53 protein-coding genes (1 of these 53 cut by a window edge) are annotated in these 57,043 nt (G+C 65.2%); 29 read left to right on the forward strand and 24 right to left on the reverse strand.

The genetic code is table 11. The features are described 5' to 3' along the window. The first annotated feature begins 246 nt into the window (after positions 1 to 246). Positions 247 to 975: a c-type cytochrome gene (locus tag ABWP89_RS05465; protein WP_353227788.1), complete on the forward strand. Its 729-nt coding sequence runs from the start codon at positions 247 to 249 to the stop codon at positions 973 to 975. A gap of 146 nt (positions 976 to 1,121) precedes the next feature. Then, positions 1,122 to 4,445, forward strand: coding sequence for a glycosyl hydrolase (locus tag ABWP89_RS05470; protein ID WP_353227789.1), 3,324 nt, complete (start codon positions 1,122 to 1,124; stop codon positions 4,443 to 4,445). A gap of 162 nt (positions 4,446 to 4,607) precedes the next feature. Here ABWP89_RS05470 and ABWP89_RS05475 read toward each other — a convergent pair whose 3' ends face one another. The 5 genes from ABWP89_RS05475 to ABWP89_RS05495 all read right to left on the reverse strand — a co-directional run bounded on the left by ABWP89_RS05475 (position 4,608) and on the right by ABWP89_RS05495 (position 9,356). After that, complete coding sequence (locus ABWP89_RS05475) at positions 4,608 to 5,768, reverse strand: alpha/beta hydrolase family protein (RefSeq protein ID WP_353227791.1); 1,161 nt, start codon at positions 5,766 to 5,768, stop codon at positions 4,608 to 4,610. A 4-nt stretch (positions 5,769 to 5,772) separates the two neighbouring features. Further along, a complete protein-coding gene (locus ABWP89_RS05480; RefSeq protein ID WP_353227792.1) occupies positions 5,773 to 6,675 on the reverse strand; it encodes a VOC family protein in 903 nt (300 codons plus the stop codon). A gap of 13 nt (positions 6,676 to 6,688) precedes the next feature. Then, positions 6,689 to 7,936 carry an amidohydrolase family protein gene (locus ABWP89_RS05485; RefSeq protein WP_353227794.1) on the reverse strand — a complete coding sequence of 416 codons (1,248 nt, stop codon included), beginning with the start codon at positions 7,934 to 7,936 and terminating at the stop codon, positions 6,689 to 6,691. Beyond that, positions 7,933 to 8,361: a GlcG/HbpS family heme-binding protein gene (locus ABWP89_RS05490; RefSeq protein WP_353227795.1), complete on the reverse strand. Its 429-nt coding sequence runs from the start codon at positions 8,359 to 8,361 to the stop codon at positions 7,933 to 7,935. The genes ABWP89_RS05485 and ABWP89_RS05490 overlap by 4 nt, the downstream gene beginning before the upstream one ends. An 83-nt stretch (positions 8,362 to 8,444) precedes the next feature. Continuing rightward, positions 8,445 to 9,356 (reverse strand): LysR family transcriptional regulator, encoded by a 912-nt coding sequence (locus tag ABWP89_RS05495; protein ID WP_353227796.1) that lies wholly within the window; start codon positions 9,354 to 9,356, stop codon positions 8,445 to 8,447. Between the two features lie 138 nt (positions 9,357 to 9,494). Between ABWP89_RS05495 and ABWP89_RS05500 the strand changes: the two genes are divergently transcribed. From ABWP89_RS05500 to ABWP89_RS05515, 4 genes are read left to right on the forward strand one after another with little or no spacing between them, the layout of a single operon-like run. Beyond that, a complete protein-coding gene (locus ABWP89_RS05500) occupies positions 9,495 to 10,808 on the forward strand; it encodes a family 1 glycosylhydrolase (protein WP_353227912.1) in 1,314 nt (437 codons plus the stop codon). Between the two features lie 3 nt (positions 10,809 to 10,811). Then, positions 10,812 to 11,687: an alpha/beta hydrolase gene (locus tag ABWP89_RS05505; RefSeq protein ID WP_353227797.1), complete on the forward strand. Its 876-nt coding sequence runs from the start codon at positions 10,812 to 10,814 to the stop codon at positions 11,685 to 11,687. Beyond that, positions 11,687 to 12,814, forward strand: coding sequence for a ThuA domain-containing protein (locus ABWP89_RS05510; protein ID WP_353227798.1), 1,128 nt, complete (start codon positions 11,687 to 11,689; stop codon positions 12,812 to 12,814). The genes ABWP89_RS05505 and ABWP89_RS05510 overlap by 1 nt, the downstream gene beginning before the upstream one ends. Beyond that, positions 12,807 to 13,949, forward strand: coding sequence for an FAD-dependent monooxygenase (locus tag ABWP89_RS05515; RefSeq protein ID WP_353227799.1), 1,143 nt, complete (start codon positions 12,807 to 12,809; stop codon positions 13,947 to 13,949). The genes ABWP89_RS05510 and ABWP89_RS05515 overlap by 8 nt, the downstream gene beginning before the upstream one ends. Positions 13,950 to 14,112: 163 nt before the next feature. Here the strand turns inward: ABWP89_RS05515 and ABWP89_RS05520 are convergent, their stop codons facing one another. Further along, complete coding sequence (locus ABWP89_RS05520; protein ID WP_353227800.1) at positions 14,113 to 14,781, reverse strand: TetR/AcrR family transcriptional regulator; 669 nt, start codon at positions 14,779 to 14,781, stop codon at positions 14,113 to 14,115. Positions 14,782 to 14,860: 79 nt separating this feature from the next. Between ABWP89_RS05520 and ABWP89_RS05525 the strand changes: the two genes are divergently transcribed. The 3 genes from ABWP89_RS05525 to ABWP89_RS05535 all read left to right on the forward strand — a co-directional run bounded on the left by ABWP89_RS05525 (position 14,861) and on the right by ABWP89_RS05535 (position 20,119). Next, a complete protein-coding gene (locus tag ABWP89_RS05525; protein ID WP_353227801.1) occupies positions 14,861 to 15,985 on the forward strand; it encodes an LLM class flavin-dependent oxidoreductase in 1,125 nt (374 codons plus the stop codon). Positions 15,986 to 16,237: 252 nt separating this feature from the next. Continuing rightward, a complete protein-coding gene (locus ABWP89_RS05530) occupies positions 16,238 to 18,643 on the forward strand; it encodes a TonB-dependent receptor (RefSeq protein ID WP_353227802.1) in 2,406 nt (801 codons plus the stop codon). A 126-nt stretch (positions 18,644 to 18,769) separates the two neighbouring features. Then, positions 18,770 to 20,119 (forward strand): MFS transporter, encoded by a 1,350-nt coding sequence (locus tag ABWP89_RS05535; protein ID WP_353227803.1) that lies wholly within the window; start codon positions 18,770 to 18,772, stop codon positions 20,117 to 20,119. Here the strand turns inward: ABWP89_RS05535 and ABWP89_RS05540 are convergent. Next, entirely contained in the window at positions 20,104 to 20,535 is a 432-nt protein-coding gene (locus ABWP89_RS05540; RefSeq protein ID WP_353227805.1) for a DoxX family protein, read from the reverse strand. The two genes, ABWP89_RS05535 and ABWP89_RS05540, sit on opposite strands and share 16 nt — an antisense overlap. A 146-nt stretch (positions 20,536 to 20,681) precedes the next feature. On the opposite strand from ABWP89_RS05540, the gene ABWP89_RS05545 reads away from it, so the two are divergent. From ABWP89_RS05545 to ABWP89_RS05555, 3 genes are read left to right on the forward strand one after another with little or no spacing between them, the layout of a single operon-like run. Further along, positions 20,682 to 21,689 (forward strand): sugar phosphate isomerase/epimerase family protein, encoded by a 1,008-nt coding sequence (locus tag ABWP89_RS05545; RefSeq protein ID WP_353227807.1) that lies wholly within the window; start codon positions 20,682 to 20,684, stop codon positions 21,687 to 21,689. Between the two features lie 14 nt (positions 21,690 to 21,703). Further along, positions 21,704 to 22,081 carry a C-glycoside deglycosidase beta subunit domain-containing protein gene (locus ABWP89_RS05550; protein ID WP_353227808.1) on the forward strand — a complete coding sequence of 126 codons (378 nt, stop codon included), beginning with the start codon at positions 21,704 to 21,706 and terminating at the stop codon, positions 22,079 to 22,081. Between the two features lies 1 nt (position 22,082). Then, positions 22,083 to 24,473 carry a beta-glucosidase gene (locus ABWP89_RS05555; RefSeq protein ID WP_353227809.1) on the forward strand — a complete coding sequence of 797 codons (2,391 nt, stop codon included), beginning with the start codon at positions 22,083 to 22,085 and terminating at the stop codon, positions 24,471 to 24,473. 40 nt (positions 24,474 to 24,513) lie between these two features. On the opposite strand, the gene ABWP89_RS05560 is transcribed toward ABWP89_RS05555, so the two are convergent. Then, a complete protein-coding gene (locus ABWP89_RS05560; protein ID WP_353227810.1) occupies positions 24,514 to 26,163 on the reverse strand; it encodes a family 43 glycosylhydrolase in 1,650 nt (549 codons plus the stop codon). A gap of 90 nt (positions 26,164 to 26,253) precedes the next feature. Here ABWP89_RS05560 and ABWP89_RS05565 point away from each other — a divergent pair, with 90 nt between their 5' ends. From ABWP89_RS05565 to ABWP89_RS05585, 5 genes are read left to right on the forward strand one after another with little or no spacing between them, the layout of a single operon-like run. Next, positions 26,254 to 27,354 carry a Gfo/Idh/MocA family protein gene (locus ABWP89_RS05565; protein WP_353227812.1) on the forward strand — a complete coding sequence of 367 codons (1,101 nt, stop codon included), beginning with the start codon at positions 26,254 to 26,256 and terminating at the stop codon, positions 27,352 to 27,354. Positions 27,355 to 27,372: 18 nt separating this feature from the next. Further along, positions 27,373 to 28,440, forward strand: a complete 1,068-nt coding sequence (locus tag ABWP89_RS05570) for a sugar phosphate isomerase/epimerase family protein (RefSeq protein WP_353227813.1) — start codon at positions 27,373 to 27,375, stop codon at positions 28,438 to 28,440. Next, a complete protein-coding gene (locus ABWP89_RS05575; protein ID WP_353227814.1) occupies positions 28,437 to 29,051 on the forward strand; it encodes a gluconate 2-dehydrogenase subunit 3 family protein in 615 nt (204 codons plus the stop codon). The genes ABWP89_RS05570 and ABWP89_RS05575 overlap by 4 nt, the downstream gene beginning before the upstream one ends. After that, entirely contained in the window at positions 29,051 to 30,742 is a 1,692-nt protein-coding gene (locus tag ABWP89_RS05580; protein WP_353227815.1) for a GMC oxidoreductase, read from the forward strand. Before ABWP89_RS05575 ends, ABWP89_RS05580 begins: the two co-directional genes overlap by 1 nt. Beyond that, positions 30,739 to 31,749, forward strand: coding sequence for a Rieske 2Fe-2S domain-containing protein (locus ABWP89_RS05585; protein WP_353227816.1), 1,011 nt, complete (start codon positions 30,739 to 30,741; stop codon positions 31,747 to 31,749). Before ABWP89_RS05580 ends, ABWP89_RS05585 begins: the two co-directional genes overlap by 4 nt. Here the strand turns inward: ABWP89_RS05585 and ABWP89_RS05590 are convergent. After that, entirely contained in the window at positions 31,746 to 32,987 is a 1,242-nt protein-coding gene (locus tag ABWP89_RS05590; RefSeq protein ID WP_353227817.1) for an MFS transporter, read from the reverse strand. The genes ABWP89_RS05585 and ABWP89_RS05590 overlap by 4 nt on opposite strands. Before the next feature lie 167 nt (positions 32,988 to 33,154). On the opposite strand from ABWP89_RS05590, the gene ABWP89_RS05595 reads away from it, so the two are divergent. From ABWP89_RS05595 to ABWP89_RS05605, 3 genes are all read left to right on the forward strand, one after another. Beyond that, complete coding sequence (locus tag ABWP89_RS05595) at positions 33,155 to 34,624, forward strand: MFS transporter (protein ID WP_353227818.1); 1,470 nt, start codon at positions 33,155 to 33,157, stop codon at positions 34,622 to 34,624. Between the two features lie 85 nt (positions 34,625 to 34,709). Further along, complete coding sequence (locus ABWP89_RS05600) at positions 34,710 to 35,279, forward strand: cupin domain-containing protein (RefSeq protein WP_353227819.1); 570 nt, start codon at positions 34,710 to 34,712, stop codon at positions 35,277 to 35,279. Then, positions 35,276 to 36,241, forward strand: coding sequence for a fumarylacetoacetate hydrolase family protein (locus tag ABWP89_RS05605; protein WP_353227820.1), 966 nt, complete (start codon positions 35,276 to 35,278; stop codon positions 36,239 to 36,241). The genes ABWP89_RS05600 and ABWP89_RS05605 overlap by 4 nt, the downstream gene beginning before the upstream one ends. Here ABWP89_RS05605 and ABWP89_RS05610 read toward each other — a convergent pair whose 3' ends face one another. Both ABWP89_RS05610 and ABWP89_RS05615 read right to left on the reverse strand, forming a co-directional pair. Then, positions 36,242 to 37,546 carry a sugar isomerase gene (locus ABWP89_RS05610; RefSeq protein WP_353227821.1) on the reverse strand — a complete coding sequence of 435 codons (1,305 nt, stop codon included), beginning with the start codon at positions 37,544 to 37,546 and terminating at the stop codon, positions 36,242 to 36,244. Positions 37,547 to 37,568: 22 nt separating this feature from the next. Beyond that, positions 37,569 to 39,677, reverse strand: coding sequence for a bifunctional rhamnulose-1-phosphate aldolase/short-chain dehydrogenase (locus ABWP89_RS05615; protein WP_353227823.1), 2,109 nt, complete (start codon positions 39,675 to 39,677; stop codon positions 37,569 to 37,571). Between the two features lie 153 nt (positions 39,678 to 39,830). Between ABWP89_RS05615 and ABWP89_RS05620 the strand changes: the two genes are divergently transcribed. From ABWP89_RS05620 to ABWP89_RS05630, 3 genes are all read left to right on the forward strand, one after another. Continuing rightward, positions 39,831 to 41,213, forward strand: a complete 1,383-nt coding sequence (locus ABWP89_RS05620) for an FGGY-family carbohydrate kinase (protein ID WP_353227825.1) — start codon at positions 39,831 to 39,833, stop codon at positions 41,211 to 41,213. A 55-nt stretch (positions 41,214 to 41,268) separates the two neighbouring features. Further along, entirely contained in the window at positions 41,269 to 42,519 is a 1,251-nt protein-coding gene (locus tag ABWP89_RS05625; protein WP_353227827.1) for an MFS transporter, read from the forward strand. Between the two features lie 61 nt (positions 42,520 to 42,580). Then, positions 42,581 to 43,369 carry a DeoR/GlpR family DNA-binding transcription regulator gene (locus ABWP89_RS05630; protein WP_353227828.1) on the forward strand — a complete coding sequence of 263 codons (789 nt, stop codon included), beginning with the start codon at positions 42,581 to 42,583 and terminating at the stop codon, positions 43,367 to 43,369. Positions 43,370 to 43,872: 503 nt separating this feature from the next. Here the strand turns inward: ABWP89_RS05630 and ABWP89_RS05635 are convergent. Both ABWP89_RS05635 and ABWP89_RS05640 read right to left on the reverse strand, forming a co-directional pair. Continuing rightward, positions 43,873 to 44,274, reverse strand: coding sequence for a cupin domain-containing protein (locus ABWP89_RS05635; RefSeq protein ID WP_353227830.1), 402 nt, complete (start codon positions 44,272 to 44,274; stop codon positions 43,873 to 43,875). After that, positions 44,271 to 45,149, reverse strand: coding sequence for a sulfotransferase family protein (locus ABWP89_RS05640; RefSeq protein ID WP_353227832.1), 879 nt, complete (start codon positions 45,147 to 45,149; stop codon positions 44,271 to 44,273). The genes ABWP89_RS05635 and ABWP89_RS05640 overlap by 4 nt, the downstream gene beginning before the upstream one ends. A 232-nt stretch (positions 45,150 to 45,381) precedes the next feature. On the opposite strand from ABWP89_RS05640, the gene ABWP89_RS05645 reads away from it, so the two are divergent. The 4 genes from ABWP89_RS05645 (at position 45,382) to ABWP89_RS05660 (ending at position 48,488) form a co-directional block, all read left to right on the forward strand. After that, positions 45,382 to 46,083, forward strand: a complete 702-nt coding sequence (locus tag ABWP89_RS05645) for a VIT1/CCC1 transporter family protein (protein WP_353227833.1) — start codon at positions 45,382 to 45,384, stop codon at positions 46,081 to 46,083. A gap of 193 nt (positions 46,084 to 46,276) precedes the next feature. Beyond that, positions 46,277 to 46,549, forward strand: a complete 273-nt coding sequence (locus tag ABWP89_RS05650; protein WP_353227835.1) for a glycine zipper 2TM domain-containing protein — start codon at positions 46,277 to 46,279, stop codon at positions 46,547 to 46,549. A 133-nt stretch (positions 46,550 to 46,682) separates the two neighbouring features. After that, positions 46,683 to 47,435, forward strand: coding sequence for a hypothetical protein (locus ABWP89_RS05655; RefSeq protein WP_353227836.1), 753 nt, complete (start codon positions 46,683 to 46,685; stop codon positions 47,433 to 47,435). A gap of 96 nt (positions 47,436 to 47,531) precedes the next feature. Beyond that, positions 47,532 to 48,488 carry an alpha/beta fold hydrolase gene (locus tag ABWP89_RS05660; RefSeq protein WP_353227838.1) on the forward strand — a complete coding sequence of 319 codons (957 nt, stop codon included), beginning with the start codon at positions 47,532 to 47,534 and terminating at the stop codon, positions 48,486 to 48,488. Positions 48,489 to 48,498: 10 nt separating this feature from the next. Here ABWP89_RS05660 and ABWP89_RS05665 read toward each other — a convergent pair whose 3' ends face one another. From ABWP89_RS05665 to ABWP89_RS05710, 10 genes are all read right to left on the reverse strand, one after another. After that, positions 48,499 to 49,044 (reverse strand): DUF1003 domain-containing protein, encoded by a 546-nt coding sequence (locus tag ABWP89_RS05665; protein ID WP_353227840.1) that lies wholly within the window; start codon positions 49,042 to 49,044, stop codon positions 48,499 to 48,501. A gap of 19 nt (positions 49,045 to 49,063) precedes the next feature. Continuing rightward, positions 49,064 to 49,210, reverse strand: coding sequence for a lmo0937 family membrane protein (locus ABWP89_RS05670; protein ID WP_353227841.1), 147 nt, complete (start codon positions 49,208 to 49,210; stop codon positions 49,064 to 49,066). A 123-nt stretch (positions 49,211 to 49,333) separates the two neighbouring features. Continuing rightward, positions 49,334 to 49,510, reverse strand: coding sequence for a CsbD family protein (locus ABWP89_RS05675; protein WP_353227842.1), 177 nt, complete (start codon positions 49,508 to 49,510; stop codon positions 49,334 to 49,336). Positions 49,511 to 49,549: 39 nt separating this feature from the next. Further along, a complete protein-coding gene (locus ABWP89_RS05680) occupies positions 49,550 to 49,918 on the reverse strand; it encodes a hypothetical protein (RefSeq protein ID WP_353227843.1) in 369 nt (122 codons plus the stop codon). Positions 49,919 to 50,001: 83 nt separating this feature from the next. Then, positions 50,002 to 50,724, reverse strand: a complete 723-nt coding sequence (locus ABWP89_RS05685; protein WP_353227844.1) for a hypothetical protein — start codon at positions 50,722 to 50,724, stop codon at positions 50,002 to 50,004. Positions 50,725 to 50,967: 243 nt separating this feature from the next. Next, a complete protein-coding gene (locus ABWP89_RS05690) occupies positions 50,968 to 51,393 on the reverse strand; it encodes a DUF3775 domain-containing protein (RefSeq protein WP_353227845.1) in 426 nt (141 codons plus the stop codon). After that, positions 51,393 to 51,851 carry a universal stress protein gene (locus ABWP89_RS05695; RefSeq protein WP_353227846.1) on the reverse strand — a complete coding sequence of 153 codons (459 nt, stop codon included), beginning with the start codon at positions 51,849 to 51,851 and terminating at the stop codon, positions 51,393 to 51,395. The genes ABWP89_RS05690 and ABWP89_RS05695 overlap by 1 nt, the downstream gene beginning before the upstream one ends. Before the next feature lie 114 nt (positions 51,852 to 51,965). After that, positions 51,966 to 52,400 (reverse strand): OsmC family protein, encoded by a 435-nt coding sequence (locus ABWP89_RS05700; protein ID WP_353227848.1) that lies wholly within the window; start codon positions 52,398 to 52,400, stop codon positions 51,966 to 51,968. 12 nt (positions 52,401 to 52,412) lie between these two features. After that, a complete protein-coding gene (locus ABWP89_RS05705; RefSeq protein WP_353227849.1) occupies positions 52,413 to 53,321 on the reverse strand; it encodes a pirin family protein in 909 nt (302 codons plus the stop codon). A gap of 54 nt (positions 53,322 to 53,375) precedes the next feature. Beyond that, a complete protein-coding gene (locus ABWP89_RS05710) occupies positions 53,376 to 54,089 on the reverse strand; it encodes a pirin family protein (RefSeq protein WP_353227850.1) in 714 nt (237 codons plus the stop codon). Between the two features lie 115 nt (positions 54,090 to 54,204). On the opposite strand from ABWP89_RS05710, the gene ABWP89_RS05715 reads away from it, so the two are divergent. Together ABWP89_RS05715 and ABWP89_RS05720 are read left to right on the forward strand one after the other, a co-directional pair. Further along, positions 54,205 to 55,119 carry a LysR family transcriptional regulator gene (locus tag ABWP89_RS05715; RefSeq protein ID WP_353227851.1) on the forward strand — a complete coding sequence of 305 codons (915 nt, stop codon included), beginning with the start codon at positions 54,205 to 54,207 and terminating at the stop codon, positions 55,117 to 55,119. Positions 55,120 to 55,137: 18 nt separating this feature from the next. Then, entirely contained in the window at positions 55,138 to 56,190 is a 1,053-nt protein-coding gene (locus ABWP89_RS05720) for an NAD(P)H-dependent flavin oxidoreductase (protein ID WP_353227852.1), read from the forward strand. A 9-nt stretch (positions 56,191 to 56,199) separates the two neighbouring features. On the opposite strand, the gene ABWP89_RS05725 is transcribed toward ABWP89_RS05720, so the two are convergent. After that, on the reverse strand, positions 56,200 to 57,043 hold the 3' portion of the coding sequence (locus ABWP89_RS05725) for a hypothetical protein (protein WP_353227853.1). Its footprint extends 836 nt past the window's final position; 844 of the gene's 1,680 nt are visible here — the last part of the coding sequence; its start codon lies off the right edge, out of view; it ends in the stop codon at positions 56,200 to 56,202.

Consider the following 57,043-nt stretch of genomic DNA (forward strand, 5'->3'; position numbering starts at 1 on the left):
AACCGTCGTACTGGTAAATCCGGTACCGAGGGTTCGAATCCCTCCGTCTCCGCCATTCTGATCCCGCTGCCTTAGCCCGCCCGGCGCTCCTACGCTGGATTTGCGCTGATGATCGGGTGTGGCCGGGCTGGCGCCGGCAAAATGCGACGATTTTCCGCAAAGTGGTTGAGGAAGACAGGCTGAACCTGCACGATGAACCGGCCCACCGCGCCCAGGCGCAATCGCTGCGCATGGAAAGGCTTGGTCATGTCGTGGTCCCGTTTGACGCTGATGCTTGGCTGTACCGGGCTGATTGCGGTACTGCTGACCGGCCCGGTTGCGGGCCGGCGCACCGCGCCCGGAATTGATGCCGTGTGGGCCAATCCGGTGGCGCGGGCGCGGGCAGAACAGGCCGGCGCACCGCTGTTTCAACGCCATTGTGCAGGCTGCCATGGTGCCGATGCGCGCGGCATTGCCGCCGCGCATACCCCTGATCTGACCGATGACCGCTGGCTGTTCGGCGGAGAGGATATCGACACCTTTGTGATCCGCCCGTCGGACATCGCGGTCACCATCCGCCACGGCATCCGCAGCGGCGATCCGCGCGCGCACAACCTGGCGCTGATGCCGGCGCTGGGCGTCGGCCACAGCCTTGATCCCGACGAAGTCGCCGCGGTGACCGAATATGTGCTCAAACTGTCAGGCCAGCCGTTTGACGACAGCAAGATCGCCACTGGCAAGGAAACCTTCGAAGGCGAAGGCGGCTGTTATGATTGCCACACCATGCAGGGGTGGGGTGACCCGGCGATCGGTTCGACCGATCTGACCCGGCCCGGCACCTATTTGTATGGCCATGACCGCGCCGCGATCACCGCGAGCGTGACCCAGGGCCGGGTCGGCGTGTCACCCGCGTTTGCCCGCAAACTGAGCCCCGGCGAAGTGCGTGACCTGTCGATCTATGTCCTGTCGCGCGCGAAATCGCGCAAATATATCTGATACCGCGCAGCCGACATGCCAGGCCGCCGCGCCAGCTGGCGCGGGATTTGTGAATCCGTCACAAACGTGATCATATTCTTCCAAAATCAGTCAAAACCAATTACAGCACGACCTTCAACGGCGATCAGACCCTGCGGAGACGAGCAATGACAACCGGTACACTGCGTCTGGCGGTTGCGCTTTTGCTGGCTGGTTGTGCGTTTTCGCCGCTGTACGCCGATCCGCTGGAGGACGGTTTTCGCGATCCGCCGGCATCCGCGCGCCCGCGCGTGTGGTGGCACTGGATGAACGGCAATGTCACCGAAGAGGGCATCCGGCTCGATCTTGAATGGATGAAGCGCATCGGCATCGGCGGTGTGCAGAATTTCGATGCACAGCTGCAGACCCCGCAAGTCGTTGCCAGGCGGCTGGTTTACATGACCCCCGAATGGAAACACGCGTTCCGCTTTGCGGCGCAAACTGCCGACCGGCTGGGGCTGGAAATGGCGATCGCGGCATCACCGGGCTGGAGCGAGAGCGGCGGCCCGTGGGTGCCGCCGGCAGACGGCATGAAAAAGCTGGTGTGGTCGGAAACCGCGCTGCCCGGCGGCAAACGTTTCACTGGCAAGCTGGTCACACCGCCCACCACCACCGGCCCGTTTCAGGACCTGGGCATGCAGCCGGAGATCGGCGTTTCCGAACCCAAGACCGGCCTGCCGCAGCTGTACCGCGATACCTATGTGCTGGCCTATCGCGAGCCTGATGCGCCGCTGCGGCCGCAGGCATTCACGGCGTGGTCCGGTCCGGTCGATGGCGCGCTGCTGGCCGATGGCAAACAGGCCACGGTGGTGACGTTCCCGGCTGGCACCGCTGCCGGTCCCGCCTGGCTGCGCGCCGATTTCGCCGCGCCGCAAGTGATCCGCTCGGCCACATTGGGTGCACCGCCTGCCTCCTTGTTTGGCGCGGCCGGTTTCCAGCCGGTGCTCGAAGCCAGCAGTGACGGCGTGACCTTTCGCGAAATCGGCCGCTTTCCCAATGGCACCAGCGCGCAATATACCATTACCTTTCCCGCGGTGACGGCCAAAGCCATGCGCGTGCGCTTTGTGGCGGCGGCGCAGGGCTTTGGCCTGCCCACCCCACCCGCACCCGGCGCGGAATTCCCGGTGTTCCCCGGCTTCATGAGCGGTGCCGCGCCGCAAATTACCGTCGGCGAGCTGACATTTTCCGCAACCGCGCGCACGCACCGGTTTGAAGAAAAGGCCGGGTTTGCCACCAATCTGGATTATTACGGCATCGCCTCGCCCGCCGGCGCGGGCATCGCGGCGGACGACGTGATCGATCTGACCACCCAGATGAAGCCCGACGGCAGCCTGAACTGGACCCCGCCCCCGGGCCGCTGGCGCGTGCTGCGGCTGGGCTATTCGCTCACCGGCACCGAAAACCATCCCGCCACGCCAGAGGCGACCGGGCTGGAAGTGGACAAGTTCGATGCCAACGCGGTGCGGCGCTATATCAACACCTATCTCGATACCTATGTCGCTGCGGCGGGCAGCGACCTGATCGGCGCGCATGGCGTGCGCGCGGTGCTTAACGACAGTATCGAGGTCGGCGCCTCCAACTGGACACCGCGGCTGGTGCCCGAATTCGCCGCGCGACGCGGCTACGACCCGGTGCCCTGGCTGCCCGCGCTGACTGGCGTGGTGATCGGGAGCGCGGCAAAGACCGACGCATTCCTGTATGATTTCCGCAAGACGCTGGGCGAACTGATGGCCCAGGCGCATTACCGCACGCTGACCACGGAAATTCACAAGCGCGGGCTGATCCACTATTCCGAAGCGCTGGAAGACAAGCGGCCGTCGCTGGGCGACGATATGGACATGCGGCGCGATGCCGACATTCCGATGGCGGCGATGTGGTCCTATGGCGCGGGTGGCGCGCCGCAGCCGACCTATCAGGGCGATATCCGCGGGGCGGCCTCGGTCGCGCATATCTATGGGCAAAACCTGGTCGCGGCGGAATCGCTGACCGCGGCGTTGCAACCCTGGGCGTTTGCCCCGCGCGATCTGCAGCCGATGATCGACATGGAATTTGCGCTGGGGGTCAACCGGCCGGTCATCCACACGTCGGTGCACCAGCCGCTGACCGACAAAGCCCCCGGATTTTCGCTGTTCATTTTTGGCCAGTATTTCAACCGGCTGGAAACCTGGGGCGAACAGGCCAAACCCTGGGTTGACTATATCGCGCGCAACAGTTTCCTGTTGCAGCAGGGGCGCAATGTTGCCGACGTCGCGTATTTTTACGGCGAGGAAGCCCCGCTGACCGCGCTGTTTGCAAAGTCCGTGCCCACCGACCTGCCCGGCGCCAATGCGTTCGATTTCGTCAATGCCGATGTGCTGCTGAACCGGTTGCGCAATGACGGCGCTGACCTGGTGGCCAGCAGCGGCGCACGGTACAAAGTGCTTTACCTTGGCGGCAGCAGCCAGCGGATGAGCCTGGGCGTACTGCGGCGGATCGACGCGCTGGTGCGTGCCGGGGCCACGCTGATCGGTGAACGGCCACTGGGTTCGCCCGCGCTGATGGACGATCCAGCGGAATTTGCGCGGATTGCCGACCGGCTGTGGGGTGGCGATACCGGGCGCGGGCGGGTGTTGCCCGGGCACGATCCCGACGCGGCGCTGGCCGTATTGCAGATCCCGGCCGACATGACCTTTACCAAGTCTGCGCCCGATACCACGCTGATGTTCGTGCACCGCACCACGCCCGATGCCGACATCTATTACGTGACCAACCGCAAGGACCGCATCGAGGCTACCACGCTGTCGTTCCCGGTGACCGGCAAGGCGCCCGAATGGTGGGACGCAGGCACTGGCACCGTGGTTCCGGTCAGCTACAGCGTGAAGGCGGGCCGGACCGGCATTCCGGTTACGCTGCGCCCATACCAGTCGGGCTACATCGTGTTCCGCAAGCCCGGAGTGGCCAGCCTGGCCGTGCCCGCGGCGGCGCAGACGCCAATCGCCACGCTGTCCGGGCCCTGGGCGCTGACCTTCCAGCCGGGGCGCGGCGCTCCTGCCGCGGTGACCCTGCCGGCATTGACCGACTGGACCAAAAGCGCTGACGCCGGCGTGCGCTATTTTTCCGGAACCGCGACCTATCGCCAGACTTTGCAACTGCCCGCCAAGGCCGCCAAACCCGGCCAACAGCTGTTCCTGGAACTGGGCGAGGTGCATGATGTGGCCGAAGTCGTGGTGAACGGCACAGCGGCGGGCGTGGCTTGGAAGCAGCCCTATCGCGTGGCGGTGACCGGTCTGGTCAAACCCGGCGCCAATACGATCGAGGTGCGCGTGACCAACCTGTGGGTCAACCGGCTGATCGGCGACGCCCAGCCGGGCGCCACGCCGATCACCTTTACCACGCTCAAAACCTATCGCGCCGATGCCCCGCTGCGGCCATCAGGCCTGCTTGGCCCGGTGGTGCTGGAGGGGGAGCAATAAGGGCCAGCATAACGCTGAGCTGAATTCGCTTGAGCCCCTCCCCTCAGGGGAGGGGTTGGGGAGGGGTGTCCTGCGCCGGAAATGTCGCGCGTCACATCGGCGCAGGACACCCCCACCCAACCCTCCCCCTGAGGGGGAGGGCTTTTATATCAGGGGGTTGCATCACGCCTTGGCGTGGCCGCCCAGCGTATCGGCGAACCAGTCGGCGATGTAATCGTTGCCAAAGCTCATGTTGTCGGCGCCGACATGTTCGACCCCGCCTTCGCGCGCGGTGAATATCTTCAGTTCACGGCGCGGCGAATTGACCAGCTGGGCATAGCTCTGGTGCGCATAGTCAACGCTGATCTGCCGGTCGGTTGCGCCGTGGGTGACCAGGAACGGCACCGTGATGCGGTCGAGATGACCGTTGAGGTTCATGTCGTCGCTTTTGGCCAGGAAATCGGCGTGATCATGCGCGCCGAACACCCAATAGACGTGGCCCCAGTAGTGCGGAACGGGGTTTTCGCCTTCGCGCGCCATGCGTTTGTCCTGCACTTCGCGCCAATTGTGGTTGGCGCCCCAGGCCGCGCCGCTGGCAAAGCGCGGCTCATAGGCGACCGCGCGCGGGGCAAAATGGCCGCCCAGAGAAATGCCGGTCATGCCAATCCGCGTCTTGTCCACTTGCGGCTGGGTTTCCAGCCAATCGACCCATTTGGCTGCCCAGCGTTCGGAATAGGGCGTGGCGGGCAGGCCCTGCAGCCGCAGCGCCTCACCCGTGCCCGGCTGATCGACGCACAGCGTGTGGATGCCGCGCTTGGCCAGCGCCTCTGGAAATCCGCCCAGCCACAGCATTTCCTTCATGCTGTCCAGCCCGTTGCAATAGACCACACAGGGCGCCGGCCCATCGACCGGCGCGCGGTGGAACAGCCCGACGATCGTCTTGCCTTCATAGGGGATTTCTACGCGGGTCAGCGGATCGGCGGCAAACTGCGTGCCACGCTGGAAACTGTCCAGCGCCTTGGCATAGGTCGCCTCACGCCCTGGCGAGCCATGCGCCTGCATGCGCTCACCCGTCAGGTAATAGATCGTCGCGCGCTTCAACTTGTCGCCGGCGGAAAATTCGCGGCCCAGTGCCAGGTCTTCGTCGGCCAGGCCGACCAGCTTGTCGGCCATCTTTACCCATTCGGCCATGAAATCGGCGGTGCCGGCGTCCGCCCCGCTTTGCGCCTTGGCCCGCAGGGGCGCGATCATGTCGACGATTTCACCGATCCGCCCGCCGTTTTCCATCGCGATCGCGACCGACAGGTTCCAGATATAGTTGGGAAAGGGTTCAAACAATGCCATCGGATCAGACCCCGGCCGGCTGGAACAGCGCCGCATCGGGCGCGGGTTTTGGCATGGTCTGCGGGCCGCCGACACCGACGCCCCATTTGTCCATAATTTCGGGCGCGGGCGCGATCACTTGCGCCTGGTGCGCTTCGAAATCGACCATTTCCAGCTCTGACGTATATTCGACTGCAAAGCCGGCCGGCGTGGTGAAATAGCTGAAGATATTGTTGCCGGCGGTATGCCGGCCCGGGCCCCAGCGGATATCAACATTCTGCCGCTTCAGCCGCGCGATGCCGCGCATCATTTCATCGATATCGGGCATGTCATAGGCGACATGGTTGAGGCAGGGCGGCCCCGGCAGAAACGCGATGCGGTGATGCGCGGCGTTGCAGCGCAGAAAGCCCATGAAATCGCCCAGCCAGTCGCTCAACCGAAAGCCGAGCACATCCTGGAAGAACCGCATTTCTTCCTGATGGCGGGGCGAATGCATGACGATGTGGCTGATCCGTTCGGGCACTGCCTCACCCGGGGTCAGCACGCGCGCGGTACCGCGCGCAACCCCGGCCGAGATTTCATAGGGCAGCCCGTCTTTGGAAAAGAAGCGAAAGCCATAGCCGCCGCCGAACTGGTTGAGCGCCCGCGGCTCCCAGATGATCCGGCAGCCAAAATCGCGCACTTTTGCGTACAGCGCATCGACATCCGCGGCGTTTTCGGTGGCCAGCGCGATGACATCGATGCGCTGCACCGCGTCCTGACGCAGCCGCACGACATACAGCTCATCATGCCCTTTAGCGGCGAAATAGACCAGGCCGTCGGCTGCGTGGACCTGCTGCAGCTTCCACGTGTCGGCATAGAACGCGGCCTCTGCCGCAAGGTCGGTGACGGCATAGCCGACATAGCGAATTTCGGTAACGCGGCTCATGTCCGTGGTCTTTCTAGTGGCGCGTGGGCAAATGGAGCGGGGGTGATTTGTGGAACCGGCCGCCCTTCATGATGGCGGCAAGATTGTCGGCGTGCTGCAGCACCCGCACGTCGGCGGTGGGATCGCCGTCCACCAGCAGCACATCGGCCAGATAGCCGGCGCGTACCTGACCGACATCCCAGCCGACCAGTTCGCCGCCCTGGCTGGTTGCGGCGACCAGCGCCTGTGTCGGCGAAAAGCCGAACAGATTGACGAAATGTTCCAGATCGCGCGCGTTGCGGCCGTGCGGGTTATAGGGAAAGCCATAGTCGCCGCCGGGCAACACGCGAATGCCGCGCCGCCGCATGTCGGGAATGATCTGCTGCGCCAGTTCGATGCCGCGCACCGCGCCCAGCGCCGCAGCCTCGGCCGGGCCGATGCCGAATTCCCGCGCTTCGTGCACGCGCGCCCACAGCAGCCCGACGGCGGGGGCGGTAAAGGTTTCAGCCTTGCGCGCCTCAAACATATCAAGCGCTTCTTCATCGGCATATGTGCAGTGATAGATCGCGCGGAAACCGGCGCGCAGCGCGCGTTTGACCGCCTCGGCGCCCTGGGCATGGCAGGCCAGCCAGATGCCCGCGTCACGCGCGGCTGCGCCGATTGCCTGCGCTTCCTGTTCGGAATACATCAGCGTCTGCGATCCGCCCGGCTGAAACGCCTCGTCGCTGGACATCAGGAACTTTATGGTGTCGCAGCCTTCCGCCGCCTTTTGCGCGATATAGGCCTGCAAATGCGGGATATCGCGCTGATGCGTGGGATCGTGGCCGGCGGGCACACCCAGCACGCCTTCGGCGCCCTTTTCCAGCGCAGAGGCGCGCAGGCGTGGCCCGGGCATGAACCCGGCGTCGATCATGTCGCGCAACGCGGGTTCGATCCGTTCGCCCAGCGATCCGGCCGAATAGACGCTGGTAAACCCGTGATCGAGCGTGATCCGCGCATTCTGCGCGGTCACCAGCACGTGTTGTTCGATCGGCAGCGGCTTCATCGTGTTGATCATGCGTTCGGTCGAGGTCGGCCAGGTCAGATGGCCGTGCGATTCAACCATGCCGGGCATCAGCGTGCGGCCCTGGCCATCGACCACCGTCACGCCGTCGCGCGGCAAGTGTTCATCGCCGCGCGCCACCGCCTCGATCCGTTCGCCGCGCACCAGCACTTCGCCGGGAAACAGCGCCGTGCCGCTACCGTCGAAGATTCGCACAGCGGTGAACAGCGTGCCGGTCATGCGCCGGTGTCCGCCGTCAGCCCGGCGGCGGCGATGCCGGCCAGCGCACAGACCTCATCATTGTCGGATGTGTCACCCGACACGCCGACCGCGCCCAGCAGCACGCCCTGGTCAGACCGGATCAGCACCCCGCCCGGCACCGGCAGCATGCCCTTGGGAAAGGCGGACTGCAGGCCGGTGAAAAATGTGGGCATGGTGGCGGCGCGCCGCGCCAGTTCACGCCCACCAAAGCCCATGCCGAGGCAGCCCGCAGCCTTGCCAGTGGCGATTTCGGGCCGGTAGATTGAGGCAGTTTCATCGCGCAGCAGCGCCAGCGCATGGCCACCGGCATCGAGCACGACGCAGCACAGCGGCGCATATCCGCGCCGCTTGCCCTCGGCCAGAGTCTCCACAGCAATGGTATGGGCCTGTTCAAGCGTCAGCATGGTTTTCCTTTTCGCCGGCCCTTTTTACGGCGCGCGATCAATCTGTAAAAATGCTTGTTTGGATGATTATGCATCAGCAAGCTTTATGCCTCAGCATTGGCGATCGCTTCGATTTTAGCGCGCAGCCAGGTCAGCCCGGCATCATCCTTGCGGCCGGGATGAAAGCTCAACATCTGCTTCATCGCCGGGATTTCAAACGGCATTGGCGCGGTGGTGATGGCAAACCGGCCGGTCAGCTGACGCGCCAGCCGCGAATGCATCACCGCCAGCCGCGTGGTTCCCTCCAGCAGCCAGGGCACCGCGGTGAAAAAGGCGGCAGTGGCCATGATCCGGCGCTTGTGCCCCATCAGCTCCAGCTGGCGGTCGGCATAGGACAGCGTGGTGCCCCCGCCCAGCACCACTGCCACGTGCCCGGCATCGAAAAACGCCTGCGCGCTGATCTGTCCGCCCGCAATCGCCGGATTGCCGCTCCACCCCGCCACCACCTGCGGTTCGGTATAGAGCACATAGGACAAGTGGTTGCCGCCGATCACATATTCGGGGGTGATCGTCAGGTCGATCTTGCCTTCTTCCAGTTCCTGCACCGTGCCCGGCTGTGGCATCCCGCAATCGATGCGGATGCCCGGCGCCTCTTCAGCCAGCTTGCTGATCAGCGGCACGATCAGCGATGCCAGCACATAATCCGACGTCACGATGCGGAAATTGCGCTGGGTGGTGCCCGGATCAAAGTGTGGCGAACGCGACAGCATGGTTTCCAGCGCAAGCAGGCTTTCACGCACTTGCAGCGTCAGCTCGTCCGCGAACACCGTGGGGTGCATGCGTTTGCCCTGCAACACCAGCAGCTCATCGCCGAAATAGTCGCGCAGCCGGGCCAGCGCCGCGCTCATCGCCGGCTGGCTGAGGTTGAGCCGTTCGGCCGAGCGGCTGACGCTGCGCGTGGTCATCAGCGCGTCAAACGCGACCAGCAAGTTGAGGTCCAGCCCTTTGAACCGCATCGCCCACATAACCCTTTGCCGCGCGGCACAGGCGCCGCATCCATCCATACAAGTTATATGGTTTTATGCGTTATGACAATTTTACTTGATCGATGATTTCGACCAGATCACCATCAAACACGGATGGGAGATGGTGTGATGCAGATCGACCGGCGCACGTTTGTGGCCGCCACGGCGGCCAGCCTGGGCATGGCAGCCAGCCCCGCGCTGGCAGGCCTTTCCAAACCGTTTCCCAAGGACTTCATCTGGGGCGCGGCCACCGCCGGGCACCAGGTTGAGGGCAACAATATCAATGCCGATTGCTGGCTGCTGGAAAATCTGAAACCCACGGCCTATGCCGAACCATCGGGCGATGCGGCCAACAGTTTCGAATTGTGGCGGCGCGATCTTGATCTGGTGACCAATCTGGGCCTCAACAGTTACCGGTTCAGCCTGGAATGGGCGCGGATCGAACCCGAACCTGGCATGTTCTCGTTCGCGATGCTTGATCACTACAAGGCGATGATCGACGGCTGCCGTGCGATCGGCCTGCGCCCCATTGTGACCTTCAACCACTTTACCACGCCGATCTGGTTTGCCGCGCGCGGCGGGTGGATGAACCCCGATGCGCCACAACTGTTCGCGCGGTTTTGCGACAAGGCGGCGCGGCATCTCGCCGCCGGGATCGACCACGCCACCACGCTGAACGAGCCGAACCTGGCCGGTTTGCTGCAATCCCTGCTGCCCGGCGGCCTGCTCGATGCGGACAAAGCCATGGCCGCCGCCGCTGCGGCCAAACTGGGGGTGCCGTTGTTCCTGGCCGGCAATGCAATCTATCAGCCCGATCCGGCCAAAGTGCAGGCCAATCTGCAGGCGGGCCACACCGCCGGAAAGGCGGCGATCAAGGCCGTGCGTGGCGACCTGCCGGTCGGCGTGAGCCTGGCCATGCTCGATGACCAGGAGGCAGAGCCCGGATCGTTGCGCGATGCGACCCGCGAAAAGTTGTACAACAGCTGGCTGCGGCTGGCGCGCGCCGACGATTTTGTCGGGGTGCAAAACTATGAACGCGCGCTGTGGGGCCGCCACGGTAAGCTTGATCCGCCTGCCAATGCCCGCCGCAACATCATGGGATCAGAGGTCTATGCGCCCTCGCTCGCAGGTGCGGTGCGCTATGCCTATGAGGTCGCAAAGGTCCCGGTGATCGTCACCGAACACGGCGTTGGCAGCGATGACGACACGATCCGCGCATGGCTGATCCCCGAGGCGCTGAACCATCTCAAGGCCGCGATGGACGATGGCGTGCCGGTCAAGGGCTATTGCCACTGGTCGCTGATCGACAATTTCGAATGGGGCTTTGGTTACAAGTTCCACTACGGTCTGCACACGCTGGATCGCCAGACGTTTGAGCGCCGCGCCAAGCCAAGCGCGCTGGTCTACCGCGATTTCGTGCGCGCCAACACGGCAAGGGGTTAGGCAATGCGTATCGCATGGACATCGATTCTGGCAGCAGCACTGATGCTGCTGGGTGCAGTTCCCGCAATCGCTGCGGCACCCGCCTTCGCGGTCGATCCGGTGCCGCCTGTGCGCGGCGAAGAGATCCCGCTGAGCGATGCCTCGCGCGGCAGCGAAGTGTGGAACCGGGTGTTCGGCCAGGTGTGGGTGCGCAATGTGGCCGCGCCGTCGCTCTATGTCGTGCGGCCGATGAACGGGCGCGGCAATGGCAAGGCGGTGATCGTGGTGCCGGGCGGCGGTTATGCGTTTGTGTCGATCGACAGCGAAGGGTTTCGCGTGGCGGACCGGCTGGCCGCGCAGGGCTATACCGCGTTCGTGCTGAAATACCGGGTCAATCCCACGCCGCAGACGCCCGAAGGCTTCATGGCATCGATGGCGTCGCAGTTCGGATCGCTGGGCAAGGGCGAATTGCCCGATTGCCAGCCGGCGATCGATGACCTGGCGCATGCCGTGGCGCTGGTGTCGCAGCGCGCGGCGGAATGGAAGATCGATGCCCATGCCATCGGCGCAATCGGCTTTTCCGCCGGATCGCGATCGCTGATCCGCTTGCTGGAACACAAGCCAGAGGCGGCGCTGCTGCACCATGTCGCGCTGATCTATCCGCCGATGACCCAGACCGTGACCGGCGGCCCGCGCCCGCCGCTGTTCCTGGCCATCGCCGCGCACGATCCGTTGTTCAAACAGGGCGGGCTGCATCTGGTCGACAGCTGGCTGCACGAAAGCGATGCGGTGGAATTCCACCTTTATTACGGCGGCGACCATGGCTTTGGCATGATGCCAAAGGGCACCACCAGCGACCGCTGGATCGATCAGTACCTCGACTGGCTGGCTGTACAGTGATGCTGCGCCGGATTGTCGCCGCCTCGCTGCTGCTGGGCGCGAGCACAGCGGCGCTGGCCGCCGAACCGGTGCGCGATTGCCCGCTGGCGGCCACGCCGCTGGGGATCGAGTCGCCGCTGTCAGACGTGCTGATGCATCCCGGCGGGCGGCCTGCGCTGGAATCAGTAGCGCCCGATCTGGTCAGCGGGTTTACCAGGGCGTTTGGCGGGGGCGGCCTGCCGCCTGGCTTTGCCAATATCCTGACCCCGGGGGTGCTGCTGGACTCCAGACCTGACGGGGCCATGCTCCGGCCCGTGCTCAGCGCAAAGCTGGCGGCGCTGCCGATCACCGACGCGTTCACGCTGGCACGCTGCGCCCGCTATGACCACGAACGGCCGGTGCTGCCCGCGCGCGACGGGCGTCGCCAGATGCTGGTGTTCGAAAAGATCAACGGTTTCCGCGACAATCCTTCGGTCGATGGTGCCCGCGCCCGGCTGACCGCAATCGCCAAAAAGCGCGGCTGGCAGATCGTGTTCACCGATCGTGGCGGGGTAATGAACGCGGCCGACCTGGCGCGGTTTGATGTCGTGGTGTGGAACAATGTCAGCGGTGATGCGCTGACCACGCCGCAACGCGCCGCCTTTCGCGCCTATGTCGAACAGGGTGGCGGTTTTGCCGGCATCCACGGTTCGGGCGGCGATCCACGCTGGTTCTGGGACTGGTACGTCGATACGCTGATCGGCGCGCGGTTCATCGGCCATCCGGGGAAACCGCAGTTCCAGACCGCGACAGTGCGGCTGGTGGATGGCCGCAGCGGGATCGGCGCCGGGGTGGCAGAGCACTGGCCGCTGCTGGAGGAATGGTATTCGTTCGACCGCAACCCGGTCGATGGCGGCGCAGTGGCGGTCGCGACGATCGACGAGCAGGATTACAAGCAGATCGGCTATCGCGACGAGAACCTGGCGATGGGCTATCATCCGATCGCCTGGCGCAAATTCGTCGGCGATGGCCGCATGTTTTACACCGCCATCGGGCACCGGCCCGAAAACTATGACGAACCCCAGGCCGCCGCGCTGCTGGCGAACGGCATTGCCTGGGCCATGAGAAATCGAGCGACAGGACCAAAAGGGAAGCATGATCATGACTGACAAACCGCAGATTACCGCGATCGGCAGCGCCCTGGTGGTGGGCGGCGGGATCGGCGGCATGGCGGCGACGATCGATCTGGCGGCGCGTGGCGTTGCGGTCGATCTGATCGATATCGATCCCGAATGGCGCGTCTATGGTGCGGGCATATCGATCACCGGGCCAACCCTGCGCGCCTATCAGCGGCTGGGCATGGTGGAGGATATCGCGCGTGAGGGCGCGATCGTTTCCGGTTCGAGCATGTTCCTGTTCAACGGCACGCATCTGCGCGATCTGGACGAGCCGGTCATCGAACAAGGCCTGCCCGCGACCGGGGGCATCATGCGGCCGCTGTTGCACAAGATCATGCAGCAACGCGTGGCGGCGGCCGGCGTCACGGTCCGGCTGGGGATCACCGTCGATGGCCTGGCCAACCGCGACGGCGGGGTCGATGTCGGCTTTTCCGATGGCACCACCGGTCGCTACGACCTGGTGATCGGGGCGGACAGTATTCGTTCGCGCGTGCGCGATCTGGCCTTTCCGCACATGGGTGACGCGGTCCGCACCGGACAGGGCTGCTGGCGCGTGGCCATGGCCAAACCGCCCAGCCTGGAAAAGGGCGAGATGTTTTTTGGCCACAAATACATGGCGGGGATCACGCGTTGCGGTACGGACCGCATTTATCTGTGGCTGCTGACCCCGCACGAGGCGCGCGAAAGCCGCCTGACCGAGGCGGAATTGCTGGGCGAAATGAAGGCGCGGCTGGCCGGTTTCGGCGGCAATGCCGGCTGGGTGCGCGACACCATGACCGACCAGGACTGGGTCAATTACCGCCCGCTGGAGGCCAAGATCCAGCCGCGCCCGTGGTCGGATGGCCGGATCGTGCTGCTGGGTGATGCCGTGCACGCGACAACCCCGCACCTTGCGTCGGGCGCGGGCATGGCGGTTGAAAGCGCGCTGGTCCTGGCCGAGGAGCTGGCGCGTGCCGACAGCGCCGAGGCTGGCCTGATCGCCTATGAAGAACGGCGCTTTGAACGCTGTCGCGACGTGGTTGAAACCAGCGTCGCGATCGGCGCGGCGCAGCTGGCTGGCAGCCCGCCCGACCAGATCGGCGGGATGATGGGCGGCGCGCTGCACCGGCTGGCAGGGCCGTTTTAGCGCGGGAAAGTGAGCGTAATGCACTGACGTAAAAGCCCTCCCCCTCAGGGGGAGGGTTGGGTGGGGGTGTCCAACGCTGATGTGACCACAACAATGCGGGTGTCGGCCACCCCGCCCCAGCCCCTTCCCTGAGCGGCGGGGCTCGCACGGATTCGCCGCCAGTTCAGTCGGCGTGGCGCAAATAGGCCAGCGCCATCTTTGACAGTTCGTCCTTCATGAATTCCCACACCACCGGATCGCCGGATTCGGGGGTGGAGCCCAGCCCGAACTGGCGCGCGGTGGTGGCAAACACGATCTGGAACACCGCATTGGCCTTGTCGGCCGCATCGGGCGCCTTGATCTCGTCGCGATAGGTCAGGATCGCGTCGACCGACATGGCGGATGATCGCCGCGCGGTCTCTTTGCCCGGCTCTGACACCGCCGGGTCCACCGCCGCACGTTGCATGATGGTGCGCAGCAGCGGCGCGTGGGCCTTCAGAAACGTGCTGTAGCGTTCGATATAGCGCGGCAGGAACGCCCCCAGCGTGGCGGATTCGGCGATGGTCGTATCCAGCATCGCGCGTTCGCGAGCCAGGATTGCGGTCAATTCTTCGGCAATCACTGCGTGCAGCAGCCGGTCCTTGCTTTCAAACCGCAGATAGATCGATCCGATCGACACCGCCCCGCGCTCGCTGACATCCTGCAACGTGAACGCGTCGCTGCCGACCTCTATCATCAGCTGCTTGGTCGCCTCCAGCATGCGTTCGTAGGATGCCAGGCTGCGCCCCTGGCGGGGCTTGCGGCTGAGTGCGCCGAGCGCGAGCGCCTCGGTATGGCGGGTTTCGGTTGACATGGGCTCGCTACACTCTATCAAAACCATAACGTCAATTCTAATTTGATTCGTCTGATCCGTACCAATTGCGGACGGGCGTGTGGGGGATGATCGGCTGATGCGGTTCTCGGTGTTCCTGAATGCGCGCACGCTGCGCCCCGAAGACGACCGGCAGATGATGAAAGACCTGGAAACGCATGCCCTGCGCGCGCGCGATCTGGGCTTTTCGGCGATTTTCATGCCCGACCACCACTTCAACGGCTATATGCCGGTGGCCAGCGACAGCTTTATCTTTGCCGCCTATCTCGCCGCCAAGATGCCCGACATGCACTTCGGTTTTTCAGTGGTGTCGGTGCCGCTGCACCATCCGGTGCGTTTTGCCGAGCGCATCAACATCCTGGACCAGCTGACCGATGGCAAGCTGCTGGTCGGCATCGGCAGCGGCACCACGCCAGAAGAGATGATCGGCTTTGGCGTCGATTACAAAGACGCCGGTGCCATCGCCGAACAGAACCTGGCGCTGGCCGAGGCGCTGTGGGCCAAGACCATGACCGACCCGGCCATCACCATCGCCAATGGCCCCTACAATGGCCGCGTGCTGCAGCGCATCGCGCCGGCCGCCTATACCCCTGGCCATGCGCGGCTGATGCCGGTGGCGCTGAAAGAGGCCAGCGCGCGGCGCGCGGCGGAGCATGGCTGGCCCGCATTCATCCCCGCGTTCACACCCCCCAAGATCGGCGGCACAGAACCGTTTGTGCACGTGAAAAAGCATTTCGACGCCTACCACGCGCTGCTCACCACTGCGGGTCATGCCGATGAAACCGTGGCGGCGGCGCTCGACTGGACCACGCACACCTACCAATGCGTTCACGTGGCGGAAAGCGACGACCAGGCGCGTGAGGAACTGGAAGTGATCCTGCGCGCCTATCAGCATGCGGTGGAGCGTGAGGCCGAATTCAACGCCCGCGCCGAAAGCGATGCAGCCAATACCAAGACCGACCGCACCCCCAACGCGCTGACCGACGACTGGATCGGCACCTGGTGCCTGTATGGCTCGCCCGAAACCGTGATCGAGCACCTGCGGCCCTATCAGGCGCTGGGCATCGGCAATGTGCTGTGCGGCACGACCACCGGCCCGCTGACCGAAGAACGGCTGCGGCTGGGCAACCAGACTCTCGACCTGATCGCACAGCGGGTGATGCCAGCGCTAAAGCGCGATGTATAACATCGCTGAATGATAAACGATGAAAACATACTATTTCACTTAATGATACCGTTGCGGCAGGAAGAACCAGAAAGTCTGTCACAACCGGGCATCGCGGTCTTTTGCGCCGCTGCACAAGCGACGCGCCGGACCGACAGCCTGATCCAGATTTGAAGCCTTATTTTTTGTATTCAGTCATTTAGTCAATCGCCCCGGCCTTAATCGGGGTGAGCATCGGGAGGGATTATGCGAAATTTCATCACTGGAACCAGCATGCTTGCAGGCTGCGCGCTGGCTGCACTTTCGGCACCAGCGTTTGCAGAAGCCACGGCACCGGCTGACGCCGCCGCCGTATCGGTACCCGAAATCGTGGTGACCGCGCAGAACCGCAAACAGAACGTCAATGACGTGCCGATCGCGATCAACGTGATCAGCGGCGATGCGCTGAAAAAATCCGGTTTTTCCGACCTTAACGACATCGACAAGATCGCCCCGGTGGTCCAGATCAACCAGGATCAGGGCACTGTGAAGATTTCGGTACGCGGCGTCGGCACAACATCGAACGACGAATCGCAGGACACCTCGGTCGTCATCAACATCGACGGCGAATATCTCAACCGCCCCAACATCATGGGCATGTCGTTGTTCGACATGGAACGCGTCGAAGTGCTGCGCGGGCCGCAGGGAACGCTGTATGGCCGCAACTCGACCGGCGGCGCGATCAACTTTATCACGCGCAAGCCGGGCCGGACCTTTGGCGTCGATGCCTCGGCCAGCTATGGCAACTACAACGCTGTGCGTGCCGATGGTGGCATTGATGTGCCGTTTGGCGACAAGGCCGGAATTCGCGTTTCGGGCTTTTTCGAAGACCGCGACGGCTATGTGAAGAGCCCGGCCGGCGGCGGCTACTTTGTCTTCCCGGCATTCAAGGCGTTCAGTTCGGACGACAACCATGCCTATGGCGGCCGCGCGTCGCTGCGGCTTGATCCGACCGATGCGCTGTCGATCAACCTGGCGGCCGAATATTCCAAACGCAGCTTTACCCCCGGCGCCTATGCCTCGACCGACCTTAACGCGCCGGGCAATGGTCCGACCGGCCCCGGCTGCAACGCCAGCGGTTTTGCCCAGGTTGCACCAGCTTATGCCCCGCTGACGCTGTGTGTGCCATCGGGCACCAACTTCCTCAGCAAGATTGATCGCAGCAACTTTGCCGCACCGTTCTTTGGCAAGAGCCATATCGGTGAGGACAGCTATGCGGTGCGTGGTCGCATCGCGTACAAGTTCGGTCCAGAAGCAACGCTCAGCTATATCGGTGGCTACCGCCATTTCAACGGCGATCCGGGCAACCATCTGTCGCTACCGGAAACTTACCAGAACTTCAGCTTTGTCGACAAGGCCGATACCCAGAGCCACGAACTGCGCCTCAACGGCGTCATCAGTGGCGTGACCTATCAGGTCGGCGGCTTTTACTTCAAGGAAAAGCTCAATCGCGAAAACGGCTTCTTTGTGGCGCCAATCGGTATTCAGGCGCCATTGCCGAACGGTTCCTACCTCACCTATTTTGGCCGCTATATCTCGAGCGAAAGCAAGTCGCTGTTCGGTCAGGTCGAAGTGCCACTCGGCAGCAATCTGACGGCAGTCGGCGGTTTGCGCTATACCGACAACAAACGCAGCGCGCTGTATCTTAACGGAACTCCGTTTGGCGCCGGTCCGCCAGACGCCTTCCTGACCGCACCAGGCACGCCGACCTCCGATTTCCTGTTCAACTCCGGCCCCGGCCGCAAGAACATCCTGAAGCTGCCGTACCTGCAGTCGCTCCCGCTCGCCAGTTCGGAAAGCAAGGTTACCTGGCTGGCCGGGCTGAACTACAAGCCCAGCCGCGACACGCTGATCTATGCCAAGGCCTCCACCGGCTTCAAGGGCGGCGGGTTCGATGCGATTGGTGCCTACCGGCCCGAAACCAACACCGCCTTTGAAGGCGGCTGGAAGCAGACGTTTGGCGATCATCGCCAGCACCAGTTCAACCTTGGCGCGTTCTATTACAACTACAAGGACCTGCAGGTTTCGGTGCTGCTCGATACCACCAAGGGCGGGCAGACCTTCAACGCCGGCAAGGCAACAATCTGGGGCATTGAGGCGTCGGGCAACTTTGCGCTGGATGACAACACGCATTTCGATGCTTCGGTCAACTACCTCAATGCCCGCTACGATGAACTGCTCGCCCAGTTCAACGTGTTCCAGGCCCCGGGCGGCAACTTTGACCTCAACGGTGTGGGCGATCTCGATCCCACCAAACCCGGCATTCAGCAACCGAACTTCGCCGGCAATCGCCCGCCGTTCTCGCCCAAGATGATCATCACCATGGGGCTGGACCACGTGATCCATCTGGGCAATTCGGCGACGCTGACCGCGCGCGCTGAAACCACCTTCAAAAGCGCGTACTTCCTCGATTTCTACAACTATCGCGACGGCACGCAGGAGGCCTTTACCCAGTCCAACCTGAGCCTGGAATATGCGCCGGACAACAAGCGGTTTTCGATCGCCGCCTATGTCAAGAACCTCGAAAACACCCGCCCGCTGACCTACGGAAGCTTCACATCAGCCGGCGCGGACGACATCTACAACTGGCAGTTCGGCTCGCCCCGCCTGTATGGCGTGCGCGTCGGCATCAAGTACTAAAACCATACCAACGGGGGCGGTTGGCGACCGCCCCCGACAACCGGCAGCCAGCCGATCGCAACGGGAGACCGGGCATGCATGTGTCCGCCTGCATCGAATGGCTCGCGATCACCCGGACAGTGCCGGGTGTCTGACACCGCCGGAACGCCCGCGCGGCTCTCGTTTGCCGAGCGTGCCAGCTATGGCTTTGGCGATTTCGGCTACAGCCTGTCCTACAACATGGCGGGCGCGTTCCTGCTGTTTTACTATACCGATGTCGTCGGACTGCCGGCAGCCGCAGTGGGCACGATCTTCCTGGTCGCACGCATGCTGGATGCGGTGATCGACCCGCTGGTCGGGATCGCGGTGGACAAGACCCGCACCCGCTGGGGGCGCACGCGGCCCTATTTCCTGTTCACCGCTGTGCCCTATGTGCTGATCTTCATCGCGGCGTTTCGCGTGCCGCACTGGCCGGTGGGCGCGCAACTGGTCTATGCCTTTGTGACGTTCAAGGCGCTGGGCATCGTGATGAGCCTGGGTTCGATCCCCTATACCGCGCTGCTGCCGATGATGACGCGCGATACCGGCGAACGGCTGCGGCTTGGCGGGTGGCGATCGATCGGCACCTCGGTTGCTGTGATCCTGGGCACCGCAGCGACGATGCCGCTGGTCGGCGCGCTGGGTGGCGGCGATGCGCAGCGCGGGTTTACCGCGACGACACTGCTGTTCGCCGCATTGTCGTTGCTGGCGCTGCTGGCGCTGTTCCGCAATTGCCGCGAACGGTTCGAGGATGACAATGCGCCCGGCTTCAAGGTGCTGCCGGCGGTGGGCCAGATGTTGCGCAACCGCGCGTGGCTGGTGTGCTTTGCCTTTTGCATGCTCTATTTCATCCGCTTCGGGCTGATGCTCAGCCTCACCATCTTTTACGCCAAGGACGTGCTGCAACGGCCATGGCTGATCCCGGTGATGCTGCCGATGGTTTCGGGCGGTTTGCTGATTGCGGCGTTCATCGCGCCGCCGGTGCTGGTGCGCACCGGTATTCGCAGCGGCTGCATCGGCGCGATCGGGCTGGCGCTGGCGCTGTTCTGGCTGATGGCCGGGCTTGAAACCGCGCCCGACTGGCATGTGGGCGCGATCAGCGTGCCGCCGCTGCTGCTGCCTTATTTCGCGTTTTCGATTGTGACCTCGGTCACCATAACCGGCATTTTCACGATGGCCGCCAACGCCGTCGATTATCATCAGCGCAAATACGGCGTGCGCTATGAAGGGTTGCTGTCGGCCGGGATCAGCACTTCGACCAAGCTGGGCATGGCGCTGGGCACGGCGATGGCGGCATTCATGCTCGCGCGCGCGGGCTACACGCCCGATGTAGTAAGCGATGCCGCACGCGCCGGCATTCGCACCGCCTATTTCGGCGCACCCGCGCTGCTGCTGGTGCTGCAGGCGGTCGCGGTGGCGTTCTGGCCGATGGATGGCAGGGACTATCCGACCAGATGACGCGCAGTGCTGGGCTGCACGCGCCGCAAGCACAGCCACACCAGCAACACACATAGCGGGATCACCACCGCACTTTGGGTAAGCGTGGACCATTCCCGCGCGCCAACATGGACGCACGCGGCAATGCCGTGATTGAGCGCGATCCAGCCCGCAGCATAAAGCCCGGCGCGCGTCAGCCGCCGCAGTACCAGCGACGCGATCAGCACGGTGGCCGCGGCCAGTTCCAGCCACCCGATCGCCCGGCCAACCACCATCGGCAAATGGATCGTCCACGCCAGATGTTCGACCAGCACGGCCATCGGCGCGAGTGCCTTGTTATAGCCGACAAACAGCGAAAATGCGGCGATCGGCAGCGCCAGCATGACCAGCAACGCCCGTTCGGCCAGAGCCGCGGTGCGGCGTGTCCCATCCACCATCGCAATCCCCCAATGCGCGCTTGACGAAGGCGCCAAATTTATAGAATGAACATTCTAATTGCTTCACGGGAATCGCGCAAGCCATGCGATTTTTGGTTCACAACAGGGTGGCGCATTGGCAGCCGCTCTCACAGGGAGACAGCCAGATGGCGATCAAACGTGGCGTAAGCCTGTACAGTTTCCAGAACGAGACGTTTCAGGGCAAGATGAGCCTGGAAGATTGCCTGCGCACCTGCGCCGGCATGGGCGCCAACGGCATCGAGGTGATCGGCGAACAGACGTTCTGGGGCTGGCCGGAAGTGGCTGTCGAGGATGCCGCGATTGAAAACTGGCACGCACTGATCGCCAAGTACGACTGCGTGCCGGTGGCGCACGATTTCATGCTCGATTACAAGCGCTACAAGGGCCGCGAGATGCCGTTTGCCGAACAAGTGGCATCGGTGCGCAACGACATCGATTTCGGCGCGCGCCTGGGCGTGAAATATATCCGCGCGCTGGTCTCGATCGCACCCGAAGTGCTGGTCGCCGCCGCGCCCTATGCCGAAGAAAAGGGCATCATCATCCTGACCGAAGTGCACGCCCCGCTGCATTTTGATCATCCATGGATCATCCGCCTGGCCGAAGCGTTTGAAAAATCGGGCTCCAACGCGTTGGGCTTCCTGCCTGACATGGGCATGTTCCTCCATGCCTTTCCCCCGGTGTGGAAGGAAAAGTTCCTGCGCATCGGCGTGCCGCAGCCGATCGCCGACTATATCGAACAGGCCTATGCCGACCGCGTGCTGAGCGAATATGTGATCCTTAACGTGCAGCAGATGGACGGGGTCGGTCCCGCCATCGCCATGGCCGAAACGCTGCGCCACAACGCCGCTTATGAACCGAAGCGGATGCTCGATTACATGCCGCGCATCCACAACATCCACGGCAAATTCTATGAGATGACGGCCGACTGTGTCGAACCGTCGATCCCCTATGACCAGATCGTCAGCGTGCTGCAGCAGGGCGGCTATGACGGCTACATCTGTTCGGAATACGAAGGCAACCGCTGGATCGAGGACGCGATGGAGCCCGACAGCGTCGAACAGGTGCGCCGCCAGCAGGTGATGCTCGCCACGCTGCTGGGCGAACCCGCGCCCCAGCTTCAGAACGCTGCCTGAAAGGACCTGGCACCATGATGGACAACAAGATGATCGTCGAGGACAGCCTCGAAAGCAGCGACAAGGGTTTCGCGTTCTACGGCCGCCTGCCCTATTATCGCGGGCTGGGCCTGTCGATGGTCGAAGATATCCAGATCACCGTGGATGGTGAAGCAGTGGCCCGCGAAGACGTGCGCTTTCATGTGCGGGGCAAGACTTATACGCTCGACCAGATGGAAACGGTCTATGATGATCGCTGGAACTTTGGCGAACGGGCCAAGATCATCGCGATGAAGCCGGGCGGCCTGACCCCGGGAACACACACCATCAGCTTTGCCGTGCGCATGCGCGTGTCCTACCTGCCATTCGTGCCGACCACCAAAGACACCAAGGATCTGGCGCTCGCCGCCTGACATGACCGACCTTTCCATCGATCAGGCCGCCCTGCTGACGGCGGGCGCGGCCATGTGGTCATCGGTTGCGATCCCCGCTGCGGCCATTCCGGCGTTCACGATGAGCGACGGCCCGATGGGCATCGCCAGCGGCAAAGTCGACGAACGCGATATTGCCCGACTGTCCCCTTGCGCCACGGCGCTGGGGGCCAGCTGGGATGCCGACCTGTCGCAGCGCATCGGCACGCTGGTGGGGCAGGAGGCGGTGGGGCGCGGCATCGACATGGTGCTGGCCCCCAATGTGAACCTGGCGCGCAGCCCGCTGGCGGGGCGCGCGTTCGAATACTTTTCCGAAGACCCGCTGTTGACCGGTGTGCTGGGCGCGGCGTGGATCACCGGGCTGCAATCGACCGGCACCGGGTCCTGTGCCAAGCACCTGGTGTGCAACGACAGCGAAACCGCGCGCGACAGCGTGAATGTGCAGGTGGATGAACGCACCTTGCGCGAAGTCTATCTGCTGCCGTTCGAATTTGCCGCCACGGCGGGCTGCGCCGGGATGCTGGCGGCCTATAACCGCGTCAACGACCATTTTTGCGCCGAACAGCACCACGTGCTGACCGAAGTGGTAAAGGCGGAATGGGGCTACACCGGCGCGATCCTGTCCGACTGGTTCGGCACGCACAGCACCGCGCCGACATTGAGCGCCGGGCTGGATATGGAAATGCCCGGACCCGCGCGTTTCCTGGGCGCAAAGGCCGCCGCTGCCGTGGCCGATGGCACGCTGTCGGCAGACCGCGTGCAGGACGCCGCCGCGCGCGTGGCCGCCACCGCGCGCCGCGTGACCGGCCCCAAATCGCAACCGTTCGCGCCCGACACGGTGTCAGACCTGCTGGTTGAGGCGGCCGCCGCCGGGTTTGTCCTGCTGAAAAACGCCGATGCCCTGTTGCCGCTCGATCCGGCTGCGATCGGCACGCTTGCCGTTATCGGCCCCAATGCCGCCACCCCGTGCTTTCAGGGCGGCACCTTTGCCAAAATCTCGGTGCGGCCCGATCTGCCATCACCGATCGAGGCGATCCGCGCGCGGTTTGGCGCGCATTGCACCGTGCTGTTCGAGCCCGGCGTCGATCCTGCGCCGCGCCTGCCGCTGATGCCCGTCACCCCGGCGCATGACATCGGCGACCGTTGCACGCGCGGCATGACGATCGACTATTTTGCCAGCCCCGATTGCAGCGGCGCGCCAATGACGCGCGAAACGCGCGATACCAATTCGCTGGTGTGGTTTGCCGGCATGCACGATCAGGCCCCGTTCGCCATGGGCGGATCGATCCGCGCGTCGGGTCGCTTTGTGGCGAACCGTGGCGGCACTTATCGCTTTCACCTCGGCGCCACCGGCATCTCGCGCATGCTGGTTGACGGGCAAGTCGTGGTCAGCACTGCCGAATGCCCGCCGGGTGACACCATGGGCGTGCTGAAAGCGGGCGATTCGGACCACGCCGCCATTGCTCTCGCCGCCGGGCAGGGGGTCGATGTGGTGGTGGAGTTCGACTTTGCCGGCGCGCGCGTCCACGGCCTGTGGTACGGCATCCGTGCGCCCGGCAGTGGTGAGGAACTGCTGGCTGCTGCGGTGGAGGCCGCGCGTATCGCCGATGCGGTGCTGCTGATCGTCGGCGAAACGTCCGACAGTTCGGTCGAAAGCAAGGACCGGCCCGATACGCTGCTCGCAGCCAGCCAGCGCGAACTGATTGCGCGCGTCACCGCCGCCAACCCGCGCACCGCGGTCATCACCAATGTCGGCCACGCCTATGACGCGTCATGGGAAAGCACCGCCGCCGCGCATCTTGCCACCTGGTATCCGGGCGAAGGTTTTGCCGAGGCGCTGGCAGCGGTGATCGCCGGTGACCGTGAACCGGGCGGCCGCATGCCGGTGACCATCGCCCGCGCCGAAGCCGACTATCCGGGCTATGCGCTGCAGCCCGACCCCGACGGCCGGCTGGCCTATACCGACGCGACTCGCCTTGGTTATCGCGGCATTATCGCCGCCGGCAAGACCGCGCAGCACACGTTGGGCGCCGGGCAAGGCTATGCCCGGTTTGCCTGGTCCGATGTGGCCGCCACCAACCGCGGCGTTGACGTGACGATCACCAACATGTCCGACCGTGCCGGCGCGGAGGTCGTACAAGTCTATCGCGATGCGCCCGAACCCACGCTGATCGGCTTTGCCAAAGTCCACCTTGCACCGGGCGCCAGCCAGCGCGTGACGATCGCCCTGCCCCGCCGCCGTTTCATGACCTGGGGTGAACAGGGTTGGCAGATGCTGCCCTCTCCGCTGCGGTTGCGGGTGGCGCGCCATGCCGAAGACGCGGGTTTCGCGCTGGAAGTCCTGCCAGCGTCGCTGAGCGATATCGGCATGTGAGGCCCTTCCCCCCCTTCAGGGGCGTGGTCAAACGTCAGAATTACCCCAGCGCGCGATAGCGGAAATCGCGGAACACGGCCTGGCCCTTGCCCGCCGCGAACAGCGCGGGGCGCAGGCTGGCCAGATCATCAGAGGTGTTGGCGTTATAGCCCGAAACCTCGGACCGGATCGCATGGCGGGTCCAGGTCTGGCCATCGTGGCTGTAATAAAAGCTGACGATGTTGTGATCGTTGATGATCCGCAATTGCAGCGTCCGCGTGGCCGGTGCCGGTTCGCGCCAATACATCGGCATGCCGCCGCGATAGCTTTTCATAGCCGCCCCATCGATGCCCATGCCCAGAAACAGCCGGCGGTTGTAGAACAGCAGCAGGCCCGCTTCGACTTCGCCAGCGCATTCGACCGTGACAGAGATCTCATAAGCCCGGTCGCCGACCCCCTGCGTCAGCACAAAGCCATCGCCCGGGCCGCTGCCCCGCCCCGGCAGGACCAGCGTGCCACCGCCCACGGCAATGCGCCCGGCATCGGCCGGACTGACGCCATAGGTGGTCCAGCGCGTGCCCAGCGCATTGCTGGCAAAGCTGTCGGACCGGGCAAAACCATGCGGCCCGCCTGCCCGGCCGGTGGGCATCGGCAGCGGCTGCGACAGATCGCCACCGGTTGCGCGGGGCCAGCCATCATCGGTCCAGGCAAACGGTTCCAGCAGGGTTTGCCGCCCCAGCGTGCGATAACCGTTTTCATAGCCGTGATAGACGAAATACCATTGCCCGCGCGGGCCCTCGATGGCGGTGGCATGGCCGCGCGACCACCACGCCTCACCTTCGTCACGCGTGCGCACGATCGGGTTGTGCGGGCAGTCCTGCCACGGGCCATGGATCGATCGCGCGCGCGCTGCGGTGACCATGTGCCCGGTGGCCGGGCCGCTGGTGCCGCCCACCGCGGTGATCAGATAGAACCATTCGCCCCGGCGCAACAGCTTTGGCCCCTCCAGCGCATAGGCCTCGGTGATCCAGGTGTCGGGATATTTCCACCCGTCATAGGCGTGGCTGACCGGGCCGACGGTGGACAGCCCATCGTCCGCCAGTTGCACGCGTTCGACCCCCGACAGGAACAGGTACCGCTTGCCGTCTTCGCCGACCACATGCCCCGGATCGATCGATCCGCGCAGGCCCAGATCGACCGGTTCGCTCCACGGCCCGGTGATCGCATCGGCATGGATCACGTGGATCTGCGACGCATCCCTGACCGTGGCGGACCACGGCGCGGGGATGAACGGGATATATATGAAATAGCGCCCGTCGTGCTTCACCAGATCGACCGCAAACCCTACTGCGATCGGATGCGCCAGCGCCGGCCCGACCGGGACCCAGTTCACCAGATCGCGCGAATGCCAGATCAGCAGCCCCGGCGCCGCATCAAAGCTGGAATGGGTGAGGTAATAATCATCCCCGTCTTTCAGGATCGACGGATCGGGATAGTCGCCCGCCAGCACCGGATTGCGGAACATGCCGTTGCCCAGATCGGCCCGGCGCTGGCCTTCGATACCCCTGCCCCAGCGGTCAGGCAAAGGGCCTTGCACACGCAGTGCCGCATGGTCCGGCATGGCCTGCAACATGCCGGGCGCCGCAGCCGCACTGGCCGCCAGGCCGCCCAGCGCCAGCAACGCGCGGCGATCGATTCCGTCGTTTTTCATGGCGACTATCCCTTGACCTTGCCGTCCGTTAAATTAGAATGCACATTACAAATAAAGCAACCGAAAGTTGGTGTTGGGATGCGATTGCGGATGGCGATGATCGGCGGCGGGCCAGGCGCGTTCATAGGCCCGGTGCACCGCATTGCGGCCGAGCTCGACCGCGAGATCGAGCTGGTGGCCGGGGTATTTTCATCCGATGCGGCGCGCAGCCGGGCAGCAGCCGATATCTATCGCATCGATCCTGCCCGCGCCTATCCCGATCTGGCCACCATGCTGGCCAGTGAGCGGCAGCGCGCCGATCCGGCAGACTTCGTGGCGATCGTCACCCCCAATCACGACCATCTGCCGTCGGCGCGGGCGGCGCTGAACGCAGGGTTTGCGGTGATCAGCGACAAGCCGATGACCGCGACGCTGACAGAGGCGCACGCGCTGGCCAAGGCGGTATCGGCATCCGGACTGCCTTATGCGCTGACTTATACCTATTCCGGCTATCCGCTGGTGCGTGAGGCGCGCGCGCGAATTGCGGCGGGGGCGCTGGGCCCTGTGCGCAAGGTCGTGGTGGAATATCCGCAAGGCTGGCTGGCCGGCGCGGCCGAGGGCAAGCAGGCCGCATGGCGCGTCGATCCCGCGCGCGCCGGTGCGGGCGGCTGCATCGGCGATATCGGCGTCCATGCGTTCCACCTGGCCGAATTCGTGACCGGGCTGAGGGTCAGTGAACTGCTCGCCGATCTGGGCACGGTGGTGCCCGGGCGCATGCTCGATGATGATTGCGCCGTGCTGCTGCGGTTTGACAACGGCGCACGCGGCGTGCTGCTCGCGAGCCAGATCGAAGTGGGGGAACTCAACGGGCTGCGCATCCGCGTCTATGGCGAACACGGCGGGCTGGTCTGGCGGCAGGAAACCCCCAACACGCTGCTGCTGCACCATGGCGACGGGCGCACCGAAATCCTGCGCGCGGGCGATGCTGCGCTTGGCCCGGATGCGGCGCGCCGCACCCGCACCCCCGGCGGACATCCGGAAGGTTATCTTGAGGCCTTTGCCAACCTCTACCGCGATTTTGCCGAGGTGCTGCGCGGGGGAACCGCGCCGCTGCTGCCCGGCGCGGCCGATGGCCTGCGCAGCATGGCGTTCATTGATGCCGCCGTCCGCACCAGCGCCGCTGGCGCGGGCTGGACTGCGCTCACGATCTGAAACACGAGGGTACTGAACATGAAAACTCTCAAAGGCCCGGGCATTTTCCTTGCACAATTTGTGGGCGATGCCGCGCCGTTCAACAGCCTGGACAGCATCGCCGCCTGGGCCGCCGGGCTGGGTTACAAAGGCATCCAGATCCCGACGTGGGATGCACGGCTGTTCGATCTGGCCAAAGCGGCGCAGAGCCAGGACTATTGCGACGAAGTGGCCGGGATATGCGCCGCGCACGGCATCGCCATCACCGAACTTTCAACGCATCTGCAGGGTCAGCTGGTGGCGGTGCATCCGGCCTATGACGCGATGTTCGATGGTTTTGCTGCGCCGCATGTGCGTGGCAATCCGGCGGCGAGGCAGGCCTGGGCGGTGGAGCAGCTGAGGTTCGCCGCCACTGCCAGCCGCAGGCTGGGCCTGACCGCGCATGCCAGCTTTTCAGGCGCGCTGGCGTGGCCCTATATCTATCCCTGGCCACAGCGGCCGGCCGGGCTGGTCGAAGACGCCTTTGCCGAACTGGCGCGGCGCTGGCACCCGATCCTTGACCATTTCGATTCCGAAGGCGTCGATCTGGCCTATGAAATCCATCCCGGCGAAGACCTGCACGACGGGGTGACGTTTGAACGCTTCCTCGATGCCGTGGGTGGGCACAGCCGCGCCAATATCCTTTATGATCCCAGCCATTTCGTGCTGCAGCAGCTCGATTACCTGGCCTTCATCGACATCTACCACGACCGTATCAAATGCTTTCATGTGAAGGATGCCGAGTTCCGCCCCAATGGCCGCAGCGGCATTTATGGCGGGTATCAGGGCTGGGTCGATCGACCCGGCCGCTTTCGCTCGCTGGGTGACGGGCAGGTCGATTTCGGCGCGATCTTTTCCAAAATGGCCGCCAATGATTTCTCCGGCTGGGCCGTGCTCGAATGGGAATGCGCGCTGAAACATCCGGAACAGGGCGCAGCCGAAGGCGCGCCGTTCATCGCCAAACACATCATCCGCGTCACCGACCACGCCTTTGACGATTTTGCCGCCGGCGGCGAAGACCGCGCACTCAACCGCCGGATCATGGGCATTGCGGAGAACGGCGCATGACCAACAATGCCTGGACCCGGCGCGATCTGTTTGGCGTCGCAGCAATGGTCGCGCTGCAGGGCACGCTGCCCGGCGGCGGCATGGCGCTGTTGCGCAGCCTTGATCCGCGCGATGCACCCAGCGCGCGCCAGCGCAAATTGATGCTGACGGTGGCGGACCATGTCATCCCGGCAACCACGACGCCGGGCGCAGGCACCGTCGGCGCAGGCGATTTTGCGATCATCGCGCTGGCCCACGGGCTGGATGGCGCGCGCCGACCGCTCGGACCCACGGAATTGCCAACGCTGCAGGCGTTTGCGCGCAGCGATAACAGTCTGGATCATGTGCGCTGGCTGGAACATCGGCTGGGAGGCAACTGGCCGACCCTGCCCCGTGCCAAACGCCACGCCTTGCTCGCCGCGCTCGATACGTCGGCTTTTGCCAATGATCCCGCCGCGCGTCCGTGGCGCATGATCAAAGGCCTGATCCTCACCGGCTATTACACCAGTGAGGTCGGCGGATCGCAGGAACTGCAATACGAGCTGGTGCCTGGCCGGTTCGACCCCAAAGTGCCGCTCGCGCCCGGTGCGCGGGCCTTTTCCAGTGACTGGACAGCGGTGGATTTCGGCTGATGAACAATGCACTGCACTTTGATGCGATCGTCGTCGGATCGGGCATCACCGGCGGCTGGGCGGCCAAGGAACTGACCGAGGCCGGGCTGAAAGTCCTGCTGATCGAACGCGGGCGCAAGATCGAACATGGGGTCGATTACGCCACCGAAATGAAGGCGCCGTGGGACCTGCCCTGGCGCGGAATCGGCGATGCCGAGCTTTATGCGCGCGAATATCCGGTGCAAATGCTCAACCGGCATTTCAGCGAATTTACGCAAGGCCATTTCGTCAACGATGCCGCCAATCCCTACCAGACCGGGCCAGACACCGCATTCAACTGGTTCCGCAGTTATCAGCTGGGCGGACGTTCGCTGACCTGGGGGCGGCAAAGCTATCGCTGGTCCGATTACGATTTCGGCGCGAACAAGCGCGATGGGCACGGCACCGACTGGCCGATCCGCTATGCCGACCTGGCGCCGTGGTACGACAAGGTGGAGGATTTCATCGGCGTCGCTGGCGCCAGTGAAGGCCTGCCGCAACTGCCCGACGGAAAATTTCTGCCGCCGTTTGCGCTCAATGTGGTCGAACAGGCGGTGCGCGAACGCATCCGTGCCGCGTGGCCCGAACGCTGCCTGACGATCGGGCGCACCGCCAACCTGACTGCGCCAAAGGATGGTCGCGGCCAGTGCCAAAGCCGGTCGATCTGCGCGCGCGGCTGTTCCTATGGCGCCTATTTTTCCACCCAGTCGAGCACGCTGCCGGCAGCGCAAGCCACCGGCAACCTGACGCTGATCACCGACGCGGCGGTCGAACATGTCGATTACGATCCCGCCACGCGCAGGGTGACCGGGGTGCGCTGGATCGACACGCACACCAAACAACGCAAGACGGCCACCGCGCGCCTGGTGTTTTTGAACGCCGGCGCATTCAATTCGGTACACCTGCTGCTGAATTCGGCCGGCGACGCCATGCCAAACGGGCTGGCCAACCGCAGCGGTGTGCTCGGCACGCATATCATGGACCATGCCAACACGCTGTCGGCCGCCGCGATCATGCCGGGGTTTGAACAGTGGACCAGCTTTGGCAACCGTCCGACCGGGGTGGTGATCCCGCGCTATCGCAACATGGATGCGATGGACGGCGCCGGCCACACCCGCGGCTTTTCATTCCAGGGCGGCGCGCTGCAATCGGGCTGGACCGCGGGCAAACGCACGGCGGGGATCGGCGCCGAATTGAAGAACAAGCTGCGCGCCCCCGGGCCCTGGCGCATGGTGCTGGTGGGCTTTGCCGATTGCGTGCCGCGTGCGTCCAACCGGCTGACTCTCGACCGCAGCAAGGTTGACGCCAACGGCATTCCGCAATTGCACATCGAATTCGCGTTCGGCGCAGAGGAACACGCCGCGCTGGCGCAGGCCAAGGCCGATGCCGCCGAAATGCTGACCAAAGCCGGTGGACAAATGATCATGGGCTTTGACCGGCCCGGCCCCGGCGGCACCGCCATTCACGAAATGGGCGGCGCGCGGATGGGGCTGGACCCGGCCACATCGGTGCTGAACAAATGGAGCCAGGCGCACGATGTCGCCAACCTGTTCGTCACCGACGGTGCGCAGATGAGCAGTTCGGCCTGCCAAAACCCCTCGCTCACCTATATGGCGCTGACCGCGCGCGCGGTCGCCCATGCGGTGGAACTGCTGAAAGCAGGCACAATATGACCGGATATATCCGCAACCTTTGGTACATGGCCGCCTGGGTGGACGAGGTCAGCGGCGATGCGCTGTTTTCGCGCACGCTGCTGGACCGGCCCTGGCTGATCTATCGCAAGGGCGACGGCGGCTGGGCGATGATCGCCGATCGCTGTCCGCACCGGTTCGTGCCGCTCAGCCTGGGGCGGCGCGAAGGTGATGTGGTGCATTGCCGCTATCACGGGCTGGGGTTTGCCACCGATGGCCGCTGTGTGCATTCACCCTTCCCCGGCGATCCGCCGGCGCATGTCAGCGTGGCGACGATGCCGGTCGTCGAGCGGCATCGCGGACTGTGGTTCTGGCAGGGTGATCCCGCGCTGGCAGACCCGGCGCAGATCCCCGATTTCGGCTTTCTGGATGCCGACGCAGGCATGCGGCGCGGCCACCTGACCATCGCAGGAAACTACGAGCTGATCACCGACAACCTGATGGACCTCACCCACGCCGAATTCCTCCACGTCGAAAGCTTTGGCGTGAACGGATCGATCTTTCACGGGGCGCAGACAGTGCGCCACGACGCTGACGGCGCGATCTGGAACAATTGGGACATGACCGGGGTCACGCCGCCCGATTGGTCAAAACCGATGCTGCAACCAGGGGACACCGTCGATCAATGGCTGCACATGCGCTGGCACGCGCCCGCCGCGATGGCGCTGACCGTGGGCCTGGCGCGCGCAGGCACCGCACGTGCAGACCTGGTGGTGCCGCCCATGGTCAACCCGCACATCATCACCCCCGAAACCGCGACATCCTCGCACTATTTCTATGACCACGCCGACAACGACGCTGCGGCGGAAATGGCGCGGCAGGTGTTCGTCGACGAGGATGAACCGATGATCGAGGCAGCGCAGCGCGCGCTGGGCACGCAGGATTTCTGGGACGCGCATCCCGCGATCCTGAAAACCGATGCCGGCGCGATCCGCGCGCGCCGCGCATTGATGCAGTTGCGCAAGGCCGAAGAAACGGCGGCTGGCTAAATCGCCGAAACCGCGCGTTGCGGCTGCCGTGACAGCACCAGCAACAGGATCACCGCGCCAACAGCGCTGATCACGCCGGCGACCAGAAACGCCGCCTGCATCGTGCCAAGCCCGGCGCGCAACCCGCTGACCAGCAGCGGGGAGGAGAACTGGCCGAAAAAGAACGTCGCGGTCCAGATGCCCATGCCGCGACCGCGGTGCTGAAACGGCAGCATGCTTTGCGCCCAGGCGATCAGCGTGGGGATGGCCATGCCGGCGCCGGTCTGTTGCAGCGCCATGCCCAGGATCATGCCCTGCCACCCGTGGGCAAGCCCCATCACCGCCAGCCCGGCGCCCAACAGGCCCAGGAACACCGCGATCAGCGCGGGCGAACTCATGCCCCGGTTGCCCAGCCACCAGAACAGGCTGGCGCCCACCAGAATGAACAGCGTGGGCAGCGCGGTAATCTGTCCGATGCTTTTCGGATCGGACACGCCAAGCTCCTGCCAGACGGTCGCGCCATTGACGATGAACACATAGTAGATGGCCGAGGAAAACAGCGTGAGCGCAGCAATGCTGCCCATCGCGCGCCACGGAAAGCTGGGCGCGGCCACGCCGTGTTCGAACAGACCCTGTTCATCCATGCCCAGCATCCGCCGCGCGGTCACATCGCTTGCCGGTTCGTACATATAGCGCAGCATCGCGATGAAGATCGGAAAGGCGAGGAAATACAGCAGGAATATCCCGTTCCAGCGCCACGCGGTCATCGTGCCGGCAAAAAAGATCATCCCCGATGACAGCGCCGGACCAAGCAGCCCTTGCAGCGCCAGCCATTTGCGGCGCCCCTGGTCGGGCCAGTAATCCGCAATCAGAGTGTTGATCGTGGTCAGGATCGCCGCCTCACACAACCCGAGCAACAGGCGCGAGGCGTAAATTGCATTCAGGTTTTCCAGGAAAAACGGCGCGGCGCCGATGATTCCATAGAAAAACGTCGCGATCAGCAACAGCGTGCGGCGCCCGAACCGGTCGACCAGCAGGCCCGCAAACATCGCCACCAGCGCGATCGTCAAGCCTGGCGCGGTGACCATCGAAGGCACCTGCATGGCGGCTGCGGGATTTGTGGGCGCAAAGTGGCCGATGATCGCCGGTATCGCCGGAAACATCGACACAATCGCCAGAATCGGCAGGAAACCGGCGATGATGACCGTCAGCCCCTGGGCCAGGCCAGGCTTGCGCTCTGCCGTCGATGGTATCGCCAAGACATTTCCCCCGTACAGTTTTCCGGTGCTGTCGGCATGGCCGGCGCACCGCACGCCCTTGACCATAGGGGAAGGTTGATCATAATAGAAGCATGATTTTAGTTTGATCGGGCATTCGTCGTTTCAGGGCGGGGCCGCCACGATTGACGGTGGGCATCGGGGGCGACGTGGCGACGAAACAGGATGCAGCGAGATCGGGCGCGCGGCTGCCGCACGAGCTGGATGATCGGCAGCGTTCGCTGGCGTTTTTCACTGTGCTGACCGCCGTGGTGCTGGAGGTCGCGGATTCGACCATCATCAACACCGCGCTGCCGGCGATCCGCCAAGGTCTGGGCGCTTCGCCTGCGGCAATGCAGTGGATTGTTGCGGGCTATCTGCTCACGCTCGGCTCGCTGCTGCTGCTGGGCGGCCGGCTGGGCGATGCGTTTGGTCACGCCCGCATGTTTCTGGGCGGGGTGGCCGGGTTCATCCTGGCCTCGGCCTTGTGCGGGCTGGCGCTGTCGCCAACCCAACTGGTGCTTGCGCGCATCCTGCAGGGCGGCGCCGGCGCGATGATGGGGCCACAGACCATGGCCATCGTGCAACTGCTCTACACCCCGATCGAACGCGTGTCGCGACTGGCGTATTTCGGCATGATCATCGGTCTGGCGGCCATCGTCGGGCCGATTGTCGGCGGATTCCTCATCCAGCTGAACCTGTTCGGGCTTGGCTGGCGGCTGATATTCCTGATCAACCTGCCGATCGGGCTGTTCGCGCTGCTGCTGGGGCGCACCACCCTGCCCCGCACGGGTGAGGAACACCGCGGCCTGGCCATCGATCTGGGCGGAGCGGCGCTGTTTGCCGCCGGATTTGGCGCGGTGCTGTTCGCGCTGATCCAGGCGCGTGAATGGCTTGGGATGCGGGGCGCCGCGCCGCTGTTGCTGCTGGGCCTGGCGCTGGTCGCGCTCGGCTGGCGGCGGTCGGTCCGCCGGCGCACAGCTGGTCTGCCGGCGATGATCGAACCTGCACTGTTTGCCTTGCGCAGCTTTCGCTGGGGCGTGGTCGCGGCCACGGCTTTCAGCAGCGCATCGATCGGTTTTCTGATGATCTTTGCGGTATCGCTGCAACAGGGGCTGGGGCTGACCCCGCTGGGCACCGCGCTGGTCCATATCCCGTTTGGCGCGGGCGTGATGGCCGCGGTCGCGCTGATCGTGCCGCGCCTGCTGCCGCGATTGGGGCGCGTGCTGCCGATGGTCGGCGGGGTGCTGATGGCCGCGGGCATCGTGGCGGTGCTCATGCTGATCCGGTTGGGCGTGGGTCATGGCGCGCTGCTGATCACCATGCTGGCACTGGCAGGTGTGGGGTTTGGCACGTTGTCTGGCCCGCTGGGGCCGATCGTGGTGTCCGATGTGGCCCGCACCCATGCCGGCACCGCCAGCGCGACCCTGCGCACGGCGCAGCAATTGGGCGGTGCACTGGGCATTGCGCTGGTCGGGACGGCCTATTTTTCGGTCAGTGGCCACGATGCGGCGGCACGGTTGCAGGGGCTGCTGCCCGGCGCCATCACCGTCGCGCTGCTGCTGGCCGTGGCCATTTTTGCGGTGTCACGCCTGCCCGCCGATCTGTTTGGCGCGCATCGCCGGGGACCGGCGCATTGACCCACAGCATTTTCATCGGCATTGTCTATTTGAATCGAACTATACCCATCAATCAGACAGATACATAACCATTGCGGAGGGTTATATGGACTTCAAACCGGTGCGGCGCATCGTGACGGGCCACGATACGGCCGGGCGCGCGATCATCCAGGACGACAGCGCAGTGCCGCGCGTGCAGCGCGTGGGCGGCGCCATCGGCCCGCTGTTCCACGAAGTGTGGAATACGCAGGCCACCCCGGCGCCAATCGATGTGGCATCGGGCGAACCGCCCGAAGCCGGCGTGGTGCTGGCCCCGCCACACAACGGCACGCGCATCCGCGTGCTCGACATCCCGCCCGAGGGCGACGGCATCCGCACCATGACACCCGAAGAAGCCGCTGCGCACTTTGCCGAGGTTGGCGCGGGCCATGCCTCAAACGCTGCCAAGGCTGGCGCGCGCCACGCGCTGATGCACCGCACCGAAACGATCGATTATGGCATCGTGATCGAAGGCGAACTGGTGCTGATCATGGATGAAGGCGAAACCACGGTCTATCCCGGCGATATCGTCATCCAGCGCGGCACCAACCATGGCTGGGCCAACCGGTCCGACCGCAATTGCCGCATCGCCTTTATCCTGATCGATGGCGTGTTCGCGCCAGAGTTGATGGCATGAGGCTGGCCACCGTCCGCGATGGCACGCCCGATGGCGCGCTTGTCGTCGTTGCCGACGATGGCGCCCACATCGCGCGGGTGGGCGGCGCCTGGCCCAATCTGCTGACCGTGATGCAGGACTGGGATGGCGCAGCGCCGGCGCTGCATGCCGCCGCCGCGCGCATCGCGGCCGGCGAAGGCGAGCCTGGCGACAGCGTGGTCTTTGCCGCGCCGCTGCCGCGCAGCTGGCAATGGCTGGATGGGTCGGCCTTTGCCACGCATGGCGAACTGATGCAGATCGCGTTCGCGCTCGATCCGATCGATACCGATCGCCCGCTGATGTATCAGGGCCTGTCAGACCGGTTCTATGGCCCCACCGACGACGTGCCCTTTCCCACCACCGATCACGGCATCGATTTCGAAGGCGAATTCGGCGTGATCGTCGATGCCGTGCCGATGGGCACCAGCGCCGCCGACGCGATGCACCACATCCGCCTGATCGTGCAGATCAACGACTGGTCGCTGCGCGCGATCGCCCCCGTTGAAATGAAGACCGGCTTTGGCTGGGTGCAGGCCAAGCCGGCCTGCGCGATGGCGCCCTATGCGGTCACCCCCGATGCGCTGGGCCACGCCTGGCGCGACGGGCGCGTGTGCCTTGATCTGGAAATCGACTGGAACGGCCGGCGCGTGGGTCGCGCCAATGGCGCACCGATGGCATTCGGTTTCCACGAACTGGTGGCGCATGCGGCACTGACGCGTGATCTGGTCGCAGGCACGATCATCGGTTCCGGCACGGTATCCAACCCCGATTATGCCGAAGTCGGATCAAGCTGCATTTCCGAAGTGCGCGCGGTCGAAATCATCGCCCACGGCGCACCGCAAACCGGGTTCATGCAGTTTGGCGATACCGTGCGCATGACGGGCCGCGATGCGGCGGGCCAGGCGCCGTTCGGGGTTATCGACCAGACTGTCGTCCGCGCCTGATCACACGATGCCCGCGCCCAGCCCCACGGCCTGGCGTTCCTGCGCCTTGCGCGGGCGCCACTGGCTGGTGCGATAGGCGTCCAGCACGTCGATCGCCCCGCCCGCCTCCAGCCGCGCCATGGCCAGGATTGGTGAAACATCGATGGTATAGGCGCGGCGCAGCGCCTGAAACGCCATCATCGTGTCGTTGCAATCTTGCGCGGCGTGCAGCGCCTCACGGTCGACCAGCGCGGCCTTGGCGTGGCACTGGGCAATCGCCTCGGCGCTGGAAAGCATCGATTCGATCGGGTCGGTCACGTTGTGCGACTGGTCGATCATATAGCTGGGGTTGAAACCCTCATTCCCTGTGGTGCGCGGATTGGCCTGCGCCTCGGCCAGTTCGTTGAACACCAGGAACAGCTGGTGCGGGTTGATCGATCCCGAATCGAGATCGTCATCGCCATACTTGCTGTCGTTGAAATGAAATCCGCCCAGCTTGCCAAAGCGGTGCAGCCGCGCCACGATCTGTTCAATGTTCACATTGGGCGCGTGGTGCCCCAGATCGACCAGGCACTTGGCCTTTGGCCCCAGCTCCTGCGCGGCCAGGATCGACGAACCCCAGTCGCTGATGACGGTGGAATAGAACGCCGGTTCGAACATCTTGTGTTCCAGCAGCATGCGCCAATCGTCGGGCAGCGCGGCATAGACCTGGGCCGCGGCAGCCAGATAGCGGTCCAGGCTGCGCGCCAGGTCCTGCTGCCCGGGGAAATTGGTACCGTCACCCACCCACACGGTCAGGTCCTTCGATCCCAGCTGCCGGCCGATTTCGATGCATTCGATATTGTGCGCAATCGCCTGCGCCCGCGTTGCCGCCAGCGTAGAGGCAAGCGATCCGGTGTTGTAGCTGTGCGCCTGCCCCGGCTGATCCTGAAAGGTGTTGGAATTGACCGCGTCGAAACCCAGGCCCAAGCTGGCCGCCTCTTCACGCAAGGCCCCGTAATCGGACACTTTGTCCCACGGAAAATGCGGCGACACGCGCGGGGTGATCCGCGACAGCTGGTTCACCACCGCGCAATCGGCCAGCTTTTCGTGAATGTTGGTCGGCTCACCCGCAATTGGGAACTTGGCAAAGCGCGTACCCCCGCGCCCCGCGCCCCAGCTCGGCACCGCCACGCTGAACGCGGCCGCGCGCGCCTTGACGGCATCGATGGCGATCCCGCTGCGCGCCAGCTTGCGGCCAAGCGCGGTGTAATCCTCGTACAAAGCGTCGGCGCGGGCGGCATTGTGTTCGCCGATCAGGTCGGCGGAAATGGGCAGGTTTTGCATTTTTCCCTCTCCGTCCCGCACGTCAGCGGGTAAACGCCTGCGCGTTGCCCGCGTCGACATTGATCATGTTGCCGGTCGATTTTGCCGACATCTCGCTGGCAAGGAAATAGACCGCTTCGGCAATATCGTCCGGCAGCACGTCGCGTTTGAGCATCGACCGCTGGCGGTAATGCTCCTCCAGTTCGCTGCCGGGATCGATTCCGTGTGCGCCTGCGCGTTCCTTGCGCCAGTCGCCGTCCCAGATGCGGCTGCCACAGATGACGGCATCGGGGTTGACGGTGTTGACGCGGATGCCGGCCGGCGCGCCTTCGAGCGCGAGACAGCGCGCCAGGTGGTTGGCGGCCGCCTTGGCCGAGGCATAGGCGCTGGCATTGGTCGCCGCCGCCACGCCGTTCTTTGACCCGATGAACACCACTGCCGATCCGCCCTGTGCTGCCATCCGTTTCAACAGCGGCCAGGCGCCACGCGCAGTCAGGAAATAGCCGCGCGCCAGCACGTCATAATTGCGGTTCCACAGGTCCAGCGTTGTGTCCTCGATCGCGGCGGACGAAGCGATCCCGGCATTGGCGACCAGAATATCCAGCCCGCCAAATTCGCGCGCGCACAGATCGATGGCGGCCTGAATCTGGGCCTCATCGGTCACATCGCAGACCGCCGCGCGCACCACATCCTGGCCAAACGCGCGGGCAAACCCGGCGCGCACGTCTTCGACCGCGGCAGCATCGCGGTCGGCCAGCAGCACGCAGGCGCCATCCTTCAGCAGACGCGCCGCCGTGGCCGCACCAATGCCGCCGGCGCCGCCGGTGACCAGCGCGATCCTGCCGACCAGCGGTTTGGGTGCCGGCATGCGCTGCAGCTTGGCCTCTTCAAGCAGCCAGTATTCGATGTCGAAGGCTTCCTGTTCGTCGAGCGCGATGTAATCGCCGATGGCCTCCGCCCCGCGCATCACGTTGATCGCATTGCCATAAAATTCACCGGCGAGCCGCGCAGTGGTGCGGTCGGTGGCAAAGGTGATGCGGCCCACGCCGGGCACCAGCACCACCACCGGGTTGGGATCGCGCATCGCGGGCGAAGATGCCCGCTTGCACCGCGTATAGTAGGCCGCATACATCGCGCGATAATCGGCCAGCTGCTCTGCCAAATAGGCATCATCGGTCAGCCGTGCGGGATCGAGCGTGAGCGGGGCGATCTTGGTGCGCAGAAAATGATCGGGGCACGATGTGCCGAGCGCGGACAGGCGCCGGAAATCGGCACTGCCGGTGAATTCCAGCGCTTCGGCATCGTCGGAAAAATGGCCCAGCTTGCGGCGCGCACCGGTCATCAGCCCGCGCAACCGGGGCATCAGATCGGCGGCGATGGCGGCGCGATCCGGATGCGGCGGGACGATCGCGCCGCCGAACGCGGGCTTGCCGGCTTGCGCCGCGTTAAGATAGCGCGCGGCATCCGCGATCAGCGCGATGGTGTGTTCATAACAGGCCTGCGCGCTGTCGGCCCAGCAGATCACCCCGTGGCCGGCCAGCATGACGCCCTCCACCCCCGGGTTGGCGCGCACATAGTCGCGCAACGTGACCCCCAGCGTATAGCCCGGGCGTTTCCACCCCAGCCAGCCGATCCGCCCGCCCCAGATCGCGCGAGTCGCCGCCTCTCCGCCCGAGGATGCGGCGAGCGCGATGATCGCATCGGGGTGGACATGATCGACATGCGCGAATGGCAGCAGTGCATGCAACGGCGTGTCGATGCTGGCCGCGCGGCCGTTGAGGTTGAACGTGCAGTGCGGCAGATAGCCGACCATGTTGTCGTCATCGTCCGGCCCGGCATAATGCGCCTCCAACCCCAACAGCTTGTCCTGATAGAGCGTGGCAAAGCCGTCGAGCTGCATCGAACCGATATCGCCGCCTGAACCCTTGACCCACAGCACCTGCACCGCTTCACCGGTAAGCGGATCGGTGCCGGTCAGTTTGGCCGACGTGTTGCCGCCGCCAAAATTGGTGACCGTCAGGTCAGAACCAAGCAGGTTGGACCGGTACAGCAGCAATTCGGCCGGGCCGAGGCCGGCGGCATGCGACTGATCCCAGCGGCTGGCGGGCACGGCGAACGGGGTCGCGGCGGACAGGGCAGTCTGGGCGTTCATCGCATCCTTCCAGCGGCAGTGGCATGTGGAGCCGCCGCTGGAAGGAAGCTAACATTTTTACTGGAAACGATCAATATTGATTGATAGTGATCGTTTTAGAAACAACACACCGGGAGAGCGGCGCTGCATCACGGCGCGACCATCGTCATCGATATGGGCAAGACCCTGAGCAAGGTTTCGTTGTGGGACCGCGCGGGGCAGATGCTTGACCGGCAGGTGCGGCCCAATGCGCCGATCATGGTCGATGGGGTGCGTCACCTGGATGCCGACGGTATTGGTCGCTGGCTGCTGGGTGTGCTGGCCGGCTGGGCCGCGCATCCGGTTGAAACGATCATCCCGGTCGGCCATGGCGCCGGGGTTGCGGTGCTGCGCAACGGAGGCCTGGCCATGCCGCCGCGCGATTACGAAGCGCCGATCCTGGCGGACATCATGGCCGGGTATCGCGCTGCGCGTGACCCGTTCGCCGTGACCGGATCGCCCGCGCTGCCCGACGGGCTGAACCTTGGCGCGCAGTTGTGGTGGCTGGAAAGCCACGATCCACAGGCGCTGACGGGCGCCACATTGCTGCCCTGGGCGCAATACTGGGCCTGGTTCCTGACCGGCGCAGCGGTGACCGAGGTGACCAGCCTGGGCTGCCATTCCGACTTGTGGTCCCCGGCTGCGGCCACATTCTCTCCGCTTGCACAGGCGCAAGGCTGGGCCGACCGGTTTGCGCCGATCGCGCGCGCGCACGATGTGGTCGGCACCTTGCGCCCATCAATCGCCGCACAAACCGGCCTTTCCGCATCAGTGCGCGTGCTGGCCGGGCTGCACGATTCCAACGCGGCACTGCACGCGGCGCGCGGGTTTGCGGCGATCGCCGATGGCGAAGCGACCGTGCTGTCGACCGGCACCTGGTTTATCGCCATGCGCCGGCCGCACGGCGCATTTGACAGCGCCACGCTGCCGGCCGCGCGCGATTGCCTGGTCAACGTCGATGTCGAAGGTCGCCCCGTACCCTCGGCGCGGTTTATGGGCGGGCGCGAGATTGAACGCGTGATCGGCATCGACACGCGGCAGGTGGATATCCGGCCGGATCAGCCCGCGCTGATCGCCGCGGTGCCGGGCCTGCTGGGCGCAGGCACGATGCTGCTGCCGACGTTGGCCCCCGGCTGCGGGCCGTTTCCGGGCCAGACCGCACGCTGGATCGGCGCGCCCGCTGATGGGCCCGGCGATGGCCATGCCCGGCGCGCTGCGATGTGCCTGTATGCCGCGCTGGTGGCCGATGCCGCGCTCGATCTGATCGGCGCGCGGGCAACGCTGCTGATCGAAGGCCGCTTTGCCGACGCCGAAGTGTTTGTCCGCGCGCTGGCAGCGCTGCGCCCCGGCACCCGCGTGCTGGTGGCCAATGCCCATCACGATGTGGCATTTGGCGCATTGCGGCTGATCGATCCCGCGCTGGCGCCGCCCACGCAATTGCGGCGGGTCGAACCGCTGGCCGCAGACCTGCGCGGTTATCGCGCCGGCTGGCGCAGCGCGCTGGAAACCGCGCCATGATCGCGGCGACCGGCATCGACACAATCAACCGAACCATTCTTGCGGGGAACGCATGGTGACCAAGGCACAAGACCATCGGCACGCATGGCGTGACACCATCCTGGCGGGGCTGGCCAACTATATCGATGCCGGGTCGATCGTATCGGGATCGGTCGCGCTGGCGCTGTGGCAGGACCATTATCGCCTGACGCCAGGCTTCATGGGCCTGCTCGGGGCGTTTGGCCCCAATGCCATTGGCGCAGGCATCGGCGCGCTGGTCGGCGGCATTCTGTGCGACCGGCTGGGCCGCAAAACAATCTACCAGTGGGATATGCTGATTTACGCCGCCGGGATGGCGCTGCTGGTGTTTGCGGTCGCGCCGTGGATGATCGTCACCGGGTTTCTGATTGTCGGGCTGGCGGTGGGGGCGGACATTCCCGCATCGTGGTCGCTGATCGCCGAACAGGCCCCCGATGACCGACGCGGACGCCATTCGGGCATGGCGCAAGTGCTGTGGTACCTGGGTCCGGTGGTGGTGCTGCTGATGAGCCTGGCGCTGACCAGCCTGGGTGAGCTGGGCGCGCGGATCGTGTTTGCGCATCTGTTGATCATCGCGCTCGCGCTCACGTTCCTGCGGTCGCGCATGCAGGAATCGCAGCGCTGGACCGATGCGCAAGCCTCTGGCGAAGCGCGCCCGCCGATCTCCACGCTGTTCCGGGGCAAATACCTGGGATCGATCCTGGGCCTGGTCGGCATGTACGGGTTCTGGAATCTGTGGGCAGGCACCAACGGGTTCTTTTTCCCCTATATCCTGCGCACCGTCGGCGCGGCGACACAGGCACAGGCGGTGGCAATCCAGGCGCTGTCATTCGCGATCGGCATGGCGTCGATCGGGCTGGTGTTCATGCAACTGGCCGACCGGGTCAACCAGCGCACGCTGTTTGCCATTTCGGCGGTGATCCAGGTCTGCGGCATGGCCTTGCTCGCGGTGTTTCCGCTGACCATCCCGGTGGCGCTGCTCTATGTGTTCCTGCTGCAATTCGGCGGCGGGTTTGGCGCGCAAAGCTTTTTCCAGCTGTGGAGTGCGGAAATGTTTCCAACCATGCTGCGCTCCACCGCGCAGGGCATCTGTTTTGCGGTGGTACGGATCAGCCTGGGCGTGTTCAGTTTTTTCGTGCCGCTGCTGACCGCGACCGGGTTCACCACGCTGGCGCTGATCCTGACCGGATTTCTGGTCATCAGCGGGGTGATCGGGTTTGCCTGGGCACCGCGCAACGAAGGTAAATCGCTTGAACAATTGGCGGCCGAGCGGCATGCAGCGGCATGACCACGGCGCGACAAGAATGGCGGCACCCCATGAACGCGGCTGAAAATGAACGCGGCTGAAAATGCACGCGGCTGAACGCGAACGCCTGATCGTAAAGGCAATGCGCGCCACCGGCTTTGTGACGTATCGCGATCTTGAAGCGCTGCTGGATGCCTCCCCCGCCACCATCCGCCGCGATCTGGCGCGGCTGGAAAGCGCAGAGCAGATCGTGCGCGTGCACGGCGGCGCCCGACTGGCCGAAGACCCGGCCGCCGCACCGCCCACGCTCCGGCTGAGTGGCACACCGTTCGACCAGTCGATCACCCGCAACCTGGCCGCCAAACGCGCGATCGGCGCGGCCGCGGCGGCATTGTGCCAGCCGGGCGAAGGCGTGATGATCGATGGCGGCACCACCACGCTGCAGATGTGCGCGCATCTGGCCGGGCTCAATCTGCAAGTGCTGACCAATTCGCTGCACATCGTCACCGCGCTGCTGCCACAGCCGGGCACGCGCATCCTGGTGCCATCGGGCACGGTGTTTCGCGAACAGAACATCATCCTGGCCGCCGCGGGCGAGGAATCGATGCCGCGTTTTCACGCGCCAAAACTGTTCATGGGCGCCGCCGCCGTCGGCCCGCTGGGCGTGATGCAGCAGGACGTGATCCTGGTCGCCGCCGAACGCCGCCTGATCGACCGCGCCGAACAGGTCATCCTGCTGGCGGATTCGTCAAAGTTTCAGTCGTCGTCAGGCGCTATCGTCTGTGGCCTGGACGAAGTTGACACGGTGATCACCGATCACGGCATCAGCGATGCGGCAGCGGATATGGTCCGACAGGCGGGGGCAAGACTGGTTATTGCGCCGGCGGCCTGAGTGGTAAGGACAGATCCGCCCGTTATTGAACGACCGCAGTTGGGAACTGCCAATTGCGGACCGAACGGCAGGAGGTGGAGGAAAGCGGACTCTCGGCAACGCACTCCTCGTCATTCCTGCGAACGCAGGAATCCAGAGTGGATGGCAAAACCTGTTGATTGTACAAGACGATTTTGTCGCGGAGCCGTGGTACCTGGATTCCTGCGTTCGCAGGAATGACGATTGTAAGGCCGCAACTGCGGCGCATCCAGAATGTCCGTTTGTGTGGAAATCTGGCGAAAAGCGGACGTTCCGGCCAAGCCCGGATTTGCCCATGTATCGCTGGCAACAATGAAAGCCAGTTGACGTGAACGTAACCCCTCCCCGCAGGGAAGGGGTTGGGGAGGGGTGTCCGACGCCCGAATTGTCGCGCATCACATCGGCGTGGGACACCCCCACGCGGGCCCTCCTCCTGAGGGGGAGGGCTTCTTTTCAGTGGTTTACGTTGCCATCAGGGTCTCGCCTCACGCCTCGATCCCCGGAAACCGGTAAATCACATCATCAAACGAATCCGCGGCGAAAGTGTACAATATCCGCAAGCATTCGGTCCCGATGGCACGAGTGGTGTGGTGCGCGCCGCCGGGGATGAACGCCGCCACCCCGGGGCGAAGCGGATAGAGTTCGTCGCCGATCTGCAACTCACCCTGCCCCGACAGCACGTAATAGGTTTCGGCCTGGGCGTGGCAGTGCACCAGCAGCGCTTCGGCCTGCGCGTCGGGCGGCGCCGGGGCCAGTTCGGCGATGCCTTGCGTGATCTGGCAGGTCGGGGTGCGGTCGCCGCTGATCAGCGTTTTCCAGTGCATGCCGCCCCAGCCATCGGTCGGGCAGGTCTGTTCATCGACGATGTGGGCGCGGATCGTGGTCATCGCGGGCCGGCCGGGGCGGAGGGCTGCTGCACATCGGGATACCATTGTTCGTAATACCAGCCCCACACCGCATGGATTTGCCGGGTGATGCGCGCGGGCAATTCGTGCCGCGCGGGTTGGGTCAGCGCAGAATGGCGCGTGTGCGGGTATTTCAGGCGATAATGGCTGTCGCTTTCACCCGGGCCGGCCGGCAGATTGGCAAAATCGATCACCTGTGGCGCCACCCCCAGCCACGCGAACAGCGCCGCGGTCACCGCCGCCGGATTGGCCATCAGGTCTTCAAACCGCAGGAAAAACAGCCGTTCGCGCGCGGCGGCGGGCAGGTCGTTGACGGCGTTGAGCGATACCAGCGCGTCGCCGATCACTTTGCCTTTGCCAAACAGCGCATCGGCGCGGCCAAACCGGTCAAAATCGGCCAGCCCGTCGATGAAATCGACCAGGATGGTCTGCTGGTGCCGTGCCTCGATCGAAGCGGCAATCTGCGTCAGATCGCGCAGGCACACGATCATCCGCAGTTCGGGCGCCAGCGCCAGCGCCATTTCGATGGTGTGCAGCCAGGCGCGGTTCTTGTCGACCACCAGCGCGGCATCGCCACCATCCACCCATCCGCGCAGATAGCCGGTCATCGCCCGCTGCAACCGGGCATAGGCCGGCGCGCCCGCGGCATCGAGCTGCGACAGGAAAAATTCGTCGGCGCTCACCTGCCGCCGGATCGCCAGCAGCGTATTGCACAACGGCGAACTGTGCCCGTCACAGGCAATGTCCGGGTGCGCCGCCAGGATCTGGCACAGCAGGGTCGATCCCGCGCGCGGCAGGCCGGTGACGCAGACCAGCCCGGGATGGGGCACGGCGGCGGAAACGGGGTCGTCGCGCATCAATCGGTCCCGCCCTTGCAAACCCGGCATACGGCACAGGAATTGTGCGCGCGCGGGCACGCTGTCCGCCAATGCGGCAGCCAGCTCCCGCGCGGAGTTGAAAAAGCAAAGCCCGGCCGTGTCAAGGATCAGCGTGGCAAAATTGATCGACCGCATGCCCGAATGGCGTATGATTGCCACCTGCGCGGCCATTACCAGAGCCGTCGTAGCAGCAAAACAGGCGCACAACCCCATGTCCAGGCTAAAGCATCATTCCGAACGGCACCTGATGTCGCGGATCGGCTGGTTGCGCGCGGCTGTGCTGGGCGCCAACGATGGCATTGTTTCCACCGCCAGCCTGATCATCGGGGTCGCCGCTGCCGATGGCAAACCGTCGGCGATTTTGGTCGCCGGGGCGGCCGGGCTGGTCGCCGGGGCGATGTCGATGGCCGCGGGCGAATATGTTTCGGTCAGTTCACAAGCGGATACCGAAAGTGCCGAACTGGCGCGTGAGGCGCGTGAATTGCAAACCGACAGCGCTGCCGAACTGGCCGAACTGGCCGGCATCTATATCAAACGCGGGGTTGAACCGGCCACCGCCGACGCGGTCGCGCGGCAATTGATGGCCAAAGATGCGCTGGCCGCGCACGCGCACGATGAACTGGGCATATCGCAGATGACCACCGCCCGGCCGATTCAGGCCGCGCTGACCTCGGCCATCACCTTTACCGCCGGCGCGGCGCTGCCGCTGGCCATCGTGCTGGTGGTGCCGGGGCACAGGTTGCTGGTAACCGAAACGGTGGCATCGCTGCTGTTTCTGGCGCTGCTGGGTACGATTGGCGCGCGTGCCGGTGGCGCACCGATTGTGCGGGCCACCGTGCGCGTCACATTCTGGGGCGCGCTGGCGATGGCGATCACGGCCGGGATCGGCATGCTGGTCGGCACCGCCGTGTGATGCCGGCGCGCGCGCAAGCTGCAAGCCCACTGACCGCGCGGCGCAGGCTGTGTTCATGTTGCACGGCGTAAAAGATGTTTCACGCCCCGGTATGCGATCCGCCCGGCAGCCCCTGGGCAATCACGGCAACGTCCGTGATCCCGGTGGATACCGCAACCGGTTACGCCGAACCAACACCTGTGAGGGACATACCATGAAACGATCCATTTTAGCAGCCGTCGCCATCGCCGGATCGGTCCTGCCCGGCACCGCTGACGCGCGCCGCTATCGCCATTACGTCAGCCAGCGCGATGACCATGGCCGCTGCCTGCGCTTCAACAAGACCACCGGCACGGTAGCCGGCGCGGTTGGCGGCGGCGTGCTGGGCAATGTGCTGTTTGGCGGCACCGGCGGTACGCTGGCCGGCGCGGCGGTTGGCGGGCTGGCCGGGCACGAACTGGCGCACAACCGCCGCAAACGCTGCTGATGATGGGTTAGAGCGTCTGGTCCAGATTTATCGCAGGACGCTCTACCCCTCCGGGGGCCGGCATGGGTACATTCCGATGGTGCCCAATTGCCTGTCCCGGGCGCATCGCGGGGCCACTGGCAACGGAGACCCCATGACCGACACCCCCGCAATCGCGCCCGCATCCCCGCATCTGAACGGCCATCATCGCAAAACGATGGCCGCGCTGTTTCAGCATCCGACCGCGCACAATGTCGAATGGCACGATGTGCTGTCGCTGCTGGGCGTGATCGGCAGTGTCGCCGAACGTCATGGTGGCGGGTATGAACTGGCGATCGGCGCGGAACGGCTGAATCTGGGCCGCGCGCACGACCATGACATCAGCGGCGATGAACTGCGCCATTTGCGCGCCTTCCTGGTCAAGGCCGGGGTTGCGCCGGGCGAAACGGCCCCGGCAAGCTCTGCCAACCCGGTCGAACGGCAATGCATCGTGCTGATCGACCATCACCAGGCGCGGCTGTTCGATCCGGGCGCCAGCGCGCACGATGCGCACACCGCACGCGTGCTGAAACCCGATGACCCCGATGGGACGCGCGCCCGCATAGAGCATCGCCAGGGCATCAATGAAGCCAACGGCGGCCCGCTGGGCGCGCACGATGGCGGGCATTCACCCGAAGACGACGGATATTATGAACGTGTCGCGGTCGATCTGGCACCTGCACAACGCATCGTGGTGTTGAGCGATGGCAAAGGCCGCAGCAATGCCGGCGCCTACCTGGTCGAATACCTGCGGCGTCATCACCCCGCCACCGCACAGCGCATCGTCGCCACCGACCGGGTGGACATTGCCCATCTTTCGGATCGGCAGGTCGTGGCCGCCGGTCTGGTCCTGCTCGGCGACGCCTGAACAGGTACCAACCTTCCTGCCGGCTTGACCTGCGCGACCGGATCGCCATGACAGCACCGTGCGACCGGTTTTGGTCGATGCGGGGGAACGGCTGGCATGACGGTATTGGGCACTTTGGCGCTGGCAGTGCCGGCGATGATCGCAGTGGCAGTCATCGTGCTGGTGGTCGCCTCAGCCTGGCTGGCACGGCGGGCAGAGGCCACAGTGCCGCCCGATGGCCGGTTTATCGATCTGCCCGACGCGCGGCTGCATTACATCGACATGGGATCGGGGCCGCCGATCGTGCTGGTGCACGGATTGGGCGGGCATTCGCGCAATTTCACCTATGCGCTGGCGGGGCGGCTGGCCGCGCACCACCGCCTGTTGATCATCGATCGACCGGGTTCCGGCTATTCCACCTGGAAAGGGACGCCCGACTGGCGGATTGGCAGCAATGCCCGGGTGGTCAGCCAGTTCATTGCCGCGCTTGATCTTGATCGGCCACTGCTGGTCGGCCATTCGCTGGGCGGCGCGATCGGTCTGGCGGTGGCGCTGGATTATCCGAGGGCGATCGCCGGCCTGGCGCTGCTGGCCCCGCTGACGCTGCCGGTTGACCAGGTTTCCGATCTGCACAAACCGCTGGTGATCCGCTCTGCGCTGCTGCGGCGGCTGATCGCCCAGACCGTGGCCGTGCCGATTGCCCGGATGCAGGGCACGGCGGCGCTGGCGGCGGTGTTCGCGCCAGAACCGGCACCGGCCGATTTCAACAGCAACGGCGGCGGCGCGTTGACCGCACGGCCGTCTGCGTTCATCGCGATCACGTCCGAACTGGTCAATGCCGGTGATGACATGCCGGGTATCGCCGCGCGCTATGCACAGCTGTCGCTGCCGGTCGGCATTCTGTATGGCCGCGAAGACAAAATCCTGGATGCGGCGCACCAGGGCACCGATGCCGCTGGCCTGATCGCGGGATGCGAACTGGAACTGATGACGGGCGGCCACATGATCCCGGTCACCGCGCCCGATCACGTTGCCGGCTGGATCCGCCGCCAGGCACAGCGCGCAGGGGTCTGATCACAGCAATTCAGCCCGCGTCTTCGCTCAGGTCCTTGATCGCGCCGATCACCGCGGCGGTATCCGATGGCGTGGACATTGCGGCGGCCAGATCGTCGACCCGGTCGGTAATCGCCGGGTTGTCACGGCGACTTTCTTCCAGCAGCCCGATGATCTTGGCAATTTTCTGGTCGTTGGCGATCGACAGTTCCAAAATCAGCTGGGCGCGATGATCGGCCAGCCGGTCTTCGCGTCGCTGGGTGGTCAGGATCAGCACCGCGACCACCAGCGCGCCTGCCGCGGCGATGAATTCCAGACCGCCAAACGGCGGAGGGTCGACCGGCTGGTAACCCAGTCGCCCCGCCACCAGATTGGCCGCAATCCAGCTGATCATGGTTGCGCCCAGCCAAACCACGGTCCCGGGCCAGCCGATGATGCCGGTGACCCGGTCTACCGCGCGCTGCACCACGCCGGATTCCTGCCGGTGGGCGTGGCGCAGATGCGCGGCAGTCTGTCCGATCGCGGCGGCCGGATCGCTGGCCTCGGTCGGTGTGGGCAGGCTGGCGATACCGGTCACCGGCGCAATCCGGGCCGGATCAGGCCGACCGGCGCTGCACCAGGCCGACCACGAACATGATCAGCGCAATGACCAGCACCAGATGGATCAGCGATCCTGCGACATGGAACACCGAAAAACCCAGCAGCCACATGACCAGCAGGATGATTGCAATTGTATACAGCATGACGAATTTCCTTTTGATTTCCGTTTCGGACCCGCTGCTGATGCCAAAAAGCAAGGATGGCACCTATCCGTCCTGCCCCTTCAGGTGAGGGGTTTTATTGTTTCGGATCAATGCAGTGTGATGTCAGATTTTGTCGCGGATGGCGTCCTTGGCCCCGCCGACGGCGTTCTGGATCTTGCCGGCAGCCTTGTCGGCGTGGCCTTCGGCCTGAAGCTTGGCATCGCCAGTCAGCTTGCCGATTACGACTTCGGCTTCACCCTTGGCCTGTTTGGCGGCCCCTGCCAGTCTGTCCTTGTCCATGTCATGTGCTCCTTCGGTTGATGGTTGCGGTAAAATGGGTCAGTCGGGTTGCGCTGCACGCTGGCGGTGACGGCGCGGCGGCACGATCTGCGCAGGATTGATGCAGCCGTCGCGCAAGGTTGCGGTGCAGACCGGATAATCCTTGTCGATCGCGGTGAGTGGCGGCGCGGTCAGTGCGCCCACGTAAGGGCGCCCATGGTAATCGGGGTCGGCGGGCATGGCTGCCGCAACCGGGCTGCTGGCAGTATCGGGATAAGGCGGGATCAGCGTCCACACCCCTGGCGCGGGCCGGTTGGTGCCGAACTGCATGGGCGCGGATTGCCCCGCTGCCCAGGCCGGCGCGGCCAGCGTCGGTGCAGCCAGCGCCAGGCCGACGGGAACGGCACAAGCCAGAATCAGGGCACGCATGATGAATTCCAATGGGCATGCGCCGTGCGGCCGGCACCCGGCCCGATGCGCGGCATCGGGCCGGACGGCATCAGCGTCTGGCGTCAGGGGTGGGTGGTGGTGGTAACCGTGGTGGTTTTCACATGGTGGTGGTGCACGGTGCGGTGCATCACGCGATGACCGGCCCGCGCGCGCGCCTTGCGCACGGTATGACGGACCGGCGCGCGGTCGCTGTCGACCACGTCATGGCTGGAAATGGCCACGGTGGTGGTGGTCGGCATCGGAGCCGGCGGCGGCGGGGGTGCTGCGCGCATGGCCTCGATTTGCGCATTGGCCGCGGCGGTCGAACGTTCGGCGTTTTCAGCGCGCTGGTTGGCGTTGTCGGCGCGCAAGTTGGCATTGTCGGTCGCGGCTTCGGCGGCACCCGCGCGGTTGTTGGCGGTTGCCGCAGTCTGCTGCGCGCGCGCACCGGCATCACGCAGATCGTCGCGGCGGCTGCGTTCGTTTTCGGCCTTGCGGGTGTTGGCGGTCACGATCGCCTGATCGGCCAGCCCGCTGGCGCGGTGTGCCTCCGCAATCGCTTCGGATTTCTGGTGGTGCGCCAGCATGTCCTGCGCCGACATCAGTGCTGCGCGCGCCTGCGATTGCAGCGCGGGGGCCTGGTCGTTGGCGCCGACTTTGTCGCCGGCATCGATCTTGCCTTTGGCTTCGGCAATCGCGGCCTCGGCGCGGGTCTGTTCGCCGGCAAAGGCGCTGGCGGGGATCATGGTGGCGGCAAGCAGGGCAGCCAGGGCAAGCCTGGACGACAGCGGGGTACGTTTGATCATGGCGGCAGTCTCCATTTCGCGCGCGCGCCACGGGTCCGCCGCAATCGGCTGAAAACCAGCCGCCGGCTTGTGGTGCTACAATCGCAAAGTCGTGATGGGGGGCGAACACCCGATCCGGCCGACACGCGCTGCGGTTGACCGCCTGCGCGTGGGCGGACGGCACCAGGCCAGCCCCACTTCGCTGCCATAGGCGTGCCAACGCGCTGCAACAGCCTCGGAATATACGCGGTTCGTGCAGTAAACTCAGTGCCGGTCGAAATAGTCGGCGATGGTTTCGTCGAATTGCGACAGACCGTCTTCCAGATAGTCACTGAGCAGCGGAATCCCGGTCAGGAAACGCGCGATGCCGGCGCGGCCGATGTCTGCCCAGGCGGCGCGCGCGGCGGGCCATTCGTCCAGCGCAAAATCACCCCGCCCGATCAGCACCAGCGCGATCAGGTCCTGCTGTTCATCGTCGTTGCAATCGCTGATCGCCCCGACCAGTTCGTTCAACGTGTCATCATGGGTGCCAAATTCCAGCGCATCGATGCTGCCATCATCGCTGGGGTTGGACCCGCTGTCAGGGTCAGACTGCGGAATTTTCACGTCAAACTGACGCGCCTTTTCCACAATCGCAAAGGCGGTGTCGGGGGTGATGGTCAGCGTGGGGGTGGCGGGTGACATGGCCATCAGCCCACGGCCGCGACGGCGGCGGCGGGGTCGTCGATCGCCACCAACAGGCTGCACGGCAGCTGATCAAGCAGCCGGGTGCCGACCGATCCTTCGAACCAGCGCGCCAGTATGCCGCCGCCGCCATGCCCGATCACCACCAGGTCACAGTGGTTTTCATGGACATAGCCAATGATTTCGCGCGCTGCATCGCCATCGCGCACCGCGGTCAGTGCGGTCTGGCCCAACTGTTCCAGATCGCGCACCGAATTGGCCAGCGCCTCCAGCAAATAGTGGCGTTCGGTTTGCAGCAGTTCGATCGGCACGACCGCCGGATCGAGCAGCAGTCCGCCCTGGCTGATGACAATCCCCAGCAGGTGCAACTGCGCACCGCACACCCTGGCCAGTTCCGCCCCGCGTCGCAGCGCCGCATCGCTGGGGCCGGTGCCATCATAGGCCACCACAATCGACTGATACACGCTGATTTTCCTGACCGATCACCGGTGCCCGCATGATTGCGGGGCGGCGATGGCAGGGGTAAATCATGCACGCCGGGCGCTGCACCCTCGGAAACTACGCTGCCGGCATCACCGTCATTCCGCGCCGGCCAGCCGTGTGGCAATCCCCGCGCCGGCGGTCAGTGTCTTGTGCACCGGGCAACGTTCGGCAATCGCCAGCAGGTCATCGCGCATGGCTGCATCGATGCCGGGGGCAAGCGTGATCACACGGTCAAACTGGTCGGGCGGGGTGGCGCCGGGCACGCGGGCATGGGTCACCTGGGTGCTGACCGTGCCGATGTCCCACCCTTTGCGCTGCGCATGCCAGCGCAGCGTCATCGTGGTGCAAGTGGCCAGCGCCGCCGCCAGCAGATCATAGGGATTGGGGCCAGTGCCCAGCCCCTTTAACCCGACCGGCTCATCGGCGATCAGCGTGGCGGTCAGCGGGCTGGCGCCAATCTCCAGCCGCGCTTGAAACGTGCCGGCGCCGGTGCTGGTGGCTGTCGCAGTCGGGAAATGGACATCGGTCATGGATAACACTCCTTATACCAGCCGCGCGCCGGGGACATCGGGCGGCAGCGGGATGAATTCGGCATCGCCCGGTACCGGATCAAACCGGCCTGCGCGCCAGTCGGCCTTGGCCGCTTCGATGCGGTCGGCGCGTGACGAGACAAAGTTCCAATAGATCAGCCGCTTTTCGGCGAAAGGTTCGCCCCCCACCAGCATCAGCCGGCTGGCTTCATCGCTGGTCAGCACCACTTCGGCGCCGGGTTTCAACACCACCAGCTGGCTGGCGCCGAACGCACCTTCCTGCCCGACAATCCGCAGCGATCCCGTCACGACATAGACGGCGCGTTCGACATGGTCGGCGGCAAAGCGATAGCGCGCGCCGGCATCCAGCGTCAGATCGGCATAGATCATGTCGGAAAAGGTCTGCACCGGCGATGTCAGCCCGTCGGCCTGCCCGGCAATCAGCGCCAGCCGCGCGCCGGCGGCCTGCGCCACCGGGATGGCATCAGCAGGGTAATGCGTGAACGCCGGCGCGGTTTCCTCATGCGCGGCGGGCAGTGCGATCCACGTCTGCAGCCCGAACAGGCGCGCCGGCGCGTTGCTGGCGCGCAACGCATCAGGCGTGCGTTCGGAATGGACGATACCACGCCCGGCGGTCATCCAGTTCACCGCGCCGGGCCGGATCGGCAGCGCGTTGCCCAGCGAATCGCGGTGCATGATTTCGCCATCGAGCAGAAAGGTGACCGTCGCCAGCCCGATATGCGGGTGCGGCCGCACATCCAGCGCCTGGTCCCCGGTAAAGGAAACCGGGCCCATCTGGTCAAAAAAGATGAACGGGCCAACCATGCGGCGATGCGGGCTGGGCAGCGCGCGGCGCACGGTAAACCCGTCGCCCAGATCGCGCGTGGGGGGAATGATGACGGATTCAACCGGGTCGGTCATGGCTGGATGTCCTTTGGCTGGACAGTGGCAGGGGCACACCCTGCCACTGCATCCTTACAGTGTATCGACAAAAACCACTTCGGATTCTTCGAGCGCGGTAATGCTGATCGTGGATTCGCCAGCTATGGCTACCCCGTCGCGGGCATTGGCCTCCACCCCGGCACTGTCGGCACCGTTGACACGAATCCGGCCCGTTGCCGGCACCAGATAGCCTTTGCGTTCGGCGCCAAGCTCGTAATCCACGGTTTCACCTGCACGCACAGTTCCCGCGACCAGCCGCGCCGAAGTGCGGATCGGCAAAGCGTCACCGTCCTCGGGATAGCCGCTGGCCAGCACCACCAGTTGCCCGGCGCGCGTGCCCTTGGGAAATTCGCGCGCCCCCCAACCCGGCCGTTCGCCGGCGCGGGTCGGCATGATCCAGATCTGGAACAGCGTGGTGGCTTCATCCTCCAGATTGAATTCGGAATGGGTGACGCCGGTGCCCGCGCTCATCACCTGCACATCGCCCGCCGCGGTGCGGCCCTGGTTGCCCAGGCTGTCGCGGTGGGTGATCGCGCCGGTGCGAACATAGGTGATGATTTCCATGTCGCGGTGCGGATGCGGCGGAAAACCGTTGTTGGCGGCAATCGTGTCATCGTTCCACACGCGCAGATTGCCCCAGTGCATGCGCGCCGGATCATGGTAATCGGCAAACGAAAAATGGTGCCGGGCATCCAGCCAGCCGTGGTTGGCGTGGCCGATCGTGGCAAACGGGCGCAGTTCGATCATCGGGTTTCTCCATCGTGCCGTCGGATCGGACCGGCGGCTGTTGGCACCAATCTAGGCCTTGCGCACGACAAAGAAATGGCAATGATGGCAATCCTTCGATGAAGAAAGTTGCACGATGTCGCTGCCCGATCTCGATGCCTGGGCGATCTTTGCCAAAGTTGCCGACACCGGGTCGTTCGCCGGCGCGGCCGAGGCGCTGGGGCTGTCCAAGCCGACCGTGTCAAAGGCGCTGTCCCGGCTGGAGGCGCGGCTGGGCGTACCGCTGCTGCACCGTACATCGCGCCGCGTAACGCTGACCACCAGCGGCCTGGGCGTGATCGACCGCGCGCGGCGCATCCTGGCCGATGGCGAAGCGGCCGAAACGCACGCCGGCGCCGAGCGTGATACGCCGCAGGGGCTGGTGCGGCTGGCCGTGCCGATGAGCTTTGGCCTGCGCCATGTCGCACCGATCCTGCCGCAGTTTCTGGCCGCCTACCCCGCGGTCCGGATCGATCTGGATCTGTCGGATGCGCTGATCGATGTGGTCGGCGGCGGATACGATGTGGTGCTGCGCATCGCCAGCCTGGATGACAGCAGTCTGCGCGCGCGGCGGCTGTGCACGGTGCGCCGCCCGCTGGTGGCGGCACCCGCCTATCTGCGCGACCACGGCACGCCCGCGCATCCGCGTGATCTGGCCGCCCATCGCGCGCTGCTCTACACCAACCGTGATTTGCCGGGCAGCTGGCGGTTTACCCACCCGCAACAGGGCGACTATGTCGTGCAAGTCGATGGGCCCCTGTGGGCCAACAATGCCGATGCGCTGACCCCGGCGCTGCTGGCCGGCCAGGGTCTGGCGCTGCAGCCTGATTTCATGGTGTGGGACCTGCTGGCCAGCGGCGCGCTGGTCGAAGTGTTGCCCGACTGGCGCATTCCCGATATCGCGCTGCATCTGGTCACCCCGCCCGGCCCGCGCCGTGCCGCGCGGGTGCGCGTGCTGATCGATTTTCTGGCCGCGCGCCTGGCGGCGGCGGCGTGGGCGCATCAGGGCTGACAACAAAGGACATCAACCGTGGCCGAACTGACCGATCTGCTGGGCGTCACACTGCCGATCCTGCAGGCGCCGATGGCCGGGGTATCATCGCCGGCGATGGCCGCAGCGGTATCGGGCGCAGGCGGGCTGGGCGCGATCGCGGTGGGCGCGGCCGGTGTTGACGGCGCGCGCGCGATGTTTGCCGACGTGCGCGCACTGGGCAATCACCGCTTCAACGTCAACGTGTTCGTGCACACCCCGCCGCGTCGCGACGCGGCGGCAGAGGCGGGCTGGATCGACCAGTGGCGGCCCCGATTTGCCGCGTTTGGTGCCACCCCGCCCGACCGGCTGAACACCATCTACACCAGTTTTGCCGATGACGACGCGATGCTGGCGCTGATCCTGGCCGAACGGCCGGCGGTGGTCAGCTTTCATTTCGGCGTGCCCGATGCCGCGCGCATCGCGGCGCTGCGCGCGGCGGGTATTGTCCTGCTGGCCAGCGCCACCAGCGTGGATGAGGCGCGCGCAGCGCAGGCCGCCGGGGTCCACGCGGTGATCGCCCAGGGGTGGGAGGCTGGCGGCCATCGTGGCACGTTCGACGCTGATGCGCCCGATGCACAGATCGGCACGCTGGCGCTGGTGCGCCTGCTGTCGCGCGCGTTGCACGTGCCGGTGATCGCCGCCGGGGGGATCATGGACGGGGCCGGGATCGATGCCGCACGCGCGCTGGGCGCGGCGGCGGCGCAATTGGGCACCGCCTATATCGCCTGCGATGAAAGCCTGGCCGATGCCGGGTACCGTGCCGCCCTGTTGGGCGATGCGGCACACCACACCACGGTCACGCGCGCGATTTCGGGCCGGGCGGCGCGCTGCCTGGCCAACCGCTTTACCGCGGCGGGCGATGCACTGGCAGGGGTGATGATCCCCGCTTATCCGGTCGCCTATGATCTGGGCAAGGCGCTGAATGCCGTCGCGCGGGCACAGGGAGAGCCCGGTTTTGGCGCACACTGGGCGGGCCAGGGCGCGCCGCTGGCACGCACAATGCCCGCCGCCGCGCTGACCCTGGCATTGGCCGCCGAAATGAAGCGCTGACCGCGGGCGTCAGTCGCCCGGACCATGGTGCTGGTCATGCGCATCGTGCGGACGATCACGCTCTGGCGGCTGGTGCGGCGGCTTTGCAGGGCCGGGATGGGCCACCGCTGCCGGACCATGGACGACCGGCGGACGAACCGGCAGCGCCTGAACTGGCGGCACGCGCACTGGCACGACCGGCACCGGCGCAACGGGGACTGGCGCGGGCCGCACCACCACCGGACGAACCGGCATGACCGGCACCGGCGCAACGCGCACCGGCGCGGGCCGCACCATCACCGGACGAACCGGCATGACCGGCACCGGCGCAACGCGCACGGGCGCAGGCTGCACCATCACGGGATGCACGGGCACCGGGGCAACGCGGGTCGGCACAGCAGGCTGGACCGCACGTGCCGGGTTTGCTGCCGGCTGCGGCCGCATTGCCACGGGATGCTGCGGTGCGGGCGCATAGGCCGGACGCACGGGCATTTGCGGCGGGCGGGCAGCAGACGGTGCAATGCCGGGCTGCATGGGGGCCTGCGGTGCCATGCCCGGCGCAGGGCGCGGCGCATATTGCGCGGGCCCCGGTCGCGGCGCATTCTGGGCGGGCGCCGCACGCGGCGCATATTGGTCCGGACCGCGCTGATACCCGCTGCCCGGGCCGGGCGAAACCGGGGCCTGGGCTGGTGCCGGATGCGGCGCGTCGCGATGACCGAATACAGCGTTGGCGACGGTGGCAACAATGCCTACGCCGGCCACCCCGCCGACAATCGCCGCGGTATGGTCACGCCGCTGGTTGGGGTTGCCATTGCCGCCCTGATTGCCACCCTGATCGGGGTTGCCGTAAAACTGTGGCGGCGCGCCCTGATAG

It is taken from the genome of Novosphingobium sp. (genome assembly GCF_040398825.1).
In the GTDB taxonomy this organism is placed as follows: domain Bacteria; phylum Pseudomonadota; class Alphaproteobacteria; order Sphingomonadales; family Sphingomonadaceae; genus Novosphingobium.

Coding starts and splice junctions, on each gene's coding strand:
- ABWP89_RS05465 (WP_353227788.1), top strand. CDS start 247: ATGTCGTGGTCCCGTTTGACGCTGATGCTTGGCTGTACCGGGCTGATT.
- ABWP89_RS05470 (WP_353227789.1), top strand. CDS start 1,122: ATGACAACCGGTACACTGCGTCTGGCGGTTGCGCTTTTGCTGGCTGGT.
- ABWP89_RS05475 (WP_353227791.1), bottom strand. CDS start 5,768: ATGGCATTGTTTGAACCCTTTCCCAACTATATCTGGAACCTGTCGGTC.
- ABWP89_RS05480 (WP_353227792.1), bottom strand. CDS start 6,675: ATGAGCCGCGTTACCGAAATTCGCTATGTCGGCTATGCCGTCACCGAC.
- ABWP89_RS05485 (WP_353227794.1), bottom strand. CDS start 7,936: ATGACCGGCACGCTGTTCACCGCTGTGCGAATCTTCGACGGTAGCGGC.
- ABWP89_RS05490 (WP_353227795.1), bottom strand. CDS start 8,361: ATGCTGACGCTTGAACAGGCCCATACCATTGCTGTGGAGACTCTGGCC.
- ABWP89_RS05495 (WP_353227796.1), bottom strand. CDS start 9,356: ATGCGGTTCAAAGGGCTGGACCTCAACTTGCTGGTCGCGTTTGACGCG.
- ABWP89_RS05500 (WP_353227912.1), top strand. CDS start 9,495: ATGCAGATCGACCGGCGCACGTTTGTGGCCGCCACGGCGGCCAGCCTG.
- ABWP89_RS05505 (WP_353227797.1), top strand. CDS start 10,812: ATGCGTATCGCATGGACATCGATTCTGGCAGCAGCACTGATGCTGCTG.
- ABWP89_RS05510 (WP_353227798.1), top strand. CDS start 11,687: ATGCTGCGCCGGATTGTCGCCGCCTCGCTGCTGCTGGGCGCGAGCACA.
- ABWP89_RS05515 (WP_353227799.1), top strand. CDS start 12,807: ATGACTGACAAACCGCAGATTACCGCGATCGGCAGCGCCCTGGTGGTG.
- ABWP89_RS05520 (WP_353227800.1), bottom strand. CDS start 14,781: ATGTCAACCGAAACCCGCCATACCGAGGCGCTCGCGCTCGGCGCACTC.
- ABWP89_RS05530 (WP_353227802.1), top strand. CDS start 16,238: ATGCTTGCAGGCTGCGCGCTGGCTGCACTTTCGGCACCAGCGTTTGCA.
- ABWP89_RS05540 (WP_353227805.1), bottom strand. CDS start 20,535: ATGGTGGATGGGACACGCCGCACCGCGGCTCTGGCCGAACGGGCGTTG.
- ABWP89_RS05545 (WP_353227807.1), top strand. CDS start 20,682: ATGGCGATCAAACGTGGCGTAAGCCTGTACAGTTTCCAGAACGAGACG.
- ABWP89_RS05550 (WP_353227808.1), top strand. CDS start 21,704: ATGATGGACAACAAGATGATCGTCGAGGACAGCCTCGAAAGCAGCGAC.
- ABWP89_RS05555 (WP_353227809.1), top strand. CDS start 22,083: ATGACCGACCTTTCCATCGATCAGGCCGCCCTGCTGACGGCGGGCGCG.
- ABWP89_RS05560 (WP_353227810.1), bottom strand. CDS start 26,163: ATGAAAAACGACGGAATCGATCGCCGCGCGTTGCTGGCGCTGGGCGGC.
- ABWP89_RS05565 (WP_353227812.1), top strand. CDS start 26,254: ATGGCGATGATCGGCGGCGGGCCAGGCGCGTTCATAGGCCCGGTGCAC.
- ABWP89_RS05570 (WP_353227813.1), top strand. CDS start 27,373: ATGAAAACTCTCAAAGGCCCGGGCATTTTCCTTGCACAATTTGTGGGC.
- ABWP89_RS05575 (WP_353227814.1), top strand. CDS start 28,437: ATGACCAACAATGCCTGGACCCGGCGCGATCTGTTTGGCGTCGCAGCA.
- ABWP89_RS05580 (WP_353227815.1), top strand. CDS start 29,051: ATGAACAATGCACTGCACTTTGATGCGATCGTCGTCGGATCGGGCATC.
- ABWP89_RS05585 (WP_353227816.1), top strand. CDS start 30,739: ATGACCGGATATATCCGCAACCTTTGGTACATGGCCGCCTGGGTGGAC.
- ABWP89_RS05600 (WP_353227819.1), top strand. CDS start 34,710: ATGGACTTCAAACCGGTGCGGCGCATCGTGACGGGCCACGATACGGCC.
- ABWP89_RS05605 (WP_353227820.1), top strand. CDS start 35,276: ATGAGGCTGGCCACCGTCCGCGATGGCACGCCCGATGGCGCGCTTGTC.
- ABWP89_RS05610 (WP_353227821.1), bottom strand. CDS start 37,546: ATGCAAAACCTGCCCATTTCCGCCGACCTGATCGGCGAACACAATGCC.
- ABWP89_RS05615 (WP_353227823.1), bottom strand. CDS start 39,677: ATGAACGCCCAGACTGCCCTGTCCGCCGCGACCCCGTTCGCCGTGCCC.
- ABWP89_RS05620 (WP_353227825.1), top strand. CDS start 39,831: ATGGGCAAGACCCTGAGCAAGGTTTCGTTGTGGGACCGCGCGGGGCAG.
- ABWP89_RS05630 (WP_353227828.1), top strand. CDS start 42,581: ATGCACGCGGCTGAACGCGAACGCCTGATCGTAAAGGCAATGCGCGCC.
- ABWP89_RS05635 (WP_353227830.1), bottom strand. CDS start 44,274: ATGACCACGATCCGCGCCCACATCGTCGATGAACAGACCTGCCCGACC.
- ABWP89_RS05640 (WP_353227832.1), bottom strand. CDS start 45,149: ATGCGCGACGACCCCGTTTCCGCCGCCGTGCCCCATCCCGGGCTGGTC.
- ABWP89_RS05645 (WP_353227833.1), top strand. CDS start 45,382: ATGTCCAGGCTAAAGCATCATTCCGAACGGCACCTGATGTCGCGGATC.
- ABWP89_RS05650 (WP_353227835.1), top strand. CDS start 46,277: ATGAAACGATCCATTTTAGCAGCCGTCGCCATCGCCGGATCGGTCCTG.
- ABWP89_RS05655 (WP_353227836.1), top strand. CDS start 46,683: ATGACCGACACCCCCGCAATCGCGCCCGCATCCCCGCATCTGAACGGC.
- ABWP89_RS05660 (WP_353227838.1), top strand. CDS start 47,532: ATGACGGTATTGGGCACTTTGGCGCTGGCAGTGCCGGCGATGATCGCA.
- ABWP89_RS05670 (WP_353227841.1), bottom strand. CDS start 49,210: ATGCTGTATACAATTGCAATCATCCTGCTGGTCATGTGGCTGCTGGGT.
- ABWP89_RS05675 (WP_353227842.1), bottom strand. CDS start 49,510: ATGGACAAGGACAGACTGGCAGGGGCCGCCAAACAGGCCAAGGGTGAA.
- ABWP89_RS05680 (WP_353227843.1), bottom strand. CDS start 49,918: ATGCGTGCCCTGATTCTGGCTTGTGCCGTTCCCGTCGGCCTGGCGCTG.
- ABWP89_RS05685 (WP_353227844.1), bottom strand. CDS start 50,724: ATGATCAAACGTACCCCGCTGTCGTCCAGGCTTGCCCTGGCTGCCCTG.
- ABWP89_RS05690 (WP_353227845.1), bottom strand. CDS start 51,393: ATGGCCATGTCACCCGCCACCCCCACGCTGACCATCACCCCCGACACC.
- ABWP89_RS05700 (WP_353227848.1), bottom strand. CDS start 52,400: ATGACCGATGTCCATTTCCCGACTGCGACAGCCACCAGCACCGGCGCC.
- ABWP89_RS05705 (WP_353227849.1), bottom strand. CDS start 53,321: ATGACCGACCCGGTTGAATCCGTCATCATTCCCCCCACGCGCGATCTG.
- ABWP89_RS05710 (WP_353227850.1), bottom strand. CDS start 54,089: ATGATCGAACTGCGCCCGTTTGCCACGATCGGCCACGCCAACCACGGC.
- ABWP89_RS05715 (WP_353227851.1), top strand. CDS start 54,205: ATGTCGCTGCCCGATCTCGATGCCTGGGCGATCTTTGCCAAAGTTGCC.